The sequence below is a fragment of the Janthinobacterium sp. OK676 genome (assembly GCF_900103595.1).
GTDB lineage: Bacteria > Pseudomonadota > Gammaproteobacteria > Burkholderiales > Burkholderiaceae_D > Janthinobacterium.
In genome coordinates this window covers 1-57,671 of record NZ_FNHA01000019.1, presented here as the reverse complement: position 1 = coordinate 57,671, position 57,671 = coordinate 1, and the positions used below count along the sequence as shown (strand labels likewise).

The 57,671-nt window shown below is 63.0% G+C and carries 37 protein-coding genes and 1 riboswitch (1 of these 38 running past the window's edge); of the genes, 16 read left to right on the top strand and 21 right to left on the bottom strand.

Features of this window, described 5'->3' with window-relative positions; genetic code table 11:
• Together rpoB and rpoC are read left to right on the top strand one after the other, a co-directional pair.
• Positions 1-2,659, top strand: partial view of a DNA-directed RNA polymerase subunit beta gene (gene rpoB / locus BLU39_RS27075; RefSeq protein ID WP_092719289.1) — the 3' portion only. 1,448 nt of this gene lie to the left of the window's left edge; the window shows 2,659 of its 4,107 coding nt (coding positions 1,449-4,107); the start codon falls outside the window, past its left edge; the stop codon is at positions 2,657-2,659.
• 109 nt (positions 2,660-2,768) lie between these two features.
• Positions 2,769-7,010 carry a DNA-directed RNA polymerase subunit beta' gene (rpoC, locus tag BLU39_RS27070; protein WP_086140053.1) on the top strand — a complete coding sequence of 1,414 codons (4,242 nt, stop codon included), beginning with the start codon at positions 2,769-2,771 and terminating at the stop codon, positions 7,008-7,010.
• A gap of 9 nt (positions 7,011-7,019) precedes the next feature.
• Here the strand turns inward: rpoC and BLU39_RS28435 are convergent, their stop codons facing one another.
• A complete protein-coding gene (locus BLU39_RS28435; protein ID WP_139178502.1) occupies positions 7,020-7,274 on the bottom strand; it encodes a hypothetical protein in 255 nt (84 codons plus the stop codon).
• A 557-nt stretch (positions 7,275-7,831) separates the two neighbouring features.
• Here BLU39_RS28435 and BLU39_RS27065 point away from each other — a divergent pair.
• A complete protein-coding gene (locus BLU39_RS27065) occupies positions 7,832-8,464 on the top strand; it encodes a helix-turn-helix domain-containing protein (RefSeq protein WP_092719286.1) in 633 nt (210 codons plus the stop codon).
• A gap of 78 nt (positions 8,465-8,542) precedes the next feature.
• On the top strand, positions 8,543-9,382 hold the full coding sequence (locus BLU39_RS27060) for an HDOD domain-containing protein (protein WP_092719308.1): 840 nt from the start codon (positions 8,543-8,545) through the stop codon (positions 9,380-9,382).
• Between the two features lie 51 nt (positions 9,383-9,433).
• Here the strand turns inward: BLU39_RS27060 and BLU39_RS27055 are convergent, their stop codons facing one another.
• From BLU39_RS27055 to BLU39_RS27035, 5 genes are all read right to left on the bottom strand, one after another.
• Positions 9,434-10,609 carry a zinc-dependent alcohol dehydrogenase gene (locus tag BLU39_RS27055; RefSeq protein ID WP_092719284.1) on the bottom strand — a complete coding sequence of 392 codons (1,176 nt, stop codon included), beginning with the start codon at positions 10,607-10,609 and terminating at the stop codon, positions 9,434-9,436.
• Positions 10,606-11,706 carry an SRPBCC family protein gene (locus BLU39_RS27050; protein WP_175539433.1) on the bottom strand — a complete coding sequence of 367 codons (1,101 nt, stop codon included), beginning with the start codon at positions 11,704-11,706 and terminating at the stop codon, positions 10,606-10,608. Before BLU39_RS27050 ends, BLU39_RS27055 begins: the two co-directional genes overlap by 4 nt.
• Before the next feature lie 158 nt (positions 11,707-11,864).
• Positions 11,865-13,676 carry a DUF885 domain-containing protein gene (locus BLU39_RS27045; protein ID WP_092719278.1) on the bottom strand — a complete coding sequence of 604 codons (1,812 nt, stop codon included), beginning with the start codon at positions 13,674-13,676 and terminating at the stop codon, positions 11,865-11,867.
• 135 nt (positions 13,677-13,811) lie between these two features.
• Positions 13,812-14,909, bottom strand: a complete 1,098-nt coding sequence (locus BLU39_RS27040) for a M48 family metallopeptidase (protein ID WP_092719275.1) — start codon at positions 14,907-14,909, stop codon at positions 13,812-13,814.
• Positions 14,906-16,072: an HPP family protein gene (locus tag BLU39_RS27035; RefSeq protein ID WP_092719272.1), complete on the bottom strand. Its 1,167-nt coding sequence runs from the start codon at positions 16,070-16,072 to the stop codon at positions 14,906-14,908. The genes BLU39_RS27040 and BLU39_RS27035 overlap by 4 nt, the downstream gene beginning before the upstream one ends.
• Before the next feature lie 279 nt (positions 16,073-16,351).
• On the opposite strand from BLU39_RS27035, the gene BLU39_RS27030 reads away from it, so the two are divergent.
• Positions 16,352-16,852, top strand: coding sequence for a thioredoxin family protein (locus BLU39_RS27030; protein ID WP_092719269.1), 501 nt, complete (start codon positions 16,352-16,354; stop codon positions 16,850-16,852).
• A gap of 26 nt (positions 16,853-16,878) precedes the next feature.
• Here the strand turns inward: BLU39_RS27030 and BLU39_RS27025 are convergent, their stop codons facing one another.
• Complete coding sequence (locus BLU39_RS27025) at positions 16,879-18,855, bottom strand: methyl-accepting chemotaxis protein (protein WP_092719266.1); 1,977 nt, start codon at positions 18,853-18,855, stop codon at positions 16,879-16,881.
• Positions 18,856-18,996: 141 nt separating this feature from the next.
• Positions 18,997-19,494 carry an Lrp/AsnC family transcriptional regulator gene (locus tag BLU39_RS27020; RefSeq protein WP_071325689.1) on the bottom strand — a complete coding sequence of 166 codons (498 nt, stop codon included), beginning with the start codon at positions 19,492-19,494 and terminating at the stop codon, positions 18,997-18,999.
• 168 nt (positions 19,495-19,662) lie between these two features.
• Between BLU39_RS27020 and BLU39_RS27015 the strand changes: the two genes are divergently transcribed.
• Both BLU39_RS27015 and BLU39_RS27010 read left to right on the top strand, forming a co-directional pair.
• On the top strand, positions 19,663-21,702 hold the full coding sequence (locus BLU39_RS27015) for an aminotransferase class V-fold PLP-dependent enzyme (protein WP_092719263.1): 2,040 nt from the start codon (positions 19,663-19,665) through the stop codon (positions 21,700-21,702).
• Between the two features lie 344 nt (positions 21,703-22,046).
• On the top strand, positions 22,047-30,737 hold the full coding sequence (locus BLU39_RS27010) for a glycoside hydrolase family 94 protein (RefSeq protein ID WP_368087037.1): 8,691 nt from the start codon (positions 22,047-22,049) through the stop codon (positions 30,735-30,737).
• Here the strand turns inward: BLU39_RS27010 and BLU39_RS27005 are convergent.
• Entirely contained in the window at positions 30,734-30,955 is a 222-nt protein-coding gene (locus BLU39_RS27005; protein WP_092719260.1) for a hypothetical protein, read from the bottom strand. The genes BLU39_RS27010 and BLU39_RS27005 overlap by 4 nt on opposite strands.
• Positions 30,956-31,068: 113 nt before the next feature.
• Entirely contained in the window at positions 31,069-31,644 is a 576-nt protein-coding gene (locus BLU39_RS27000) for a TMEM165/GDT1 family protein (protein ID WP_058050181.1), read from the bottom strand.
• Positions 31,645-31,653: 9 nt separating this feature from the next.
• A riboswitch (yybP-ykoY riboswitch) is annotated at positions 31,654-31,835 on the bottom strand.
• 146 nt (positions 31,836-31,981) lie between these two features.
• Here BLU39_RS27000 and BLU39_RS26995 point away from each other — a divergent pair.
• From BLU39_RS26995 to BLU39_RS26985, 3 genes are all read left to right on the top strand, one after another.
• A complete protein-coding gene (locus BLU39_RS26995) occupies positions 31,982-34,375 on the top strand; it encodes a M1 family aminopeptidase (protein WP_092719257.1) in 2,394 nt (797 codons plus the stop codon).
• 118 nt (positions 34,376-34,493) lie between these two features.
• A complete protein-coding gene (locus BLU39_RS26990) occupies positions 34,494-36,353 on the top strand; it encodes a M1 family metallopeptidase (protein WP_092719254.1) in 1,860 nt (619 codons plus the stop codon).
• A 22-nt stretch (positions 36,354-36,375) separates the two neighbouring features.
• Entirely contained in the window at positions 36,376-38,013 is a 1,638-nt protein-coding gene (locus tag BLU39_RS26985) for a serine hydrolase (protein ID WP_092719302.1), read from the top strand.
• 47 nt (positions 38,014-38,060) lie between these two features.
• On the opposite strand, the gene BLU39_RS26980 is transcribed toward BLU39_RS26985, so the two are convergent.
• Both BLU39_RS26980 and BLU39_RS26975 read right to left on the bottom strand, forming a co-directional pair.
• A complete protein-coding gene (locus BLU39_RS26980) occupies positions 38,061-38,888 on the bottom strand; it encodes a class I SAM-dependent methyltransferase (RefSeq protein WP_175539432.1) in 828 nt (275 codons plus the stop codon).
• Positions 38,889-38,976: 88 nt separating this feature from the next.
• Positions 38,977-39,633, bottom strand: a complete 657-nt coding sequence (locus BLU39_RS26975) for a pyridoxamine 5'-phosphate oxidase family protein (protein WP_092719251.1) — start codon at positions 39,631-39,633, stop codon at positions 38,977-38,979.
• A 109-nt stretch (positions 39,634-39,742) separates the two neighbouring features.
• On the opposite strand from BLU39_RS26975, the gene BLU39_RS26970 reads away from it, so the two are divergent.
• Complete coding sequence (locus tag BLU39_RS26970) at positions 39,743-41,215, top strand: MocR-like pyridoxine biosynthesis transcription factor PdxR (protein WP_092719248.1); 1,473 nt, start codon at positions 39,743-39,745, stop codon at positions 41,213-41,215.
• A 10-nt stretch (positions 41,216-41,225) separates the two neighbouring features.
• Here the strand turns inward: BLU39_RS26970 and BLU39_RS26965 are convergent, their stop codons facing one another.
• The 8 genes from BLU39_RS26965 to BLU39_RS26930 form a co-directional block, all read right to left on the bottom strand.
• A complete protein-coding gene (locus tag BLU39_RS26965) occupies positions 41,226-42,005 on the bottom strand; it encodes a class I SAM-dependent methyltransferase (RefSeq protein ID WP_092719245.1) in 780 nt (259 codons plus the stop codon).
• 58 nt (positions 42,006-42,063) lie between these two features.
• Complete coding sequence (locus BLU39_RS26960) at positions 42,064-42,588, bottom strand: FxDxF family PEP-CTERM protein (protein ID WP_092719243.1); 525 nt, start codon at positions 42,586-42,588, stop codon at positions 42,064-42,066.
• Positions 42,589-42,825: 237 nt separating this feature from the next.
• Positions 42,826-44,142 (bottom strand): sensor histidine kinase, encoded by a 1,317-nt coding sequence (locus BLU39_RS26955; protein ID WP_232731277.1) that lies wholly within the window; start codon positions 44,140-44,142, stop codon positions 42,826-42,828.
• Positions 44,143-44,156: 14 nt separating this feature from the next.
• Positions 44,157-45,509: a sigma-54-dependent transcriptional regulator gene (locus BLU39_RS26950; RefSeq protein WP_092719237.1), complete on the bottom strand. Its 1,353-nt coding sequence runs from the start codon at positions 45,507-45,509 to the stop codon at positions 44,157-44,159.
• A 28-nt stretch (positions 45,510-45,537) separates the two neighbouring features.
• Positions 45,538-46,776, bottom strand: a complete 1,239-nt coding sequence (locus BLU39_RS26945; RefSeq protein WP_092719234.1) for an ABC transporter permease — start codon at positions 46,774-46,776, stop codon at positions 45,538-45,540.
• A 28-nt stretch (positions 46,777-46,804) separates the two neighbouring features.
• Positions 46,805-48,127, bottom strand: coding sequence for an ABC transporter permease (locus BLU39_RS26940; protein ID WP_092719231.1), 1,323 nt, complete (start codon positions 48,125-48,127; stop codon positions 46,805-46,807).
• Positions 48,128-48,136: 9 nt separating this feature from the next.
• The gene (locus BLU39_RS26935) at positions 48,137-48,853 is read right to left on the bottom strand and encodes an ABC transporter ATP-binding protein (RefSeq protein WP_092719228.1); all 717 of its coding nucleotides are present in this window, start codon (positions 48,851-48,853) and stop codon (positions 48,137-48,139) included.
• 34 nt (positions 48,854-48,887) lie between these two features.
• Positions 48,888-50,153, bottom strand: coding sequence for an efflux RND transporter periplasmic adaptor subunit (locus BLU39_RS26930; protein ID WP_092719225.1), 1,266 nt, complete (start codon positions 50,151-50,153; stop codon positions 48,888-48,890).
• Positions 50,154-50,360: 207 nt separating this feature from the next.
• Between BLU39_RS26930 and BLU39_RS26925 the strand changes: the two genes are divergently transcribed.
• Positions 50,361-51,926, top strand: coding sequence for a MutS-related protein (locus BLU39_RS26925; protein ID WP_092719221.1), 1,566 nt, complete (start codon positions 50,361-50,363; stop codon positions 51,924-51,926).
• Between the two features lie 9 nt (positions 51,927-51,935).
• On the opposite strand, the gene BLU39_RS26920 is transcribed toward BLU39_RS26925, so the two are convergent.
• Positions 51,936-53,861, bottom strand: coding sequence for a phosphoethanolamine transferase (locus BLU39_RS26920; RefSeq protein ID WP_139178500.1), 1,926 nt, complete (start codon positions 53,859-53,861; stop codon positions 51,936-51,938).
• Positions 53,862-54,286: 425 nt separating this feature from the next.
• Between BLU39_RS26920 and rpsL the strand changes: the two genes are divergently transcribed.
• The 4 genes from rpsL to BLU39_RS26900 all read left to right on the top strand — a co-directional run.
• Entirely contained in the window at positions 54,287-54,670 is a 384-nt protein-coding gene (gene rpsL, locus BLU39_RS26915; RefSeq protein WP_010394376.1) for a 30S ribosomal protein S12, read from the top strand.
• A 152-nt stretch (positions 54,671-54,822) separates the two neighbouring features.
• A complete protein-coding gene (rpsG, locus tag BLU39_RS26910) occupies positions 54,823-55,293 on the top strand; it encodes a 30S ribosomal protein S7 (protein ID WP_010394377.1) in 471 nt (156 codons plus the stop codon).
• A gap of 108 nt (positions 55,294-55,401) precedes the next feature.
• On the top strand, positions 55,402-57,507 hold the full coding sequence (gene fusA, locus BLU39_RS26905) for an elongation factor G (RefSeq protein WP_092719218.1): 2,106 nt from the start codon (positions 55,402-55,404) through the stop codon (positions 57,505-57,507).
• A gap of 72 nt (positions 57,508-57,579) precedes the next feature.
• Positions 57,580-57,671 (top strand): GTP-binding protein (locus BLU39_RS26900; RefSeq protein WP_005434227.1); only part of this gene is annotated, 92 nt, incomplete at its 3' end.

Below are 57,671 nucleotides of genomic sequence, written 5' to 3'. Positions count from 1 at the left end.
ACGCCTCGGCCAAGCCGAAGCGGACAACCTGATGCCGCACGACCTGATCAACTCGAAGCCGATTTCGGCTGCGATTCGCGAGTTCTTCGGTTCGTCCCAGCTGTCGCAGTTCATGGACCAAACCAATCCTCTGTCGGAAATTACCCACAAGCGCCGCGTATCGGCTCTGGGACCCGGCGGTCTGACACGCGAACGCGCCGGCTTTGAAGTGCGCGACGTGCATCCGACCCACTACGGCCGCGTCTGCCCGATCGAGACACCGGAAGGTCCGAACATTGGTCTGATCAACTCGCTGGCGTTGTATGCCCGCCTGAATGAATACGGCTTCCTGGAAACCCCGTACCGCAAGGTCGAAGGCTCCAAGATTACCGATCAGATCGACTACCTGTCCGCCATCGAAGAAGGCCGCTACATCATCGCTCAGGCGAATGCGACCATCAACGACGAAGGCATGCTGTCCGATGAACTGGTCTCGGCCCGTGAAGCCGGCGAAACCATCCTGGTATCCCCAGAGCGCATCCAGTACATGGACGTGGCGCCGGGCCAGATCGTTTCCGTCGCTGCCTCGCTGATTCCGTTCCTCGAACACGATGATGCGAACCGTGCATTGATGGGCGCCAACATGCAACGCCAGGCTGTGCCTTGCTTGCGTCCGGAAAAAGCGCTGGTCGGTACCGGTATCGAACGCACCGTTGCGGTCGACTCGGGCACCACCGTGCAAGCGCTGCGTGGCGGTATCGTCGATTACATCGATGCGGGCCGTGTCGTGATTCGCGTCAACGATGACGAAGCGACCGCTGGTGAAGTGGGCGTCGACATCTACAACCTGATCAAGTACACCCGTTCGAACCAGAACACCAACATCAACCAGCGTCCTATCGTGCAAGTGGGCGACCGTGTTGCCAAGCGCGACGTGATCGCCGACGGCGCATCGACCGACCTGGGTGAATTGGCACTGGGCCAGAACATGACCGTGGCCTTCATGCCATGGAATGGTCTGAACTTCGAAGATTCGATCCTGATCTCGGAAAACGTCGTCAAAGACGACCGCTACACCTCGATTCACATCGAAGAGTTGTCGGTTGTGGCCCGTGACACGAAACTGGGCGCGGAAGAAATTACGCGCGACATCTCGAACCTGGCTGAAAATCAGCTGGCACGTCTGGATGAATCCGGTATCGTCTACATCGGCGCTGAAGTGCAAGCCGGCGACACCCTGGTCGGTAAAGTGACGCCTAAAGGCGAAACCCAGCTGACCCCGGAAGAGAAGCTGCTGCGCGCGATCTTCGGCGAAAAAGCCTCGGACGTGAAAGATACGTCGCTGCGCGTGCCTTCGGGCATGATCGGTACCGTGATCGACGTGCAAGTCTTCACCCGTGAAGGCATCGTGCGCGACAAACGTGCCCAGCAAATTATCGATGACGAACTGAAACGTTTCCGTCTGGATTTGAACGACCAGATGCGTATCGTTGAAGGCGATGCCTTCCAGCGTCTGGAAAAGATGCTGATCGGCAAAGTTGTCAACGGCGGCCCTAAAAAGCTGGCCAAAGGCGCCAAGATCACCAAGGAATACCTGGCCGATCTGGACAAATACCACTGGTTCGACATCCGCCCTGCGGACGACGATGCGGCGGTAGCGCTGGAAGCGATCAAGGAATCGATCAACGAGAAGCGTCACCAGTTCGATCTGGCCTTCGAAGAGAAGCGCAAGAAACTGACGCAAGGCGATGAGCTGCAACCAGGCGTGCAAAAAATGGTCAAGGTGTACCTGGCCGTGAAACGCCGCCTGCAGTCGGGCGACAAGATGGCAGGTCGCCACGGTAACAAGGGTGTGGTTTCCCGTATTGTTCCTGTGGAAGACATGCCATACATGGCCGACGGCACGCCAGCCGACGTTGTGCTGAACCCGCTGGGCGTTCCTTCGCGGATGAACGTTGGTCAGATTCTCGAGACTCACCTGGGCTGGGCTGCCAAGGGTCTGGGTATCCGCATCGGCGAAATGCTGAAGGCGCAAACCAAGGTCGAGCAAGTGCGCAAGTACCTGACGACGATCTACAACGACAACGGCCGTGCGGAAGACTTGAACGACTTCGACGACGAAGAGATCATGAAGCTGGCGGAAAACCTGAAAAAAGGTGTTCCATTCGCCACGCCAGTGTTCGACGGCGCCAATGAAGCCGAGATCCGCCGCATGCTGGACCTGGCGTATCCGGACGACATCGCCAAGAACCTGGGCATGACCGCGTCGAAAAACCAGGTGACCATGTATGACGGTCGCACCGGTGAAGCGTTCGAGCGCAAGGTTACTGTCGGCGTCATGCACATGCTGAAACTGCATCACTTGGTCGATGACAAGATGCATGCGCGTTCGACCGGTCCTTACTCGCTGGTGACGCAACAGCCACTGGGCGGTAAAGCCCAGTTCGGTGGTCAGCGTTTCGGTGAGATGGAAGTCTGGGCACTGGAAGCGTATGGCGCGTCGTATGTCTTGCAAGAGATGTTGACCGTCAAGTCCGATGACGTGAATGGCCGTACCAAAGTGTACGAGAACCTCGTCAAGGGCGACCACGTGATCGACGCCGGCATGCCGGAATCGTTCAACGTGCTGGTCAAGGAAATCCGTTCGCTGGGTATCGATATCGACCTCGAACGCAACTAAACGACAGCACCCTGTCATTTGGTTTGGGAAACACAAAGCCCGGCTGGGAAACCACGCCGGGCAATGTAGTCTCAGGAATATAGAAATTTAATCACCTCTGGAGTGATACATGAAAGCACTGCTCGATCTATTCAAGCAAGTACAGACCAACGAGACCTTCGATGCAATCAAGATCGGTCTCGCTTCGCCTGAGAAAATCCGTTCGTGGTCCTACGGCGAAGTCAAAAAGCCGGAAACCATCAACTACCGTACCTTCAAGCCTGAGCGCGACGGCCTGTTCTGCGCCAAGATCTTTGGCCCGATCAAGGATTACGAATGCCTGTGCGGCAAGTACAAGCGCCTGAAACACCGCGGCGTGATCTGCGAAAAGTGCGGCGTCGAAGTCACCCTGGCCAAAGTGCGCCGCGAGCGCATGGGCCACATCGAGCTGGCCTCGCCGACCGCGCACATCTGGTTCCTGAAGTCCTTGCCGTCGCGTCTGGGCATGGTCCTGGACATGACCCTGCGGGACATCGAACGCGTGCTGTACTTTGAAGCATACGTCGTGACCGATCCGGGCATGACTCCGCTGAAAAAGTGCCAGATCATGTCGGAAGACGATTACGCCGCCAAGTACGAAGAGTACGGCGACGACTTCACCGCCTTCATGGGCGCCGAAGGTATCCGTGAACTGCTGCGCTCGATCGACATCCACCGCGATGCCGAAACCCTGCGCGTGGAACTGAAGGAATCGAAATCCGAAGCCAAGATCAAGAAATACGCGAAGCGCCTGAAAGTGCTGGAAGCGTTCCAACGTTCGGGCATCAAGCCTGACTGGATGATCATGGAAGTGCTGCCAGTGCTGCCGCCGGAACTGCGTCCGCTGGTACCGCTGGATGGCGGCCGTTTCGCGACCTCGGATCTGAACGATCTGTATCGCCGCGTCATCAACCGTAACAACCGTCTGAAACGCCTGATGGAGCTGCGCGCTCCAGAGATCATCACGCGCAACGAAAAGCGCATGCTGCAAGAAGCGGTCGATTCGCTGCTGGACAACGGCCGTCGCGGCAAAGCGATGACCGGCGCCAACAAGCGTCCGCTGAAATCGCTGGCAGAGATGATCAAGGGCAAGGGCGGCCGTTTCCGTCAAAACTTGCTGGGCAAACGCGTCGATTACTCCGGTCGTTCGGTCATCGTCGTGGGCCCGCAATTGAAACTGCATCAGTGCGGCTTGCCGAAACTGATGGCGCTGGAACTGTTCAAGCCATTCATTTTCAATAAACTGGAACTGATGGGTCTGGCTACCACGATCAAGGCCGCCAAAAAGCTGGTCGAGATCCAGGAGCCGGTCGTGTGGGACATCCTGGAAGACGTGATCCGTGAACATCCGATCATGTTGAACCGCGCACCTACGCTGCACCGTCTGGGTATTCAGGCGTTCGAGCCAGTCCTGATTGAAGGCAAGGCCATCCAGCTGCACCCGCTCGTCTGCGCCGCATTCAACGCCGACTTTGACGGTGACCAAATGGCGGTCCACGTTCCTCTGTCGATCGAAGCGCAGATGGAAGCACGCACCCTGATGCTGGCATCGAACAACATCCTGTTCCCATCGAACGGCGAACCGTCGATCGTGCCGTCGCAGGATATCGTGCTCGGTCTGTACTACGCGACCCGCGAAGCGATCAATGCGAAGAACGAAGGGATGATGTTCCCTGACGTGTCGGAAGTGATCCGCGCCTACGACAACAAGGAAGTCGAACTGACGACCCGCGTCACCGTGCGTATTACCGAATACCCGAAAAACGCCGAAACGGGCGAATTCGAGAAAACGGTAACGCGTTACGAAACGACGATCGGCCGTGCGATCCTGTCGGAAATTCTGCCAAAAGGCCTGCCGTTCTCCGTCCTGAACCGCGCGCTGAAAAAGAAAGAAATTTCCAAGCTGATCAACACGTCGTTCCGCAAGTGCGGCCTGCGCGCCACCGTGGTGTTCGCAGACAAACTGATGCAATCGGGTTTCCGCCTGGCGACACGCGCCGGTATCTCGATCTGCGTCGACGACATGCTGGTACCGCCTCAAAAAGTCACCTTGATCGCGACGGCCGAATCGGAAGTCAAGCAGATCGAACAGCAATACGCTTCGGGTCTCGTGACCGCCGGCGAGCGTTACAACAAGGTCGTCGATATCTGGGGCAAGACCTCCGATGAAGTCGGCAAGGCCATGATGGACCAGCTGAAAGTCGAAGACGTGATCCGCCGCGACGGTACGCAGTCGACGCAAGAATCGTTCAATGCCATTTACATGATGGCCGACTCCGGTGCGCGTGGTTCCGCAGCCCAGATTCGCCAGTTGGCCGGTATGCGTGGTCTGATGGCCAAACCGGATGGTTCGATTATCGAAACGCCGATTACCGCGAACTTCCGCGAAGGTCTGAACGTTTTGCAGTACTTCATTTCGACCCACGGCGCTCGTAAAGGTCTGGCCGATACGGCGCTGAAAACGGCAAACTCGGGTTACCTGACCCGTCGTCTGGTCGACGTGACGCAAGACTTGGTGGTGATCGAGGACGATTGCGGCACCATGAACGGTACCGTCATGAAGGCCCTGGTTGAAGGTGGTGAAGTCATCGAACCGTTGCGCGACCGTATCCTCGGCCGCGTGGTGGTGCATGACGTCGTCAATCCTGAAACCCAGGAAACCCTGTATGACGCCGGCACCCTGATGGACGAAGACATGGTCGAAGAGATCGAGCGTCTGTCCATCGATGAAGTCAAGGTTCGCACGCCACTGACTTGCGACACGCGCTTCGGCCTGTGCGCCAAGTGCTATGGCCGCGACCTGGGCCGCGGCATGCTGGTCAACGCCGGCGAAGCCGTCGGTGTGGTGGCAGCGCAGTCGATTGGTGAGCCTGGTACCCAGCTGACCATGCGTACGTTCCACATTGGTGGTGCGGCATCGCGTGCGGCAGTGGCATCGTCGGTGGAAGCGAAATCGAACGGCACCATCCGCTTCACGGCAACCATGCGTTACGTGACGAACGGCAAGGGCGCGCAAATCGTCATTTCCCGTTCCGGCGAAGTGCTGATCACCGACGACCATGGCCGTGAGCGTGAGCGTCATAAAGTACCGTACGGCGCGACCCTGATCGTCAAGGACGGCATGGTCATCAAGGCCGGTACGGCCCTGGCAACGTGGGATCCGCTGACCCGTCCGATCATTACCGAATACGCCGGTCAAGTGCGTTTCGAGAACGTCGAAGAAGGCGTCACCGTAGCCCGTCAGGTCGACGAAGTGACCGGTCTGTCCACCTTGGTGGCGATCGATGCGAAACGTCGCGGTTCGCTGACCAAGACCCTGCGTCCGCAAGTCAAGCTGATCAACGACGCGAACGAAGAAGTCAAGATCGCCGGCACCGAACACTCGGTGGCGATCGGCTTCCAGGTCGGCGCGCTGATCATGGTCAAGGACGGTCAACAGGTATCGGTGGGTGAAGTGCTGGCACGTATCCCGACCGAATCGCAAAAAACGCGCGATATTACCGGTGGTCTGCCACGCGTTGCGGAACTGTTCGAAGCGCGCTCGCCGAAAGATGCCGGTATGCTGGCGGAAGTCACGGGTACGGTTGCGTTCGGTAAAGAAACCAAGGGCAAGCAGCGTCTGGAAATCACGGACATGGACGGCAACAAGCACGAGTTCCTGATTACCAAGGACAAGCAAGTGCTGGTGCATGACGGCCAAGTCGTGAACAAGGGCGAGATGATCGTGGACGGCCCGGCCGATCCGCAAGACATCCTGCGCCTGCTGGGTATCGAAGCGCTGGCTCGCTACATCGTCGACGAAGTTCAGGACGTGTACCGTCTGCAAGGCGTGAAGATCAATGACAAGCACATCGAAGTGATCGTGCGTCAGATGCTGCGCCGTGTTCAGATCGTCAATGCCGGCGACACCAACTACATCGTTGGCGAGCAGGTAGAGCGTTCGGAACTGCTGGACGAGAACGATCGCGTGACGTCGGAGAACAAGATCCCTGCGACCTACGAAAACGTCTTGCTGGGTATTACCAAGGCTTCGCTGTCGACCGATTCGTTCATCTCGGCCGCATCGTTCCAGGAAACCACCCGCGTGCTGACCGAAGCGGCGATCATGGGCAAGCGCGATGGTCTGCGCGGCCTGAAAGAGAACGTCATCGTCGGCCGCCTGATTCCTGGCGGTACGGGCCTGGCCTTCCACCGCGCACGCAAAGAGAAAGAAGCGTGGGAAGTGGAAGAGCGTCAAGCACTGCTGCTGGCCGAGAAAGCCTCGATGGCTGGCGAAGCTGCCGAAGCGCTGCAGGACATCGAAACTCAGCAACACCACGGCGACGAAGCGTAATCTGCGCTGCTAGCTGACAAGAACGGCACCTTCGGGTGCCGTTTTTTTATGTACAAGTGGAAGCTGCACAGGAAATGAAAGCACTGTCGAACCTCGCTGCCGGCCGATAAAACCACCCTGGCCGGTGAAGCCACCGAAGTTTTTCTGGCTATCGAGACCCGGCAACACCACGGCGACGAAGCGTGATCTGCGTTGCCAGCTGACAAGAACGGCACCTTCGGGTGCCGTTTTTTTATGCCTGTGTGCATTAACTCGTGCATCCATAAAAACAGCCTGAAATGCGGAAGTACCTGACGGCTCATTTATATCCGCCAGTATTACTATCGTCAATTGTTATTGATATGATGCATTGAAAGAAACGTGATCATCCCATGTCGCTTATTCATGCGTGGTATGTTTTATTGACAGTATGCGTCAATGGAGCGCAAGTCGGATATTAAAACTCTAGCTGAGCCACGCGGTTATTAATGGCTGAGATTGCGAATCAAATTGATCTATCGACATTCATCCCGGTTGCTTAATACATCAAATATCGCCGAGTTACTCTTAAGTCGAGCATGCTTGAATTGATGGGTTAAACCAGGCTGATGCTGATGCTGATGCTGATGCCGGCCGAGATTTCTACCCGACGTACCGAGGAATCTGAAGTGAGCGCTCACAAGGATGGCAGATTGCCAGCTAGCCGCCACTGTGCCAGTGTGCCTTGCCGCGCAAGGGCCCGCCCAATTGCTGGTAACTGCGCATGACAGCGTTGTTGCGGCGTCACGCCCTATTGCCTGCGCCACGCCAGTTTCCAGTTCATTCATGCTAAGATTTGGCGCATGATTGCACAAGCCCTGTTTACTCCAGCCCAGCAAAAGTTGCTGGGTTTGCTCTTTGTCCGCGTGAATGAAGGCTTTCATTTGAACGAGATCATGCGCCTGACGGGATTGGGCAGCGCGTCGGCGCAGCGGGAACTGCGTCGGCTGCATGACTCTGGCCTGATCACTTCCGAGCGTATCGGCAACGTGCGGCGCTTCTGGCCCAACAAGGAAAGCCTCGTGTATCCCGAGTTGAGTGGACTGGTGCAGAAAACCTTCGGCATCGTCGGCGTGCTCAGCATGACCCTGGCGCCCTTGCGTGATCAGCTCCACCTGGCCTTCGTGTCTGGCGCCACGGCAAAGGGGCAGGACATGCCTGGCAGCGCCATCGATTTGCTGCTGGTGGGCGAAGAAGCCAATTATGGTGATTTGTTGACCGGATTGGCCCCGGCCGAGCGAACCTTAAGGCGTAAAATCAATCCCAACCTATATACGCTGGCCGATTATCGCCGGCGACTGCGTGAAGGCCAGCCATTTCTGCTGCAGGTATTACAGCAGCCGAAGCTGTTTGTTATTGGCGATGAAGCGCTATTGCAGGCGCTGACATTGCCGGATTCTCCAATGCAGACGAATGACATGCCATCTGTATTCTAAAGCCGGGCCTGGAAAACAATTTCTGCTATAAAGTGAAATTGTTTGCTGGAATAATATCTGAGGCGGATAGATCGTATGATGAACAAATTGCAGGCTTTTGGTTTGATTGTTTCCCAGGCGGTGCGCGGCGAATTAACGTTTCCCACGAGTGTTAATTCCGCATTGCAATTGCAATTGGCCCTGGCGGAACCGGACTGCCATATCGACCATGCCATCAAGCTGGTCCTGGCCGAACCCTTGCTGGCGGCGCGCACGGTCGCGTTGGCCAACTCGGCCGTGTACAGCCGCGGCGAGGCGGCGCCCGTGACCAGCGTGCGCGCCGCCGTCATGCGCATGGGCTACCGCAATCTGTACGCACTGGTGGCGGCCATGGTGGTACGCCAGTTCGGCAGCAAGATCATCGACCCCGTCCTGCGCCAGAAGGCGACCCAGCTGTGGGAGCACACTGCCCACGTGGCGGCGCTGGCGCACGTGCTTGCCCGCCGCGTCACGCACGTCGATGCCGACACGGCGCTGTTCGCCGGCATCGTGCATGAGGTGGGCGGTTTTTACCTGTTGTCGCGTGCCGACGAATTTCCTGGCTTGCTCGACGACGATGCGGATCACTGGATGGAGTCCGCAGAAGAAATCATTTCCCGCGAAGTCATGAAGAAGCTTTTGATCCCGCTGGCAGTGAGCGAAGCCATCGAAGGCTTGCGCGATGGCTTGCTGTCGATCCCGCCTGATTCCCTGCTCGATACCTTATTGTTGGCGAAGCAACTGTCGCCCGTGTCCTCACCTTTGCAGGTGACGTACGTGGAAATGCTCACCCCTTCCGATTCCGTCATCGATTTCATCATCGACAACGACACCTTGCAAAGCATCCTGGCCGAGTCAAACGAGGAAGTGCGCTCGATGAGCGCCGCGCTGCTCGTCTGAGATAAGCACTGCCCGTCGGGCAGGGCGGCGAGGTTTGCCTGTCAGCGCCGCTCAGGGGCCGGGATGCAGCACCACCTTGATGCATTGCTCCTGTTTCTTCTGGAAGATATCGTAGCCGTGCGGCGCTTCGTCCAGGCGCAGGTGGTGGGAAATGATGGCACCTGGGTCGAGTTCGCCCTGCTGGATGCGTTCCAGCAGCGGCTGCATGTAGCGCTGCACGTGTGTCTGCCCCGTCTTGATGGTCAATGAACGGTTCATGATGGAGCCAAACGGAATCTTGTCGCTGAAGCCGCCATACACCCCCGGCACCGAGACGACACCGCCGTTGCGGCACGCCATCAAGGCTTCGCGCAGGGCCGTGGGCCGGTCCGACTCCAGTTTCATCGTCTGCTTGAGGCGGTCATAGATATAGCTGACGCCGGAACCGTGGGCCTCCATGCCGACGGCATCGATGCAGGCATCGGGGCCCCGTCCTCCCGTCATTTCCCGCAGAGCATCGGGTACGTCCACGGCATCGAAATGCAGGGTTTCCGCGCCGGACAGTTCGCGCGCCATGCGCAGGCGTTCCGGGTAATGGTCGATGGCGATGACGCGCTCGGCGCCGAGCAGGAAGGCGCTCTGGATGGCGAACTGCCCCACGGGGCCGCAACCCCACACGGCCACCACTTGGCCCGGCGCGATGCCGCAGGCTTCGGCCGCCATGTAGCCGGTCGGCAGTATGTCCGAGAGAAACAGGACCTGTTCATCCTTGAGCTCGTCCGGCACCTTGATGGGACCGACGTCGGCAAACGGCACGCGCACATATTCGGCCTGGCCGCCCGCATAGCCGCCCGTCAGGTGGGAATAGCCAAAGATGCCCGCGCCCGAATGGCCCCACATTTTTTCTGCCATGTAGGCGTTGGGATTGGAATTCTCGCACACCGAGTACAGCTGTTGTTCGCAAAAGAAGCAGCGTCCGCAGGCAATGGGAAACGGCACCACCACCCTGTCTCCCATCTTGAGTTTGCGCACCGCGGAGCCCGTTTCCACCACTTCGCCCATGAACTCATGGCCGAGGATATCGCCTTGCTCCATGCTGGGCACGACGCCATTGTAGAGGTGCAGGTCGGAGCCGCAGATGGCCGTGGAACTGACTTTGATGATGGCGTCGCCGGGATTGATGATGGCGGGATCAGGTACCTGTTCGACCCGTACGTCGCGCTTGCCGTGCCAGCAATTGGCTTTCATGACACACCTCCGTTTGATTGCGGTCGAGGGGCAGGCGCCGTGCCGCTGGCCTTGTGCAGCAGGCGCGTCTTGAAGCTGCGCTTGCCCGATGGCTGGCCCTCGGTGGTGCTGACCTCGCCCGTTTCCATCCACTGCTTGAAGCGGCGCAAGGTGGTCTCGATCTTGTAGGCGGGGGCCTGGCTGAACAGGCCAACCACGGCCGTGCCCACCTTGCCGGCCGGCGCCTGCATGTGCAGTTGCATCGTCACTACGGTGCCGCGCCCACCGGGGGCGGGCGACAGTTCCAGCGCCCCCGTTTCCGCATGGTTTTCCGCCGCGCGCCAGCGCATGCCCTGGCCCGGGCGTTCGTCTGTCAGTTCGCCTATCCACTCGCCTTCGACGCTGTTCCAGCGCGAGCGCCGCGCATCGATCACCTGCACCGATTGCAAGCCCGGCATGAAGCGGGGCAGGTTTTCCAGGTCGCGCCAGGCGCGGTAGCAATCGTCGGCGGAACGGTTGACGATGACGCTCTTTTGCAGCGCCAGTCCCTCTTCGCCGGGCGCGGGCAGTTCGCTCAGCTTGCGCGGCGCCAGTTGTGCGCTGGCGATATAGTCGATGGCCGTCACGCCTGCCACGACGGCGGCCGTTGCCGCCAGGCGCGTGCGCGCATGGCGCCGGCTGGCCATGGCCGCGCCCAGCAGCGACAGGTCCATGGCGTCGCCGGCGATGCGCGACCAGCGCCATGCCGGCCGGGTTTCTCCCCGCAGCAAGCCTACGCCGCACGCCATTTCGCGCAGGCCGATGGCGCGTATCCAGAATGGCGAAACGCCGCGCAGGCCGCTGGCCCGCGCCAGGCCGCGCGGCGCCACCAGCTGGGCCAGGCCCAGGCCGATGCTGAGCCAGCCAAGTGCCGTGATCAGGGCATGGTTGCCGCGCGGGGTATCGTCGGGAATACGCCGCCGCGACCGCATATCGGCCTCGCCGCGCGCGCTCGTGTAATGAAGAATGGCGTCGTGCCCATTCCCGGACGAAGCGGATGTTTCCGCTGGTAGTTCTGACTGCTGCTGCCATGTTGACGGACGCGCCGTGGCGCCATCGCTGATGTCTTCGCTTTGCATGCTGCCTCCCTTCAGTGTATGGGAATTAGGTAGCATGGTCTGGCACGCGTTCCGGCAGGCGTGCGCGAGATACGCTGGATCTGCGCCAGATCAAGCATCGGCGCGAAAAAAAACGGCAGCCCGGACTGGCGCTGCCGCTGTTGCGGGAGGGGTTTAATTTACTTCTGCTGCGCGATCCACCGGTCGACCTTGGCTTCCAGCAGTTTCAGGGGCAGGGTGCCGTCGCCGAGCACCACTTCGTGGAACTTCGGCAGGCTGAACTTGTCGCCGAGCGCCTGCTGCGCGCGCTGGCGCAGTTCGACGATTTTCAGCGCGCCGATCTTGTAGCCCAGGGCCTGGCCAGGCCACGCCATGTAGCGTTCCGTCTCGCTCCTCGCCACGGCGTCATAGCCGAGCGTGTCGCGCATGTATTTGATCGTCTGCTCGCGCGTCCAGCCCTTGGTGTGCAAGCCAGTGTCGACCACCAGGCGCACGGCGCGCAGCATCTCGTCGTTCAAGTGGCCGAAATACTGGGCCGGGTCCTCGAACAGGCCCATTTCCTTGCCCAGGGTTTCCGCATACAGGGCCCAGCCTTCCGTGAAGGCATTGTTGCCGCCGAAGCGGCGGAAGTTCGGCAAGTCCATCTCTTGCACCAGCGCCAGGTGGAAATGGTGGCCGGGCTTGCCTTCGTGCAGGAACAGGGTGGTCATGCCCGTGTCGCCATACAGTTTCGGATCCGTGACGACGGACCAGAACACGCCGGGGCGCGAGCCGTCGGCGGCCGGTGCCGTGTAGTGGTCGGCGGCCGTGTCGCGGCTCAGTTCAGGTTCCAGGCGCAAGTCCAGCGGCGCTTTCGGCACCAGGGTGAACAGGGCGGGCAATTTGCTGTCCAGCAGCACGTTCAGCTTGCGGTAGACGTCGAGCACTTCCTGTTCCGTCTTGAACGGGCGGTATTTCGCCTGTTCCGACACCCACACGGGCAAGCCGGCGGCCGGGCCGTTGTAGCCCATCTTCGGGCCCACGATCGCGTATTGTTCCTGGATGCGCGCCACTTCCTTCAAGCCGATGGCGTGGATCTGCTCCGGTTTCAGATCCGTCGTGGTGCTGCTGGCCACGCGTGCCTGGTACCAGGCCGCGCCATCGGGCAGGGCGCTCCAGCCGCTGCTCGTACGGCCGGCCGGCAGGTAGTCGCGTTCCATGAAGGTGGACAGGCGCTGCAGCGCAGGCATCAGCTTGACTTCGATGATGACGGTGTAGGTTTGCGTCAGGCGCGCCTTGTCCGCCTCGGAAAAGCTGGCCGGCAAGTTCTTGATGGGGGTGTAATAGACGCTGTCCTGCGGCGTGGCGCTGACGAGTTTCTTGAATTGCGGCAGCGCCGACTCCGTCAGCGCCTTCGGCAGCACGATGCCTTTTTGCATGCCGACTTTCATGTTGGCGATGGCCTGGTCTATCCAGCCCGGCAACTGGCCGATACGGCTCAGGTAAGCGTCATACTCCTTGACCGTCGTCAAAGGCTGCGATGCCTCGCCGCCCGCATAATTGGCCAGGGTGACGGGCATGCTGTCCATCTGGTTCAAAGGCAACAGGTATTCGGGGAAGCGCTCGAAACTGAGCGCCGTCGCCAGTTCATAGTCGAGAATGTCGTAGTTGATCTGGTCCTGGTGCGACAGCTGTGCACGGGCAATCCCGCGCAGGGTCTTCTGGTACTGGTGGTACAGGGCGAACTGTTTTGCGCGCGCGGCGGGCACGATGGCTGAACCGAGCTGGTCGTCAAAACGGTTGTCGCCGCTCTCGGTGGCATTGATCGGCTCGAAACGGGCCAGCGCATCGTAATATTTGTCGGCCAGCACTTGCAGCTGCTGCTTTGCTTTCGGCGCGCTGACGGCCACGCTTTTGGCCGCGGGCTGGGCCGCTTGCGTCATGGGCGCGTAGGCGAGCAACAGGGAGATGGTCAGGGTGCCGAGGGTGCCGGCGGCAAAACGATGCTTCATGCGCGATGTCCTTTGTAAGGAGGGTATGAACGGAGGCGTAGCGGGGTCGGGGTGGCCGGTCGCGATGGAGCAGCCGGGGCGTAAGCATACGCCATTGCCCAGTGCGTTTGGATAAATTGTGCGGGAGGAATGTTGCTATTTTGCCGTAGGCCGCAGGGCTGCTTTCATGCCTTGCCAGTGGCTGCTGGTCAAGGGAAGGCAGGCAGGGCAGGGCGTGGCGGCGATCAGGCTGCGGATCTGCTGCGCGCGTGCCGCCGTTTGCGGGTGTGAAGAAATCCAGTCCGGCACCTTGGCCTCGTTCTTGTCATCGAGCTGCTGGAAAAAGCGCAGCATGCCATCGGGACGGATGTGCGCGCGCTGCAAGGCGAGCAAACCGAGGCGGTCCGCCTCTTCCTCCATGTCGCGGCTGAAATACAAAGTGCCGGCCTGGTGCGCCAGCATGGCGGCCACGGCGCTGATGTCGCCGATGGTCACGCCCACGAGGGCGCCCCAGCCCAGGCTGCTGATCATTTGCCGCAGCGAATGGCGCTGCTCCACATGCTGCACTTCATGCGCAAGTACGCCGGCCAGCTCGCCCGGGTCGGCTGCCTGGCGCAGCAAGCCCGTATGCACGACGATAATGCCGCCAGGCATGGCGAATGCGTTGACCGTGTCGTCGTTCTTGACGAGCCAGCGGTACTCGTAGCGCGAAGCGGCCGTCAGCTTGCGGCCGATCTCCTGCACCGTTTGCTGGGCCACGCCGTTTTCGCTGATGCCGCCCTGCGCGCGCACTTGCGCCAGGGCCAGTTCGCCCAGCTGTTTTTCCGTCGACAGGGGAATCCATCCCGCCAGCGCGCCGATGGCATTGCCGCCTTGCCACCACAGCAGGCTGGCTGCGACGACGGCCGCGCCCGTCAAACCTGCCAGCCAGCCCGACACTTGCCGCCGGTTGCGCTGGCGCTCGCCCCACAGGCGCTGCAGTTGCGGCTGCAGCGCGGCCGGCGCTTCGCGCAAGACGATGGCGATGTCGCTAGCCGTCAGCGGTTTCAGCGAGGCTTGCCGTCCTTGTGCGTCGAGCCAGTTCAGGAACAGTTCCGGGCCATCGACGCCACCTACGCTGACGACCAGCTGCGCCACGTCGACAGCATGGCCGGGCGCATCGATAGCCAGCTGGGCACCAAAGAAATGCGCGCTGACGGGCGTGCCGGCGGAGCCGCCGTCGGGCACTGTCAACAGTGCCTGGAATGGCGTCATGCGGCGGCCTCGGCAAAGCGGCTTTCGTACAGGGCCGCCATCAGGTCGGACTGGCTGATGATGCCGGCCAGACGCTCTTCATCGTCGAGGATGGGAATATGGTGATAGCCGGCGTCGGCCATCAGGGGGACCAGATCAATGATGGGCGTGCCCAGGCGGGCCGTGTGCGGCGATGGCGTCATCAGCTGACCCACCACTTCCGGCTTGTCGCTGTGGGACAGGCCGCTGCGTTGCAGCAAGCCGCGCAGGCGCTGGCGCATGCCCTGGTAATCGTCGAGGCCGCCGTGGCGCAGGAAATCCGTCTGCGTGATGATGCCGATGACGCGGCGCGCCCGGTTCAGCACGGGCAGGGCGCCCACCTGGTGTTCGCGCATGGTGCGCCAGGCCACGTCGAGCGGGGTGCCGAATTCCACGCTGAGCACGTCTTTCGACATGATGTCGGCGCAGGTGACGACGCCGAAGCGGCGCTGGTAGGCGCGCATTTCCGTTTGCAGGAAGATCGCTTGCAAATCGTCGCGGCTGATATCGAGCACTTCGCTGTGCTGGCGCAGCACTGCGTCGAGATCGTCCGGCGAAAAGCCCAGGCGGTTGCTGGGCACGTCATCCTTGGTATCGTGCGGATGCGGCGCCACCAGTTGCTGGATGTGCGGGTAGCGGCGTCCCGTCAGGTTGTTGTACAGCACGGCGCAAGCGACCAGCACGGCGGAATTGAACAGCACGGTGATGAAGACGAATTCAAAGCCGGCCGCGTGCACGCTGGCACCGCCGACGACGGTGGTGAGGGCGACGGCGCCGCCCGGCGGATGCAGGCAGCGCAGGGCAAACATGGCGCCGATGGCCAGGCAGGCGGCCAGCGCCGCCACGCCCACGCTCGGTCCCAGCCATTTCACGCAAGCCATGCCCATCAGGCCGGACACCACGTTGCCGCCCACCACGGACCACGGTTGGGCCAGCGGACTGGCCGGCAGGCAGAACAGCAGCACGGCCGAGGCGCCCATGGGGGCGATCAGGTAGACGCTGGCGCTGTCGGGTGCCAGCAGGAAATGGCAAATCAGGCCCGTCAGCAGCAAGCCGCAGATGGCGCCCGCGCAGGCGCGCAATTGTTCGCGGCGGCTGCCGTTGTTCGGTTGCGGCAGCCAGCGTGCCAGGAAAGAAGTCGTCATGGAGGAGGGCGCGTTCGGGTCGCGTTGCTCAGTGTCAGCCCGATATTATCCCATGCGTTCCATTTCGCTGCCTGCGGGCATCAATCTTCGGCACAGACCGCTTGCAAGTTCCTGGCGGCCGCGACGGTGGCAGGCTCTCCTTTGGTGTCGCTTATACGTTTTCCGCATAAGCACAGTGCAATTAAATGGTGGATATTTCCCACAAGCAGGCATATTCTAGACAATCACACTAGCTGGCAGCTGTTCAGCTGGTCCCCATGATTGATCTCAGGAGCCCGCATGCGTCTTTCTCTTTTCCTTGCCAGCCTGCTGCTTGCCGGCACCGCCGTGGCCGCCGCGCCGACACCGGCCAACCCCGTCGCCACGCCGCACTTGCCGTACAACGCGGCGGCCGACGCCAAGGCCGACGTGGCCCGCGCGCTGGCCGAAGCCAAGGCGGCGCACGTGCCCGTCTTGCTGATCTTTGGCGCCAACTGGTGCGAGGATTGCCGCGCGCTCGACAAGGCATTGAAGGAAGGCAAGAACGCGGAATTGATGCAGCAGCAGTTCAAGGTCGTCAAGGTCGACGTGGGTAACTTCGACCATAACCTCGACGTGGCGCAAGCCTATGGCAATCCGCTCAAGAAAGGCATACCGGCTGCCGTGCTCGTCTCGAGCGACAACAACCAGGTGCTGTACGCCACCAAGGGCGGCGAACTGGCGAATGCCCGCCGCATGAGCGAGAGCGGCATCTACGATTTCTTCAAGCAAGCGGCCAGCGTGAAAGCGCCGGCGATTTAAGCGTTTTCAAACCCCCTTAAACCCCTTTAAAACTCTTCCCACGCATCGCTGGCTGGCGCTGCCGGGCGCGATGGCGTGGGCAGCGCCGGCTTGTGCGCCGCCCGCCGAGGCTGCGGCTGCGCCGCATGCCCGGCTTCTTCCAGCTTGAACACGCTGACCACCTGTGCCAGCCGGGCCGCCTGATCCTGCAACGATTGGGCCGCCGCCGCCGCTTCTTCCACCAGCGCCGCATTTTGCTGGGTGGCGTCATCCATTTGCGTCACGGTGGCGTTGACTTGCGCGATGCCCTGGCTTTGCTCCTGGCTGGCCGAGGCGATCTCTCCCATCAGGTCGGCCACTCGCTGCACGGAAACGACGATGTCCTGCATGGTGGCGCCGGCCGAGTCGACCAGCTTGCTGCCCGCTTCCACCTTGCTGCCCGAGTCGACGATCAAGTCCTTGATTTCCTTGGCCGCCTGGCTTGACCGCTGCGCCAGGTTGCGCACCTCGGTGGCCACCACGGCAAAGCCGCGGCCCTGTTCGCCCGCGCGGGCCGCCTCGACGGCGGCGTTCAGGGCGAGGATATTGGTTTGAAAGGCAATACCGTCGATCACGCCGATAATATCCGCGATCTTGCGTGAACTGTCTGTAATCGCGCCCATCGTCTGCACCACTTGTCCCACCACTTCACCGCCCTTGAGGGCGTGGCTCGAGGCCGACACCACTAGCTGATTGGCCTGGCGCGCGTTGTCCGCGTTCTGTTTCACGGTCGACGTCAGCTCTTCCATGGCCGCCGCCGTCTCTTCCAGGCTCGACGCCTGGGCTTCCGTGCGCGCCGACAGGTCCAGGTTGCCCGACGCGATCTGGCTCGATGCGCTCGCAATGGACCCGGTACTGTCGCGAACTTCGCGTATCGTCACGTTCAGCGATGTGACGAAGCGGTTGAAGGCGGCCGCCAGCGCGCCGACCTCGTCTTCCGATTCGACGGGCATACGGCGGCTCAGGTCGCCATTGCCGCTGGCGATTTCGCTGAGCATGTCGGCCGCCCGCGCGACGGGAGCGGCGATGGCGCGGCTGATGACATAGATGATGAGCAAGGCGATGCCGCCGCCGACGAGGCCGGCGACCAGGGCGGCGATCAGGGCCGAACGCGTGACATTGCCCAGCACTTCCGCTTCCGGCACTTCGGCCATCACGTACAAATTCAATTCCGGCACGAAGGAGGCGGCGACGAACTGGCGTCCCGCAGGCGCATCGTAGATGGCATACGCGTATTTTTTGCCAGTGAGCAGGCTCTGGCTCAGGGTATCGCTAAAGCCCGGCAGATCCTTGAGTGCATGCTTGCCGTCGGCCAAGGACGTGTCGCGGTGCACCAGCAGCATGCCGTTGGCGCGCGCCAGGTAGACATGGCCCGTCTGGCCGATCTTGTAGCTGCGGATGGTGTCGGCCAGCGCATTGATGGACAGGCCCAGGCCGGCCGCGATCTGCCTGCCGCCCGCCGTCTGGCCGCGCGCATTCAAGTACAGCATCAGGTCGCTGGAGTTTTGCGCCTTGTCGATGTCGAGCGTGTAGGCCTTGTCGCCGGCCAGCAAGCCATAAAACCACTGGTCTGCCGCCTGGTTCTTGTCCAGGGTGCGCAACAAGCCTTCCGTGGTGAAATATTTGCCCGTGCTGGCCGAGGCCCAGTTGATCGAGGCTGCCTTGTTCTTTTCCTTGACCACGCTGGCGTAGCGCTGGAAGGTGGCGATGCCGCTGTCGGGCAAGCCCGCGTCTTCCCAGTCTTGCAGGTAGACATCGTTGGCCATGGTCTGCACGACGGACAGGGGCTGGCTGATCTGGCGCAGCACGTCGTTGCGGATCTCGCCCACTTGCGCTGGCAACTCCTGGCTGACGACGCGCTCGCGCACGTAATCGCTGCTCATGCGCACGCTGAGGAAAGACGAGATCGCCATGAAGAGCAGCAGGCACAAGCCCATGCTGAACAGGAGTTTTTTCTGGATGGAGAGGCGGCGGAGCAGAGACATGGAAGACCTTGGAGGATAGCCTGCAGAATGAGCAGAAAAGCGGGCAGGCGAGCAGACAGTATACCGGCCGCACTGCGCCTTCCATCGCACCATTGCTGCTTTTCGTTCATTGATGTTGCAATGCGGCAACGTGCTTTCGCTTCAGGCAGGCAAGCCGTGGGCGATCAATTCCAGCGGCAATTCCGTGCTGCACTTGATTTGTTCCATGGAAAAGGCGGACGACACGCCCGTCAATTGCACGGCCTTGATGAGCTTTTTATAGAAGGTGTCATAGCCCTTGATGTCGGTGGTGACGACTTTCAGCAGGTAGTCGATGTCGCCGCTCATGCGGTGAAATTCCTGTACCTCGGGCAAGACGATGACGGCGGCGGCAAAGCGGCGCAGCCATTTTTCATCGTGCTGGCCCGTGCGCACGCTGACGAAGACGGTCACGGGCAGTCCCACTTTTTGCCGGTTCACGATGGCCACGCGGCTCTCGATATAGCCGTCTTCCTCCAGGCGCTTGACCCGCTTCCAGCACGGCGTGCTGGACAGGCCGATCTTCTCGCTGAGGGCGGCGATCGACAGGGTGCCGTCCTGCTGCAGGGCGGCCAGGATGGCGCAGTCGAATTTGTCGAGTGCGGTGTTCGGTGAATTCATTTTCACTATTCCAGTTTTTATGGCATGAACATGCTGCATGGTACAGCGTTTGCAGCATTTTTTGGCATATCTTCACGGGAGCAGGCCGGTAGACTATCCATATGTCCCAGCCGTTTGCGTTGCTCCTTTTTAGCAGCGCCCTTTTTATAGAATACTCAGACTGCCATCATGAAAGAAATCTACCTCGACAGCAATGCCACCACCTGCGTGCTGCCCGCCGCCGTCGCCGCCGCCAAGCAGGCGATGGAGCAGGGCTATGGCAACCCCAGCAGCACCCACGCGACGGGATTGCAGGCCAAGGCCATGATGGATGGCGTGCGCCAGCGCGCCGCCCGCTTGCTGGGCGTGGGCGACGGCCGCCTGATGTTCAACAGCGGCGCCACCGAAGGCATCCAGACAGCCGTCTTGTCCGCCCTGTGCGCGCTGCGCGAACGGCGCGATGCGGGCAAGCGCATCGGCAGCCTGCTGCTGTATGGCGCGACCGAGCACAAGGCCGTGCCGGAAAGCCTGGCACACTGGAACCGTTTGCTTGGCCTGAACCTGGAAGTGCGCAAGCTGCCCGTCGATGCGCAGGGGCGCCACGATCTGCAGGCGCTCGGTGCGCTGATCGGCGACGTGGCCATGCTGTGCACGATGGCGGCGAACAATGAAACGGGCGTCGTCAGCGATTTGTCCGGCATCGCGCAACTGCTGCAGGAGCGGGGTGCCGATGCCTACTGGATGGTCGATTGCGTGCAGGCGCTGGGCAAGCTGAAACTGAACCTGGCCGCCACGCGTATCGATTACGCGCCGTTTTCCGGCCACAAGCTGTATGCGCCCAAGGGCATCGGCATGCTGTACGTACGTGCCGGCGCGCCCTTTACGCCCCTGATGATGGGCGGCGGCCAGGAAACGGGCTTGCGCTCGGGTACGGAAAACATGGCCGGCATCGCCGCCCTGGGCGCCGTGCTGGGCGCGCTCGACGATGGCAAGACCTTCCGCAGCCACGCCGACCTGGCCGCGTTCCGCGCGCAGCTGGTGGCCAGCCTGGAACGCGCCTTCCCCGGCATCGTCTTCAATATGCCGTTCGACCTGTCCTTGCCGACGACGCTCAATTTTTCCGTGCCGGGTTTGTCGTCAAAGGAATTGCTCGACCTGTTCGACGCGGCGCGCGTACGCGTCAGTTCGGGCAGCGCCTGTTCCGCCGCCAAGGCCCTTCCCAGCTACGTGCTGGAAGCGATGCACGTGCCGCAATGGCGTGCCAGCTCGGCCATCCGTCTGTCGTTCGGCCCCCTGACCGACGCGGCGACCATTGCGGCCGCCTGCGCGCGCATCGAGCGCTGCGGCGAAGCGCTGCGCAGCAGCTGTTTGCTGCCGTCGGCGCTGGCGCCATCGCCGCAGGACGGCGCGCAGGACGGCGTAGTCCAGTTGAGCGTCGATGGCCAGTGCACCTGGCTGCTCAGCGACCTTGCCAGCGCCAGTTGCGTCGTCATCGATCCCGTCGCCGCGCTCGTGCCGCGCCTGGCCGCCTTCATCCGCTGCCAGCACCTGGCCTTGCGCGCCATCGTGCACACGGCGGCGCCAGCCGACCATGGCGTGGCGCGCCTGGCCTTGCTGCAGGAGCTCGGGATGGAGCAAGTCGGCCACGTCGATATCGACGGCGAGCTGGCTTTGGGCCAGCAGCGCTTGCGCCGCATCGAGTGTGGCGAAACCCATGTGTACCTGCTGGAGCAGCGCTTCGCCTTCATCGGCAATCTGGCGTCCGAGGCGCTGACACCTTTGCTGGAGGCGGCGCTGCTGACGCCGGATACCGTGCTGTGCGCGTCAGGCGACGATGGCAGCATTTGCGGCACCGTGCGCACCGTGCAGGACGGTAGCGTGCCGGTCGCCGAACTGCAGCTCGACGCGGCCGCCTTGCCCGCCTTCCTGCGCCAGCACCCCGACGCCATCCTCGTCGACGTGCGCGAAGCGTATGAACACGCGGCCTGCGCCGGCACGGTGTTCGAGGGCTGCGAAGTGCGCAGCGTACCGCTGAGCCGTCTGGCAGGGCAAGTGGCCGCGTGGCTGCAGCAGCCGCAGCGTCCGCTGGTGTTTTTCTGCCGCAGCGGCAACCGCAGCGCGCGCGCCAGCGCTTGCCTGCGTCGCCTCGGCCACGGCGCGGCATGGCAGCTGAACGGCGGCATGGCGATGGCGGAAGCGACGCGCCACCCGCTGGCCATCGCGGCCTGAACCGCCTGAACTTTCTTTCTTGAAGTATTGCACCGTGCCATCCTCGGCACGGTGCCCGTCACGCATTTTCTTGCATTCATTTCCTGACGGCATTTTTCTGCCGCTCAACAGGCTAATTTCTTTGCCGAAACGTCCCTAAAACGTGATGTATGTACGCTAGCGCACGGTCTTGCGCAGATGGCGCACCTACGATGAAGTTCAGAAAATCTCCCTATACCCTGAGATTCGTCGCAACGCTCCGGCGCTTCGCTTTCCGTCTTCGCCAGTGTCCGATCGTGTTCTTCCAGACTGGGCCAGCGTGACGGTGGCCGCTGGCTGTGTGCGCGCACCTAGCGAGGCCCAAGTTGAAAGAGTACACAGCAGTTGTCACGCAGCAGATCAAGGAACAGATTTCCAAAGTCAAAGAAATCTTCCGTGACCATTCCCTTGCACCGGACACCTTCGACGCCGCGCGCGACGATGCCTTGCCCCTGCGTTCCGAATTATTCAGCGCCATGCAGATGGCCGCCCACGGCAAGCACGTGGCCGCCGGCCATGCGGTGGGCAAGCATCACGGCCGCGACCGCCTGCTGGCACGCCTGGCCGACAATGCGGCCCTGATCACGGCCACCGTCAACGAGCTGACGGCGACCGTCAAAAGCGGACGCCAGGTCACGCCCGCCTCGGAATGGCTGCTCGATAATTTCTACCTGATCGAAGAGCAGATCCGCACCACGCGGCGCCATTTGCCGAAGAACTACAGCAAGGAGCTGCCGCGCTTGACGTCAGGCCCCGACGCCGGCTGCCCGCGCGTCTATAAAATCGCGCTGGAAATCATCTCGCACGGCGACGGCCGGGTCGACCTGGAAAACCTGTGTCACTTCGTCGAGGCTTACCAGGACGTGGCCACGCTCACGCTCGGTGAACTGTGGGCCGTGCCCATCATGCTGCGCCTGGCCCTGATCGAGAACCTGCGCCGCGTGGCCGTGCGCGTGGCCGACGACCGCATGCAGCGCGACCTGGCCAATACCTGGGCCGACCAGATGACGGAGATCGCCGAGCGCAATCCCAGCGGCTTGATCCTGCTCGTGGCCGACATGGCCCGCTCGAACCCGCCGATGACCAGCGCCTTCGTGGCCGAATTGTCGCGCCGCCTGCAGGGGCAAAGTTCCTCGCTGACCCTGGCCTTGTCGTGGCTGACGCACAAGCTGGCCGAGTCGGGCCTCACCATCGAGCAGCAGATCCAGTCCGAGATCGGGCAGCAGGCGGCCGACCAGCTGTCGATCGCCAACAGCATTGGCAGCCTGCGTTTTCTCGGCACCATGGATTGGCAGGAATTCGTCGAAACGATGAGCGTGGTCGAGCAGACCTTGCGCCTGGACCCGGCCGGCACTTATGGCTTGATGGATTTCGCCACGCGCGACAGCTACCGCCACGCCATCGAACGCATCGCCAAGCGCAGCGGGCGCAGCGAAGTGGAAGTGGCCGAGATGGTGGTGCAGCTGGCGCACACGCACGGCAACGGCAATGACGCGCGCCGCGGCCATATCGGCTTTTACCTCGTGGGGCGCGGCGTGCTGGTGCTGGAAAAGCAGGCCGGCGCCAAGCTGCCCTTCGTCGAGGCGCTGCAGCATACGGCGCGCGCCGCGCCGCTGGCCGTGTACCTGGGCGCCATCTGCTTCCTGAGCCTGGCGACGAGCGCCTTGCTGCTCGAGCGTGCCGTGCGCCACGGCGTGCAGGGCTGGCCACTGGCGGCGCTGGGCGTGCTGGCGCTGTTGGGCAGCAGCCAGCTGGCCGTGGCCGTGGTGAACTGGCTGGCGACCCTGATGACGTCGCCGCACCCGCTGCCGCGCATGGATTACCAGGCCGGCATTCCGTCGGACGCGCGCGGCATTGTTGTCGTGCCGACCCTGATCTACAGCCAGCAGAACGTGGCGGCCCTGTGCGAGGCGCTGGAAGTGCGGTATCTCGCCAACCGCGACCCGAACCTGCGTTTCTGCCTGCTGACGGACTTCGTCGACGCGGAGACGCAAACGATGCCGGGCGACGAAGCCCTGCTGCGCCAGGCGCAGGAGACCATCCGCGCCCTGAACGAGAAGTACCGCGTGGAAGGCGTCGAATTCAAGGACAACGGCGACCCGGCCGATCCCGAGGAACTGGGCCACGTGGGACCGTTCCTGTTGCTGCACCGTCCGCGCCTGTGGAATTCGCAGCAAAATGCATGGATGGGGCAGGAGCGCAAGCGCGGCAAATTATCCGACCTGCACGCGTTCCTGCGCGGCGGCGCGCGCGACAGATTCTCGCTGGTGGAAGGCGAGTTGCGCGGCTTGCGCACGATCAAATACGTGATCACGCTCGACACCGATACGCAGCTGCCGCGCGACGCGGCGCGCGAATTCATCGCCACCATGATGCACCCGCTGAACCGTCCCGTGCTCGACGCGGCGGGCACGCGCGTGGTGGCCGGCTATGGCATCCTGCAGCCGCGCGTGGCCGTGGCGCTGCCCAGTGCGAACGCGTCGCGCTACGAGCTGCTGTGCGGCGGTGAACCGGGCATCGACCCGTACACGCGCACCGTCTCCGACCTGTACCAGGACGTGTTTTATGAAGGCTCGTTCATCGGCAAGGGCATCTATGACCTCGACATGTTCGAGCGCGTGCTGGGCCAGCGCCTGCCCGACAATAAAATCCTCAGTCACGATCTGCTGGAAGGCTGTTATCTGCGCGCGGGCCTCTTGAGCGACTCGCAGCTGTACGAGGAATATCCGGCCCGCTACGACGCCGACGTGAGCCGCCGCCAGCGCTGGATCCGTGGCGACTGGCAGTTGATCGGCTGGCTGCTGGGCCGTGTGCCGGGCCGCGCCGGCAAACGCGAGCGCAATCCCTTGTCGATGCTGTCGCGCTGGAAGCTGTTCGACAATCTGCGCCGCAGCGTCGTCGCGCCCGCCACCACCGTGTCGCTGTTGCTGGTGTGGGGCTTCTTGCCGCACGTGGCCTTCTGGAGCGCGGCCGTGCTGGCCATCATCTTCCTGCCGCCCGTCTTTTCCGCCCTGTACGATTTGCTGCGCAAGCCGCGCGATACCTTGTGGCGCCAGCACCTGGCCGCGTTCGAGCGGCGCTGCGGCGTGCAGTTTTCGCATGCCATGCTGACCCTCGTCTTCCTGCCGTACGAAGCGTGGATCAGTCTCGATGCCATCGTCCGCACCCTGTGGCGCCTGGGCGTGTCGCACAAGCATTTGCTCGACTGGCGCGCCTCGAACCTGCACGTATCGTCAGGTTCGCAGGCCGACAGCTGGCGCGCCATGTGGTGCTCGCCCGCGCTGGCACTGGCCACTTTCGGCGCCTTGCTCCACTGGCGTCCGGAAGCCTTGCCGGCCGCCGCCGTGGTGCTGTTGTTGTGGCTGGCCGCACCGGCCATCGCCTGGTGGATCAGCCGTCCGATCGAGCGGGCCGTGGCGCGCCTGTCGGTCGAGCAGGGACGTTTTTTGCATGGCGTGGCGCGCAAGACCTGGGCGTATTTCGACACCTTCGTCGGACCGGATGACCACTGGCTGCCGCCCGATAACATGCAGGAACACCCGAACCTCGTGGTGGCGCACCGCACCTCGCCGACGAATATCGGCCTGGCGCTGCTGGCCAACCTGACGGCCTACGATTTCGGCTACATCACCCTGGGGCAGCTGATCGAACGCAGCCGCGCCACACTGCAGACCATGGGGGAGCTGGAACGCTTCCAGGGCCATTTCTATAACTGGTACGACACGCAGACCCTGAAGGCGCTGCAGCCCATGTACATCTCTACGGTCGACAGCGGGAACCTGGCCGGCCATCTGCTGACCTTGCAGCCGGGACTGGTCGAGCTGTATGACGCCCCGATCATCGGCGCGCAAGTGGTGCAGGGCATCCGCACGACGGCGCAGGTGCTGCAGGAATTCATCGCCGCCGAAGGCGAGGGCAAGGCCATGCGCGACGGCATGACCCTGCTGCAGGCGCAGGCGGCACCGGCCAGCCTGGACGAATGGCATGCTTATCTCTCCGCCGCGAATGGCGCGGCCGATGCGCTGCTGTCGCTCACCCTGCAAAGCGAGGATGGCGAGCTGTCCATGTGGGCGGGAGCGTTGGCGCGCCAGTGCCGCGCGGCGCTGGCCGAGCTGCTGCAGCTGGCGCCGTGGGCGGCGCAGACGGGTGTCGATGCGGCGCTGATGCGCGTGCCCACCCTGCGCGAACTGGCCAACCTGGAAGCGCCGCAAGGCACGCCTTCCGAACTGCTCGCCTTGCTGGCGCAGGGCCGCGAACAGGCGGGCCGCCACATGCGCGACATTGCTCACGCGGCGGGCCAGGCGCGCGATTTCGCGCAGATCGAGTACGGCTTCCTGTACAACCCGTCGACAAAACTGCTGGCCATCGGCTACAACGTCAGCGAACGGCGTCTGGACCCCAGCTACTACGATTTGCTCGCCTCCGAAGTGCGCCTGGCCAGCTTCATCGCCATCGCCCAGGGCCAGCTGCCGCAGGAGCACTGGTTCGCCCTGGGCCGCCAGCTGTGCATGGTGGCCGGCCAGCCCGTGCTGCTGTCCTGGAGCGGCTCGATGTTCGAGTACCTGATGCCGCTCCTGGTGATGCCGAACTACCCGAACACCTTGCTCGACCAGACCTACCACTCCGTCATCGAGGCGCAGATCGATTACGGGCGCCAGCGCGACGTGCCATGGGGGATTTCCGAGTCCGGCTACAACACGGTCGACGCCAGTTTGAACTACCAATACCGTGCCTTCGGCGTGCCGGGGCTGGGCTTGAAGCGGGGCCTGGCCGACGACCTGGTGGTGGCGCCGTACGCTAGCATGATGGGCCTGATGGTGCAGCCGGAAGCGTCGTGCCAGAACCTGCAGCGCATGCAGGCGGCCGGCTACATGGGCCGCTACGGCTTTTTTGAAGCCATCGATTTCACCACGGCGCGACTGCCGCGCGGGCAGGGCAGCGCCGTCATCCGCTCCTTCATGGTGCACCACCAGGGCATGGGCTTTCTGGCCCTCAGCTACCTGCTGCACGACCGTCCGATGCAGCGCCGTTTCGAGTCCGATCCGCTGCTGCAATCGGCCTTGCTGGTGCTGCAGGAACGCACGCCGCAGGCAGGCGCGTTTTACTCGAACACGGCCGAACTGGCGGTGCTGCGCAGCGGCGCGCCCGAGCAGGCCATGCCGATGCGCATCCTCACGCAAGCCAACAGCGCCGTGCCGGAAACGCAGCTGCTGTCGAACGGCCGCTACCACGTCATGGTGAGTAATGCGGGGGGCAGCTACAGCCGCTGGAAAGACCTGTCCGTGACGCGCTGGCGCGAAGACAGCACGCGCGATAACTGGGGCAATTTCTGCTATCTGCGCGACCTTGACGACGGCGCCGTCTGGTCCACCATGTACCAGCCGACCCTGGCCGAACCGAAGAAGTACGAAGTGATCTTTTCCGAGGGACGGGCCGAGTTCCGCCGCGCCGACCATGGCCTGGAACTGTACACGGAAATCGTCGTCTCGCCCGAGGACGACATCGAGATGCGCCGCACGCGCATCAGCAATAATTCGAACCGCCAGCGGCGCATCGAGATCACCAGCTTTGCCGAAGTGGTGATGGCGCCGGCGGCGGCCGATGCGGCCCATCCCGCGTTCAGCAAGCTGTTCGTGCAGACGGAAATCCTCGCGCATGAAAAGGCGATTTTGTGTACGCGCCGGCCCCGCTCGAAAGAGGAGCAGATGCCCTGGCTGCTGCATGTGATGACCGTGCACGATATCGAGCGCTATGAAGTGTCGTTCGAGACGGACCGCGCGCGCTTCATCGGCCGCGGCAATACGCCGCAGCTGCCGCAGGCGCTGCAGGACGATGGCCCGTTGAGTGGCGGCCACGGTTCCGTGCTCGACCCCATCGTGGCCATCCGCTACGTCATCACGCTCGAACCCGACCAGGCCGTCACTGTCGACAGCGTGACCGGCATGGCCGAACAGCGCGAGGCGGCCCTGCACCTGATCGACAAATACCAGGACCGCCATCTGGCCGACCGCGTGTTCGAACTGGCCTGGACGCACAGCCAGGTGGTGCTGCGCCAATTGAATGCCAGCGAAGCCGATGCGCAGCTGTATGCGCGCCTGGCCAACGCCGTGATCTATCCGAATGCGGCCTTGCGTGCGGAAGCGAGCATCCTGATCAAGAACCAGCGCGGCCAGTCCGGCCTGTGGGCGTATGCCATTTCCGGCGACTTGCCCATCGTGCTGCTGCAGATACGCGACGCGGCCAATATCGAGCTGGCGCGCCAGATGGTGCAGGCGCATGCCTATTGGCGCCTGAAGGGGTTGATCGTCGACCTGGTGATCTGGTACGAGGAGCAGTCGGGCTACCGCCAGCTGCTGCACGACCAGATCATGGGCCTGATCGCCTCGGGCATCGATGCGCAGGCGATCGACCGCCCGGGCGGCATCTTCGTGCGCCTGGCCGAGCAGATCGCCAACGAAGACCGCATCTTGCTGCAATCGGTGGCGCGCGCCATCATCAGCGACCTGCGCGGCACCCTGGCCGAGCAGGTCAAGCGCCCGCCGAGTCCCGTGCTGCGCATGCCGCCTCTGCTGCAGGACCCTGCCCGCGAACAGGGCGGCGTGCCGCACCGGGCGCCGGCGCGCGAGCTGATCCTGGAAAATGGCCTCGGCGGCTTTACGCCCGATGGCCGCGAATACGTGATCACCACGGGCGACGGCAAGCAGACGCCGGCGCCCTGGTCGAACGTGCTGGCCAATGCGCAATTCGGCACGGTGGTGTCGGAAGCGGGCCAGGCGTATACGTGGAGCGAGAATGCGCATGAATTCCGCCTCACGCCGTGGCAGAACGATCCTGTCTCGGACCTGTCCGGCGAAGCGTTCTATGTGCGCGACGAGCAAAGCGGCCAGTTCTGGTCGCCCACTTCGCTGCCGGCGCGCGGCAGCGGCGACTACGTGACGCGCCACGGTTTCGGCTATAGTATTTTTGAGCACAGCGAGGCGGGCATCGCCACGGAACTGTGCACCTACGTGGCGCTGGACGCGGCAGTCAAATACTCGGTGATCAAGGTGCGCAACGACAGCGGCGTGCCGCGCCGCCTGTCCGTCACAGGCTACGTGGAATGGGTGATGGCCGACCTGCGCGCCAAGTCCGGCATGCACGTGAACACCGAGGTCGACACGATCAGCGGCGCCCTGTTTGCGCGCAATAACTACAACACGGAATTTTCGGGCCGCGTCGGCTTTTTCAATACGGACGCCAGCATCCGTTCCATCACCTGCGACCGTAATGAATTCATCGGTCGCAATGGCAGCCTGGCGCAGCCGGCGGCGCTGCGCCGCGTGCGCCTGTCGGGCAAGGCGGGCACGGGACTGGACCAGTGCGCCGCCATCCAGGTGCCGTTCGAGCTGCAGCCGGGGCAGGAGCGCGAAATCGTCTTCATCCTCGGCGTGGGCGGGCGCCGCAATGCCGACGCCAGCACCATGGTGCAGCGCCATGCGGGCAAGGAAGCGGCCCGCGCCACGCTCGACGCCGTGCGCGCGCACTGGGAAAATACCCTGGGCGCCGTGCGCATCGAAACGCCCGACCCGTCGCTCGACGTCATCGCCAACGGCTGGCTGATGTACCAGACCATCGCCTGCCGCCTGTGGGCGCGCAGCGGCTATTACCAGTCGGGCGGCGCCTACGGTTTCCGCGACCAGCTGCAAGACGCGATGGCGATGATACACACGGCGCCGCAGCTGCTGCGCAAGCACTTGCTGCTGTGCGCGGCGCACCAGTTTGTCGAAGGCGACGTGCAGCACTGGTGGCATCCGCCGTCGGACCGGGGCGTGCGCACGCACTGCTCCGACGATTACCTGTGGCTGCCGCTGGCCGCCTGCCGCTACGTGATCGCCACGGGCGACGTCAACGTGCTGTCGGAAGTGGCGCCCTTCATCGAGGGCCGCGCCGTCAAGCCGGAAGAGGATTCGTATTACGACTTGCCCGTGCGCTCGGGCGAATCGGCCGACCTGTACGAGCACTGCGTGCGCGCCATCCGCCATGGCCTGCGCCTGGGCGTGCACGGCTTGCCGCTGATCGGGTCCTGCGACTGGAACGACGGCATGGACAAGGTGGGCGAGCATGGCAAGGGCGAGAGCGTGTGGCTGGCTTTCTTCCTGTATGAAGTGCTGCAGCGCTTTGCCGAAGTGGCCATGCTGCGCGGCGACGCCGCGTTCGCCCAGTTCTGCCGCGACGAAGCCGTGAAACTGGCCGCCAACGTCGAGGAGCATGCGTGGGACGGCGAATGGTACCGGCGCGCGTATTTCGATGACGGCACGCCCTTGGGTTCGCACACGAACGAGGAATGCCAGATCGATTCGATTTCGCAAAGCTGGGGCGTGCTGTCGGGCGCCGCCAACAAGGAGCGGGTCGCCGGCGCCATGCGCCAGGTCGATGCGCGCCTGGTGCGCCGCGATTCGGGCGTGATCCAGCTGCTCGATCCGCCGTTCGACAAGGCCGACCTCAATCCCGGCTACATCCGCGGCTATGTGCCCGGCGTGCGCGAGAATGGCGGCCAGTACACGCATGCGGCCATCTGGACGGCGATGGCGTTTGCCCGCATGGGCGACGGCGAAAAGGCGTGGGAATTGCTGCGCATGATCAGTCCCGTGCGCCATGGCGCCGACGCGCAGGCGGTGGCGCGCTACAAGGTGGAGCCGTACGTGGTGACAGCCGACGTGTATGCGGTGGCGCCGCACGTGGGACGCGGCGGCTGGAGCTGGTACACGGGGTCGTCGGGCTGGCTGTATCGGCTGATCGTCGAATCCCTGCTCGGTCTGACGCGCGAAGCGAACGTGCTGCGCGTGACGCCCACCATGCCGGCCGAGTGGCGCGGCTTCAAGCTGCATTACCGCTTCGGCGCCAGCAGTTACGCCATCACGGTGGAGCAGGCGCAGGGGCGGCCTGCGGGACTGTCGCTCGATGGCGTGGCGCAGGGCGGCAACAGCATCACCCTGCGCGACGAGGGCCGCGAGTATGCGGTGCTATTGCTGGTTTAGTCTTGCCCACGTACTTGCCACGCATCGTGTTCGGGCCGGCGCCGGCCGGCCAGCAGGATCAGGCCGGCGCCGAACAGCAGCAGGTCGCGCGTGCGTACTTCGGGCGCGGACTGCATTGCCGTCTGCTGGTGATAGTTCAAGGGTGCCGCCGTGGCGGCAACAGGCTGGCTTGCGCAAGCGGCCAGGCACAGCGCCGCCACTTTTCCATTTAACTGCATAGATTCCTCAAGAAAGCGCGCCGGCCGTTCGGGATCGGCGCGCCGGTATTCATGTCGACGACATTGTAATTATGAACATGAATATTGTAAATGAGAAATTATCCATGGCTGTGTCAAAATCCCAGTGCCGCGCCCGCACCGAGCAGGGTGGCCACGCCCAGCACGGCAAAGACCAGCGCCGCGATGCCGTGCACGAGGCGCAGCGACACGCGGTTGGCGATTCGGTCGCCCAGATAGACGGCCGGCACGTTGGCCAGCATCATGCCGAAGGTGGTGCCCAGCACGACAGAAACAATATCGTGGTAGCGCGCCGCCAGCGCCACGGTCGCCACCTGCGTCTTGTCGCCCATTTCCGCCATGAAGAAGGCGATCAGGGTGGTCAGAAAGACGCCGTATTTGGCCAGCTTCGTCTCGTCTTCATCGAGCTTGTCGGGGATCAGGGTCCAGGCGGCCATGGCGAGGAACGACACGCCCAGCACCCAGCGCAGCACGTCGGGTCCCAGCATGCTGGTGATCCAGGCGCCGACGGCGGCGGCAAACGCGTGGTTGGCGATGGTGGCGACGAAAATGGCCAGCACGATGGGTAGCGGTTTGCGGAATTTGGCGGCCAGCAGAAAGGCCAGGAGTTGGGTTTTGTCGCCGATTTCAGCGAGACCGACGATGCCGGTGGAGATGAGGAATGCTTCCATGGGATTGCGAGAGGTACGTGGGCCGGACGAATTAACCAATGATCCACGGGCGACTCCGGCCCATGCGGCCGCCCTGGATCAATGGTCTCGTCAAGTCTTGCAACCACCTGCACCATGGCCTGCGGGCCAATCATGTTGATACAGGTTCCCGCGGCAGGACCGCAGGACGACTACTCCCCAATGTTCGAGGCGCATCATACGCCAATGCCCGCGCCGGCGCCAGTGCCGCCGGCGCGCGGCGCGGCCATGCGTGTGGGACTTCGACAACAATGACCGGTTTGCAAACAGACTCGACTTAGAATGCAGTTCTGTCCACGACTCCCAGATGGAATGCGCCATGCCGGTCCTTGTCCGCTTGCTTGCCTTGTGTTTGACCTTGTTTTCCCCCTTGTCCGCCCTGTGCGCCGCCGCGCCCTTCGACGACAAGTTCCGCCAGCTGGAAGAGCTGCTGCCCACGCCGAACAGCTACCGCACGGCGTCCGGCGCGCCGGGCCACGCCTACTGGCAGCAGCGCGCCGACTACGTGATCCGCGCCACGCTCGATGAGGAACGGCGCGCCATCACGGCCAGCGAACAGATCACCTATCACAACCGCTCGCCCGACAGCCTCGCGTATCTGTGGCTGCAGCTGGACCAGAACGGCTTGCGCCAGGATGCCGACCAGCGCCGCGTACTGAGCGCGCCCTCGCGCCAGGCCTGGCTGAGTAACAGCGAGGACGAAGCGCTGAAATTCGAGGACTTGCGCGCCATCCATGCGGGCCGCGAATTCGACGGCGGCTTCAAGCTCACCGCCGTGAAAGCGGCCAGCGGCAAGCCGCTGCCGCATGTGGTCAACCAGACCATGTTGCGCATCGACCTGCCGGTGGCGCTGGCGCCCGGCCAGAGCATCACGTTCAGCATCGACTGGTCGTATCGGATCAATGACCAGAAGGTGCTCGTCGAGCGCTCCGGCTATGAGTATTTTGAGGACGACAAGAACACGATCTTCCAGATCGCGCAGTGGTTCCCGCGCATGGCCGCGTATTACGACGCCGTCGGCTGGCAGCACAAGCAATTCCTCGGTTCCGGCGAGTTCACCCTGGAGTTTGGCGACTACGAGCTGTACCTGACGGTGCCGTCCGATCACGTGGTGGCCGCCACCGGGGAACTGCAAAATCCCGCCGCCGTGCTGAGCGCGGCGCAGCGCGAACGCCTGGCGCGGGCAAAAAACAGCAATACGCCGCTGCTGGTGATTACGCCGCAGGAAGCGCTGGCGGCGGAAAAGGGCAAGCCGGCCGGCACGAAAACCTGGCACTTCAAGGCCGCCAATGTGCGCGACGTGGCGTGGGCGTCGAGCCGCAAGTTCATCTGGGATGCGCAGGGCCTGGACAGCGGCGGCAAGCGCGTGATGGCCATGTCGTATTACCCGAACGAGGGCAACCCGCTGTGGCAGCAGTACAGCACGCGCGCCGTCGTGCACGCGATCGAGCAGTACAACAAATACAGTTTCGACTATCCCTATCCGAACGCGATTTCCGTCAACGGCGCCGTGGGCGGCATGGAGTATCCGATGATTGCGTTCAATGGCGGGCGCCCCGTGAAGGACAAGAAGACGGGCGAGCGCACGTACTCGAAGACGACGAAATACGACCTGATCGGCGTGATCATCCACGAAGTGGGGCATAACTATTTTCCCATGGTCGTCAACTCGGACGAGCGCCAGTGGACGTGGATGGACGAGGGCTTGAATTCCTTCCTGCAGTACCTGGCCGAGCAGGCGTGGGAAGAGCATTTCCCGTCCTGGAATGGCGAGCCGCGCAAGATCGTCGACTACATGCGCAGCCAGAACCAGGTACCCATCATGACCAATTCCGAGTCCTTGCTGCAGTTCACGGCGAACGCCTACGACAAGCCGGCCACGGCCCTCAACATCCTGCGCGAGACCATCCTCGGGCGCGAACTGTTCGACTTCGCCTTCAAGCAGTACGCCGTGCGCTGGAAGTTCAAGCGCCCGACGCCGGCCGACTTTTTCCGCACCATGGAAGACGCTTCCGGCACGGACCTGGACTGGTTCTGGCGCGGCTGGTTCTATACCACCGATGCGGTCGACATCAGCATCGACGGCATCAGCGAATATGGCGTGAGCACGAAGAATCCCGAAGTCGAGAAAGCGTGGAAGAAGGCGCAGAAGGCGGCGCAGCCGATATCGATCTCGGACCAGCGCAACAAGGCGCTGCCGAAGAAGGTCGACATCGATCCCGCGCTGAAGGATTTCTACAACCAGCATGATGAATTCACGGTCACCAACAAGGACCGCAACAGCTATGCGGAAGAGCAGGAAGGGCTGGAACCGTGGGAGAGGAAGCTGCTGGAACAGCGCAACATGGGCAAGCATCTGTACCTGGTCGACTTTTCGAATCTCGGCGGCCTGGTGATGCCGCTGATCCTGGAAATCGAACTGAAAAGCGGCAAGAAGATCATCGAGCGCGTACCTGCCGAAGTGTGGCGCTATGCGCCGCACAAGATCAGTAAAGTGATCGTCACGGACGAACCGATGGTGGGCCTGGTGCAGGACCCGTATTGGGAGACGGCCGACATCGACACCAGCAACAATAGCTGGCCGAGAAAAATCACGCCATCGCGCCTCGAGCTGTTCAAGCTCGATCGCGACAAGAACAACCTGATGAAGGATTTTAATACGCCGCTCAAGGCGCCCGAGGCAAAGCCGGAAGCCAAGGCCGAGACGAAATAGGGAAACAGCGCCGACCGGTCCGGCGCTTTTTTCTGCCGGCCTGCGCCGGAAGTGCTATTCTGCGCGACGCCCCGGCGTACACGGACCGGGGCTTTCGCAAATCATTCAAAAGACGACCATGCAAACTTTGACCTTCCTGCGCGCGCTGGGCTGTGCGCTACTTTGCCAGCTAACCCTGGCCGCGCACGCCGACCCCCTCAGCTATGCGCGCTATGACCAGGTGCGCACGCGCGACCTGCAGCTGGACCTGAAAGCGGACTTCAAGCAAAAGACCCTGTCGGGCTATGCCGAGCTGTCCTTGAACTGGATCGATCCGGCGGCGCGCACCCTGGTGCTCGACACGCGCGATTTGTCGATCGCGAAGGTGCAGGTACAGGACAAGCGCGGCGCCTGGCAGATGGCGCCGTACCAGCTGGACAAGGCCGATCCGGAAAAGGGCCAGGCGCTGCGCATCACCACCACGGGCCAGCCGGGCAAGGTGCGCGTCTACTATCACACGGCGCCGAACGCCATCGCGCTGCAGTGGCTCACGCCGCAGCAGACCATGTCGGGCAAGCTGCCTTTCATGTTCAGCCAGTCGCAAAGCGTCAACGCCCGCTCGTGGGTGCCGTCGCAGGATACGCCGGCCGTGCGTTTTACGTATAGCGCGCGCATCGATGCGCCGGCGGGCATGCGCGTCGTCATGAGCGCCGAGAACGACGAAAAGGCGACGGGCAAGGGCGGCTGGAAATTCAGGATGCCGCAGCCGATTCCATCGTATTTGCTGGCCATTGCCATCGGCGAACTGGAAGTGCGCAAGCTCGGTCCCCGCTCCGCCGTGTATGCGGAACCGCCACGCATCAAGGCCGCCGAATACGAGCTGGCCGACACGGAAAAGATGATACAGGCCGCCGAAGCGCTGTACGGCCCGTATGGCTGGGGACGCTACGACATGATCGTGCTGCCGCCATCGTTCCCTTACGGCGGCATGGAAAACCCGCGCCTGACCTTCCTCACGCCGACCATGATCGCGGGCGACCGCAGCCTGGTCGACCTGATCGCGCATGAACTGGCCCACTCGTGGTCGGGCAACCTGGTCACCAACGCCTCGTGGAAGCACATGTGGCTCAACGAGGGCTTCACCACCTACGTCACCACGCGCATCGTCGAGCAGCTGTATGGCAGCGACGTGGCGCAGATGGGCGTGCAGGTCGACCAGGAAGAACTGGCCGCCTCGATCCGCGAACTGCCTGCCGCGAAAACGGCGCTGATCACGCGCGATGCGGACGCCAACCCGGCCGAAACGTACACGGACGACGGCATCATCTACCCGAAAGGCGCCTGGTTCCTGGCCACCATGGAGCGCCGTGCCGGCCGCGCCGTGTTCGACCCCTTCCTGCGCGGCTGGTTCGACCAGCACGCGTTCCAGAGCGTGACGACGGAGCAGTTCGTCGCCTATCTGCGCAAGAACCTGCTGGCGCAGCATCCGGACGTGATGCCCGAAGCGGAACTCGATGAATGGCTGTATGGCACGGGCGTGCCGGCCAGCGCGCAGCGCGTCGTCTCGCCGCGCCTGGCGCTGCTCGACCAGCACCGCGACGCCTGGTTGAAAGGCACATTGCCGACGAAAGACCTGGGCATGGACAAGTGGATCGCCATCGAATCGATGCACTTCCTGAACGACATCAACAACAAGGCCAGCGCGGCGCAATTGCGTGAGCTGGACCAGGCCTACGGCGTGGGCAAGAGCGGCAACAATGAAGTGGCGTACCGCTTCTACCTGGCCGCCGTGAACGCCGGCTACGACGTGCAGCAGCCCTTGCAGGCATTCCTCATGAGCGTGGGCCGCCAGAAGTTCGTCGTGCCCCTCTACAGCGCCTTGATGAAGACGCCGCAGGGCCATGCCTGGGCCAAGGACGTGTATGCGCAGGCGCGCGAACGCTACCACCCGGTGACGCAGGAAAGCGTCGATAAATTGATGGCCGCGCAAGCGCATTGAACCTTCCTTGGACATCCTGACCATGCATACCATGAACCGTCTTGCCGCCGCCATCGTGCTGGCGTTTTCCGGCATCGCCGTGCCGGCGCTGGCTGTTGACGCGGCCCCCGTCGTTGCCGCCGCACCGGCACCCGCGCCTGCCTTCGATCTTGAGCGCGACGTCGCCACCGCCCTGAAAGTGTTCGACGTGCCCGGCATGGCGATCGCCATCGTCAAGGATGGCAAAGTCATCACCGCCAGGGGCTTTGGCGTGCGCAAACTGGGCGAACCGGCCGCCGTCGACGCGCAGACCGTCTTCGAAGTGGCATCGAACTCGAAAGGCTTCACGGCCGCCGCGCTGGCCATGCTGGTCGACGAAGGCAAGCTGGCCTGGGACGATCCCGTCACCAAGCACCTGCCCGGCTTTCAGATGCACGATTCCTACGTGACGGGCGCCATGACCATCCGCGACTTGCTGACGCACCGCAGTGGCCTGGGCCTGGGCGCGGGCGACTTGCTGTGGTGGCCGACGACGACCTTCAGCACCGACGAGATCATCGAGAAGCTGCGCTACATCCGTCCGGCCACGAGTTTTCGCAACAGCTATGCCTACGATAACCTGCTGTACATCGTGGCCGGCAAGATCATCGCCGACAAGGCGGGAAAAAGCTGGGGCGAGGCCATGCATGAGCGCATCCTGGCGCCGCTGGGCATGACGGGCACCACCACCAGCCTGGCGGAGAACGCGGGCAATCCCGACGTCGCCAATGCGCACAGCAAGATCGACGGCAAGATCGCCGCCGTCAAGTCGATGCCCGTGCCGAACGCCGTGGGCGCCGTCGGCATCAACACGAACGCGGAAGATATCGCCAAGTGGATGATGGTGCTGCTCGACGGCGGCAAGATCGCCGGCGTGAAGGACAAGGATGGCAAGGACGCGCGCCTGTTCAGCGAAAAGCAGGGCCGCGAAATGTGGGCGGCGCAAACGCCGATCAGGATCCCCGAGCCGAAACCGGCATTGGCCGCGACCAAACCGAACTTCAGCGCGTATGGCCTGGGTTTCCAGCTGCGCGACTACAAGGGCATGAAGGTGGCCATGCACGGCGGCGCGCTGCAGGGCTTTTATTCGCGCGTGGTGATGGTGCCGGAAGCGAAGCTGGGCGTGGCCATCCTCACCAATGCGGAAAATGGCGGTTCGATGACGGCACTGCAATGGCGCATCCTCGACCATTACCTGCAGGCGGCGCCGTCGGACTGGCTGGCGCTGGTGGCCAAGGTGGAGCAGGACCAGCATGCCGAGGAAGTGAAAAAGCAGGGCAAGGCGTCGAGCGCGCGCGCGGCCAGATCGCAGCCGTCGCTGCCGCTGGCGGCGTACGACGGCGAGTACGAGGATGCCTGGTACGGCAAGGTCATCATCAAGCCGGAAGGGAAAAAACATATCCTCAGCTTCACGCGCACACCGGACCTGACGGGCGAGCTGGAACACTGGCAGCACGACACCTTCATCGTGCGCTGGAAAGAGCGCAACTTCAACGCCGACGCCTACGTGACGTTCTCGCTCAATCCCGATGGCAGCATCGATCGGGTAAAGATGGCGCCCGTGTCGGCCGAGACGGATTTCAGCTACGACTTCCAGGACTTGAACCTGGTGCCGCTGAAACCGAAGGAAGCGAAGAAATAAGATGATAGGTCGGGTTAGCGCGCAGCGCGTAACCCGAGACGCTCACTTTATGGTTTGACGAACTTGAGTGTCATGCGGTCGCTCTCGCCAATGGCCGTGTACTTGGCCCGGTCCACATCCTTGTTGGCGTAGGTGGGCGGCAGCGCCCAGACGCCGCCCTGGTGGTCGGCCGTGTCTTTCGGATTGGCGTTGATCTCCGACTTGGCCGCCAGTTTGAAACCCGCGCCTTCGGCCAGCTTGATCACATACGCTTCGTGCATGTAGCCGCTGCTGGCCGTGGCGTCCTGCGCCTTGCTCGCCGGCAGGCGGTGCTCGACGACGCCGAATACGCCGCCCGGTTTCAGGCTGTCATAGACTTCCTTGAACAGGGTTTGCATGCCCGCTTCGCCGATCGGTATCCAGTTGTGGATATTGCGGAAGGTGAGCACCATGTCGGCCGTGCCCTTGGGCGCGATGCGGTAGGTGGTGGGTGGCGCGAAGGCGCCGATGTCCACCTTGCCGAAGGCGGCAGGATTGGCGTCGAGCTTTTGCTGGAAGCGCGCCGCGCCACGGCGCGCGCCTTCGCTGCTTGACTGCGGGTCGTTGCCGGCCGCGATCAGCTTGCCGTTGTCGCGCAGGTAGGGCGCCAGGATCTCCGTGTACCAGCCGCCGCCTGGCGCCAGTTCCACCACCGTCATGTTCGGCTTGATGCCGAAGAACATCAGCGTTTCATACGGGTGGCGGGCGCCGTCGCGCAGCGCGTTGGCCGGCGTGCGCGCGCTGCCGGCGATGGCCGCTTTCAGGGCCGCGTCGCCCGTGTCGGCGGCCAGTGCCGCGCCGCTGCCGCCACAGGCCAGCATGACCGTCAGGGCCGCAGCCAGGGATACTCGCTTCATCATCATTTGCTCCATGCGTGATTGGATCGGTTGGTGAATTGGTGGCGATCGCCATCAACGCCGATCATCGGTCAAGCACGCTGGCCGGTCAAGCGGATTCCGTCCCCCATGCGGCGGCATACGCGGGCATGTCGCAGGTGTTGAGCGCATCGGCGACGGCCGCGCCACGGCCGTGCGTGAACGGCAATTCGCCCGTCCAGACGGCATGCGCCATGTCGCCCGCATCGTCGAGCGGGCCGCCCTTGCGCTGCTTGACGGCGTATTCGTCGAGCGCGATGCGCAGCACGGTGGTGGCCGCGTATTCCTTGGCGCTGCCGCCGCGCACGTGCGCCAGGCGTCCCGGCATCAGCTTTTCCATCAGCGCGTCCATGGCCGCGTGCTGCTGGTCGATGTCGCTCACTTTTTCAAACCGCCCGTACACCATCGCCGAACGGTAGTTCATCGTGTGGTTGAAGGCGGAGCGCGCCAGTACCAGGCCGTCGAGATGGGTGACCGTCACGCACACGTCGCTGTCTTGCAAGAGCTTGAGCATGCGGCTGCCGTTCGAGCCGTGGATATACAAGTGGCCATCGATGCGCCAGCAGGCGGTCGGGATGCAATGGCTGCCCTTGTCGTCGTGGAAGGCGATATGGCACAGGTAGGCGGCGTCGAGGATGGCGTACAGGGCGGCTTGCTCGTAGCTGGCCAGTTCGGCGACGCGGCGCACGCGGGTACGGGGGCTGGGAGGCAGGGTGGTAGCGGTCATGGTGAGAATCCCGTTGGTTGAAGAGGAAGGCCGCACTATAATCGGCATCTGGCCCTGAAAAAAGATCCAGAAGTGAGAAATAATGTAGAGCCACAGTTGAGGGAGGCACATGGATTTTGCTTTGCTGCTGAACGCATTCGAGCGCACGCACCGCGAGCGGGGCTGGCCGCGCCAGCGCCTGCTGCATGAATGCCTGCGCGCGGCGATCCGCGGCGGCCAGCTGGCGCCCGGCACGCGCCTGGCCGCCACGCGCGTGCTGGCGGCGGAACTGGGACTGGCGCGCAATACCGTGTTGTACGCCTACGAGCAATTGGCCAGCGAAGGGTTTGTCTTGCCGGACCGGCGCGGCACCGTCGTCGCCGGCAGCGTTGGCGTGCCGACCGCCCCGCCAGTGAGCGCAGGCCAGGATGGCTTGTCGCGCCGCGCCCGGCGTTTGCGCGGCGTGGCGGGACAGGATGCCAGCGCGGCGGTGGTGTTTCCCGCCGACGCGATGGGTGCGTTTGCGCCTGGCGTGCCGGCGCTCGATGAATTTCCGCTGGCGCAGTGGCGGCGCATGCTGGACCGCGCGTGGCGCGCGTTGACGCCGCGCCAGCTCAATTACGGCGACCCTGCCGGCGAGCCGCAGCTGCGCATGGCCATCGCCGAGCATTTGCGCGCCGCGCGCGGCGTCGTCTGCGATGCGGGCCAGGTATTCATCACGGACGGCACGCAGAGCAGCCTCGATGTGTGCCTGCGCGCCTTTGCCGACCAGGGAGATACCTTGTGGATCGAGCATCCCGGCTATGGCGGCGCGCTGGCGGCGGGCCGTGGCGCCGGCTTGCAGGTGACGGGCATCGCCGTCGACATGGATGGCATCGCGCCGACGGACGACGACTGGCGCGTGACGCCGCCGCGCCTGATCTACACGACGCCGTCGCACCAGTATCCGACGGGCAGCGTGCTCAGTCCCGCGCGCCGCATGGCGCTGCTCGAACGCGCGCGCGCCGCCGGCGCCCTGATCATCGAAGACGATTACGACAGCGAATTTCGCCATGGCGGCCCGCCGCTGGCGGCCATGCAGGGACTGGTGGCCGACGCGCCCGTCGTATATCTGGGCACCTTCAGCAAGACCATGTTTCCCGCCTTGCGCCTGGCTTTTATCGTCGTGCCGGCCTCGCTGGCCGGGGCCTTCGCGCAGATGCAGGCGCAGGGCGCCGCGCGCGGCCGCGTGGCCGAACAGCTGGCGCTGGCCGAGTTCCTGCGCTGCGGCCTGTTCGCGCGCCACGTGCGGCGCATGCGCCGCCTGTACCGCCAGCGCCGCGACGCCTTGAGCGAGGCCTTGCAGCGCCATGCGTGTGCGGGCGCGGCCATCCATGGCGGCACGGCCGGCATGCACCTGGCGCTGCGCTTCCACGATGGCGCATGGGATGACCTGGCGCTGAGCCGCCGTGCCGCGCAGGACGGCATCGTGGCGCTGGCGCTGTCCGCGCATGGCACGGGAGAAGGGCCGGGTTGGAACGGTTTCCTGCTCGGTTATGCGCAGGTGCCGGCCGAGAACATGGATGGCCTGGCGCGCCGCCTGGGTGGGCTGCTGCCAGCGTGAGATTCCGACTTTACTGCTGATCCAGCATCCACTGCTTCAAGCCGTTGACCCAGTTCTTGGCAGGCAGGTTGAATTGCTTCTTGATGGTGGCGGCGCGCTCGTACAGCTCGCTGAAGTCGAGCGAGGGCGATTTTTTGAAGGCCAGCACGACGATGTTTTCATCTTCCACTTCCGGCACCCACACGACGGCATCGAAGACCAGTTCCATCGCCTGCAAATTCTTGTCGTAGTTGGGGAAGTCGCCGAAGACATTCGTGCACATGATGCCGTCGTCCGTCAGACAGTCGAAGCAGGCCTGATAGAACTCGGGCGTGTCGAGCACGGGCCCGCGCGCGTCTTCGTCGTACAGGTCCACTTGCAGCGCGTTGACGGTGCCATGGTTGGCCGGGTCGAGCACGAAGTCGAGCGCATTCATTTCGCGTACGTCGAGGCGTGCGTCGTTCGGCGGCAGCGCAAACTGGGCGCCGCAGATGGCGATCACGTTCGGATTGAGTTCGATGGCCGTGACCGTGGCGTCGGGGAAGCGGCGGTAGCTGAACTTGGTCAGCGCGGCGCTGCCCAGGCCCAGCTGCACGATGCGTTTGGGCTGCGTCTTGAACAGCATCCACATCATCATCATCTGCACGTATTCGAGCTCGATGGCGTCGGGTTTGTCCAGACGCATGGCGCCCTGCACCCACTTGGTCCCCAGGTGCAGGTAGCGGATGCCGCGGTGTTCGGTGGTGGTGGCGGGCGGGTGGCCCGGGTGGCTGAAAGCGGTATGGCTGGTGGAGGTAAAGTCGGTCGTCATGGCGTCAGTTTAGCAGCCGCCAAAGAAAAAGACGCCGTGGCGTCTTTGGGGGGAGCGCTCAAGATTGTTTGCGGCGCCGCGCCAGGAAGCCGAGTATGCCCAGGCCGGCCAGCAGCATGCCATAGGTTTCCGGTTCAGGAACGGGAGCCAGGTTCAGGTTGAAGACGCCGCCATAGCTGCCGCCCTTGGTGTTGCCGATGACGGTGAGGACCAGCGGGCCATTGAACAGGAGGTTCGTAGGCGCCAGGACTTCGCCCTGGGCATAGCCAAAGACGGTGGGGCCGCCAAAGCCGGTCAGTCCTATGCCGTTCAGGTCGGCACTGGTGAAGTGGATGGAGGAGCTGTCCGTGCCCGTGACGGACAGGTTGGCCAGGAAGGCTTGCGCGGTGGAACCGAAGGTCGCGTTGGGTGTGAACGTGAAGGTATCGGTGAAGTCGCCGAGCGGACTGGGCACCGCGCTGAAGCCGCTGGTCCACAGATTGCCCGTGGTATTGACGAGGTTGACCGTGTAGGCGGTGGCGCTGGCGCTGCCGATGGAAGCAGCGCTCAGGACCGCCGCTGCGATGAGTGATTTTAGTTTCATGTTGATCCCCGCGAAAAGACGATTGATGTTTCAAAAAAACCGTACCGCGCTGATAAATTATCGCTGAGACATCACGTTGTCAATTAGTTATTTCAATAGCATTATACAAACTCAAATAGCTTATTTCTAATACACGGGCATGGGATGCTTGAGATTGCCGTATTGGCAATTCAATTATCAATATTTTACTCAAAAATCGTTCGAGATTTTGTGGTCTAAAAATCGTTATACGAGGAACTAATTTCTGTCCAGCAAAGGCAGAATCAAGGTCACCGCCAGGCCGCCGCCCTCGCGGTTGGCCAGGGTGATGCGCCCGCCATGGGCTTCGGCGATTTCGCGCGCCAGGGCCAGGCCCAGCCCCGTGCCGCTGCGTTTGGTGGAGTAAAACGGCACCAGTGCGTTTTCCAGCACGGCGCTGCTCATGCCCGGACCGCGGTCGCGCACTTCGATGCGCAGCTGGCCATGCGCCTGGCTGACGTGCAGGCCGATATGCTCTTCCCTCGAGCCTGATTCCAGCGCATTCTTGAGCAGGTTCAGCAGTGCTTGCTGCATTTGCGCCGCATCGAACAAGGCCGCCTGCGCGGGTGGCGGGCCGTCGAGCGTGAAGGCCGCCTGCGAGGCGAGGCTGTCGAGGAAGGGGGGCCATTCGCATGGCGCCAGGCGCGGCGCGGGCAGCTTGGCAAAGCGCGCATAGCCGAGGATGAAGCTTTCCAGGTGGCGCGTGCGCTCCTCGATGGTGGCGAGGATTTGCGGCAGGCGTTCCGTCTGGCCGCGGCGCACCAGCTCGGCGCCGGAGTGTGCCAGCGAGGCCAGAGGCGCCAGCGAGTTGTTGAGTTCATGGCTGATGACGCGGATGACTTTTTTCCAGGTCTGCACTTCCTGGCGCCGCAGTTCCAGCGTCAGCTGGCGCAACAGCAGCAGTTCGTGCTTGCGTCCGTTCAGGCTGAAGCTGCGCCGCGCCAGGTGATAGACCTCTTCCTGTTCCCCTTCGCCGCTGGTAAACAGGCCGTCGTTGCGGCGCGCCAGCGCTTCGGCCAGTGCCGGCGCCGCCTCGCGCACGATGTCGGCCAGGTGGCGTCCTTCGAGTCGGCGGCCGTGATGCAGCAGCTGGCGCGCGGCCAGGTTGGCATAGACGATGGCGCTGCCCTCGGCCACCAGCAGCATGGCCACCGGCGTGTTCTGCACCATGGTGTCGAGCAGCAGTTCGCGCTGCACCAGGTCCAGGCGCTGCTTGCGCAGCACGTCGCCCAGCGCATTGTGGGCCGCCACCAGGTCGGCCAGTTCATCGTTCTGCGGCCAGCGCAAGCTGAAGCCGAAGTCGCCGTCCTGGTAGCTGGCGACCGTGCCGCTCAAGGCGCGAAACAGCGACAGCATCGATTGCAGTTGCGCGCGGATGGTAATGACGGCCACCGGCAGCACGCACAGCAGGGTGCCCGCCAGTACCAGCAGCGGCTGGCCTGGCAAAAAATGCGCGAGCAGCAGGGCGATGACGATGCCCAGCACGAGCAAGGTGACGATCAGCGCCGTCCAGCGCGTGAGCAGGGAGAGGCGCATGGGACGCAATGCCATCAGCCGCGCGCGATGCCCAGGCGCTCCATGCGCCGGTACAGCGCCTGGCGCGACAGCCCCAGTTCCTGCGCCGCCTGCGCCACCACGCCGTGTGCGCGCGCAAGAGCGGCCGTGACGCTGTCGCGGTCCGGTTCCGTCGCGGCGCCATCTTGCGGCGCGCGCTGCGACGCTACGCCGGCCAGCGGCAAGCCCGTTTCCTGCGCGCCGATCACGGGACCGGGCGTCAGCAGGCTGGCGCGCTGCATGACGTTTTTCAGCTCGCGCACATTGCCCGGCCAGCCGTGCGCCAGCAAGGTTGCCTGCGCCTGCGCGTCCAGCGTCTTTTCGCCGCCCAGGAAATGCCGCGCCAGTACCAGGATGTCCAGCGGGCGCTGGGCCAGCGGCGGCAATCGCAGTTCGATCACGTTCAGGCGGTAGAACAGGTCTTCGCGAAACGTGCCGGCCTTGATCATCGCCGGCAGGTCCGCGTTGCTGGCGCTGATGACGCGTACCTTCACTTGCCGCTCGCGGTTCGAGCCGAGGCGCTCGAAGCGTCCCGTTTCCAGCACGCGCAGCAGTTTCATTTGTCCGGCCAGCGGCAGGTTGCCGATCTCGTCGAGGAACAGGGTGCCGCCGTCGGCCGCGTCGAACTTGCCGTCGCGCGCGCGCGTGATGCCCGTATAGGCGCCCGCTTCCGCGCCGAACAGTTCCGCCTCGATCAGCTCCACCGGAACGGCGCCGCAATTGAGCACGACGAAAGGACCGCTGGCGACCTGGGAATTGGCTTGCACGATGGCGGCGATGCGTTCCTTGCCGCTGCCGTTCGGCCCCGAGATGAGCACGGACACGTCGGCGCGCGCCACCTGGCACGCCAGGTGCACGACTCGTTCCGTGGCCGGGTCTTGCCATACCATGCCGCGCAGGTCGAAGTCGTGTTCCAGCGCGTGGCGCTGGCGCTGTTCGGCCACCACGCGCTGGCGCAGCGCGCGGTTGGCCTGTCCCAGCTCCAGCAGGTTCTGCACGCTGGCGATCAGGCGCCGGTCATCCCATGGCTTGGCCAGGTAGTCGGCCGCGCCGGACTTGATCAGGTCGACGGCCGCGTCGAGCTGGGTCCATGCCGTCAGCAGGATCACGGGCAGGTCCGGGTAGCGCGCACGGATCGCATGAAATAGTGCGCCGCCTTCCTCGCCCGACGTGGTGTCGGCCGTGAAGTTCATGTCCTGCACCACCAGGTCGATGGCGTGGCGTTCGAGCAGCTGCAAGCCCTCCTCGGGCGAGGCGGCGCGCACGGCGTCGATCTCGTGCAGCGAGAACAGCACGTCGAGCGCGATGGCCACGGCGGCATTGTCGTCAATAATCAGTACGGTAGGCATGCGCGCAGCATATCACTGAGGTGCCGGCTCAGGTACTGCGGGTGGCAGTGGCCGGCGAAATGCTGGCCGCGCGCCAGGCCGGGCCGTACACCGCGCCCACGCCCAGCAGCCAGAATACGAGCGCGCCAGCCAGCAGATAGACGGGTGGCAGGCGCGCCATTTCCAGCTGGCTTACCAGCAGCTGGTTCAAGCCCAGGGCCAGCAGCACGCCGCACGCCACGCCAACGCTGGTGATCATGAAATTCTCCGTCAAAAAATAGCGCAGGATGTCGATGCGGCGGGCGCCCAGTGCGCGCCGCACGCCGATCTGCTTCCTGCGTTGCGCCACCCACAGGCTGGCGATGCCGACGATGCCGCTGGCCGTCACCAGCAGCAGCAGGGTCGACACGGCGATCAGCATCCACGACAGGCCCTGGTCGGCCCGGTAGCGCGCCTTGCGATGCTGTTCCAGGGTGTCGGTGGTGACCAGCAGCCGGTCCGTGCTGGCAGTGCGGATGGCCTGTTGCGCCTCCTGCATCAGACGGTCACGCTGGCCCGGTTCGGCTCGCACGGCGTATATCAGCAGGCCGCGCCCGCCCGTCAGGCGCGCCGGCAGCAGCGACGAATACTCGCCGCGCGGCTTGGTCTGCGCGCTCTGGGTCTGCAGCCGCTCGACGATGCCCACCACGCGCAGTTCCGGATCGTCCGAGCCGGTGCCCTGGTACAAGGTTTTGCCGACAAAGCTGGTCTCGCCGGGCCAGATTTTCTGCGCCGCCGCCCGTGTCAGTATCAGAACCTTGGGCGAGCTCTCGTCGACGTCTTCGTTGATTTCGGGCGCCTCGTCGGGCCGGAAATCGCGTCCTTCGACCAATTGCAGGCCATACGTTTTGATCAGCGAATCGGGACTGACATAGGTGGATACTTCGGCGCTGGCCGCAGCCTGGTCGCGCTTGGCGGACATGCTGGTGAAGTGGCCAGAGCGCGACAGCACCGCCTGCGACGTTTGCGCCACCGACATCACGCCTGGCAGCGCGCGCAGCAATGCCGCCTGGCGCTTTTGTTCGGCCAGCTGGCGCTCATGGCTGCCTCGGTTGAGGTTCTGGATATTGACGTAAAAAACGTCGTTTTCAGCGGCCACGCCGCTGGGACGCGCGGCGACGGCCTGGCGCACGTTGACGATATGCAGGGCGTTGGCCAGGATGGCCAGGCTGATCGCGACCTGCACGGCCACCAGGACGGCGCCGGTTTTGCTGCGCATCAGCGCCGACAGGATGGGACGGATTTCCATGCTGGACCTCATGTTGGGTAAAGGATGTTCATTGGGATTTGAGCTGGATGGCCGGCGTCACCTGGCAGGCGCGCCAGGTCGGCAGCAAGCCTGCCAGCAGGGCCGCCAGCACCGACATGGCAAACGTCAGCAGCAGCATCGGTACGTCCATGTGCGCGACGGTGCCCAGATCTTCCGACTGCTTGCTGACCACGGCCAGCGCGCCGAACGCCAGCAGCAGGCCCAGCACGCCGCCAGCGAGGCCGATGACGCCTGTCTCGATCAGGAACTGGCGGAAGATGTCGCGCCGCGTGGCGCCCAGCGCACGGCGGATGCCCACCTCGCTGGCGCGCACGGAAAACTTCGCCAGCAGCAGGCCGATGGTGTTGACCAGGCAGAGCAGCAGGAAACCGAAGGCCAGCCAGGCCGCCAGCTTGTTGTCGTTGTCGACTACCTGCAAAAAGCTCATCCATTCGTTCAGGTCGTACAGGCGGTTCGGCGCGTTGCGCTTCATGCGGCCCAGCTTGCGCTGCTCGCCCGCATAGGCGTCCAGGTACTGCTGCAACTGGCCGCGTTCGCCGCTGCTGGCCATTTCGAACCAGAACTGCAGCCAGGTGCAGCCCGAGGCGAGCCTGCCCTGGTAGCCGGGTGCGTTATTGTCGCCGTTGCAGCTCATGCCGCCGTCGTGCTCGGTTTCGTGGCGGATCGCGCTGGCAAATGGAATGAAGAATTCGTCCTCCGGACCGAACGCACCCTTGCTGCCGATAATGTGATGGGCGCGCGGCACCACGTCCCAGGTGGCCAGCACGCCCGTCACCATGTAGGGCCGGCCCAGCACCGTGACGCGCTGGCCGACCGGGTTGTTCGTGCCCACCAGTTTTTCAGCCAGCGCGCGGCTGAGCACGATCACGTCCGCGCCGCTGGCGTCATCGGCTTCGCTCCACGGCTGGCCGTACAGAAAGGGGGCTTCGAACATGCTGAAAAAGTCGCGCGTGGGCGCCATGCCCTGGGCCTGGAAGGAACCGATATCCTTGCGCGCCGGTTCGACTGGCCCTGCCACGCCATACATGACGGTGCGGCGCACGCCCACCTTGCTGGCCATGAAATTGCGCGCATCGATATAGCTCATCTGGCTTTGCGCGAAGCCGGGCTTTTCGCCGGGGACATAGCCTTTGACGGGCAGGATGTCGATCATCGGCACGAACAGGCGGTCGCTCTTGTGCGGCAGCGGATCGCCCGACATGGCGTGCAGGATGGTGACGGTGGACACGCTGGCGGCCACGCCGACGGCCAGGGTCAGCACCATCAGCGCCGTCAGGGCGCGGTTGCGGCGCAGGCTGCGCAGACCCAAGGTGAAATAGTAGCGGAACATGTGCTCTCCTTACGCGGTCACGGGCTGCTGCGGCCTGGCCGACAGCGAGGCGCGGTGCTGCACCAGGTCCGACACCTGGCCGTCGATGATGTGCACATTGCGCTGGCTGCGCAGCGCCAGTTCCGGATCGTGCGTGACCATCAGGATGGTGGTGCCTTGCGCATTGATTTCTTCCAGCAGTTCCATCACGCCGCGCGCCATCTGCGTATCGAGGTTGCCCGTCGGTTCATCGGCCAGCAGCAGCTTGGGCGAGCCGGCCAGCGCGCGCGCGATCGCCACGCGCTGCTGCTGGCCACCCGACAATTCGGCCGGATAATGCTTTATGCGCGACGCCAGGCCGACCTTGGCCAGCGCTTCCTCGATGCGTTCCTTGCGCTCGGCGCGGTTGAAGCCCCGGTAGCGCAGCGGCACGTCGACGTTGTCGAACAGCGACAGGTCGGGAATCAGATTAAAACCCTGGAAGATGAAGCCCAGCTTTTCATTGCGCAGGCGCGAGCGGGCATTGTCGTCCATGCCCCTGACGTTGACGCCGTCGAGGATGTATTCGCCATCCGTGAATTCCTCGAGCAGGCCGGCGATGTTCAGGAAGCTCGTCTTGCCCGAGCCGGACGGGCCCGTGACGGTGACGAATTCACCTTGTTGCACGTGGATGTCGAAGCCGCGCAGCGCGTGGGTTTCGATCATGTGGGTGCGGTAGACTTTGCTCAGGTTTTGCATGCGCAGCATGGAGGGCCTCTCAGGATATAAGTTGAATGATGTGTCAGTTGAGCGAGACGCGGGCGGCGTTCTCGAAGTTTTCTGTGCCGGCGACGACCACCTTGTCGCCCAGCTTCAGGCCGTCGAGGATTTCCACTGCCGACACGCTGGTCGCGCCCAGCTTGATCGGCGTGCGCATCGCCACGCCATCGCGCACGACGTAGGCGAAACGGCCGCCTTCGGCTTCGACGAAGGAGCCGCGCGCCAGCATCAGCACATTCGGTTTTTCATCGATCAGCAGGCGTGCCGCCACGCGCTGGTTCTGGCGCAGGCCGGCCGGCTGCGCGCCATCGAAACGCACGCGCGCCAGCACCTGGTTTTTCACCACTTCCGGCGACAGCGCCGACAATTTTCCGGTTGCCTTGACGGCGCCCGTTTCGATCTCGGCGCGCATGCCCAGGCCCATGTCGGCCACGTACGTTTCCGGCACCTCGAGCTCGACTTCCAGCTGCGACAGGTCGACCAGGGTCATCAGGGCCGTATTGGCTTGCACCACGCTGCGGTTGGCCACCGACAGGGTGCCGATGAAGCCGCTGACGGGCGCGCGCACGGTCAGCTCGTCGACCCTGCGCTGGGCATTGTCGCGGACGAGGCGCTGGCGTTCCAGTTCGCTGACCTTGGTCTTGAGCGCCAGGGTCACGTCTTCGCTTTCCAGGCCCGCCGCCTGGGAGGCGTGCTTGCTGCGGATATCGGCCGAATTCAAGGCATCCTTGGCCTTCTGGTAATCGATCTTGGCGATGATGCCCACCTGCGCCACGCTTTCGTAGCGCTCGAGCGTACGCTGCGCGGACAGGCGCTCGATCTCGGCCGTATCGGCTTCCCGGCGCGCCAGCAGTTTCTGCTTCTTGGCCAGGATCTGCTGGCGCGCCACTTCCGCCTCCAGCTGCTGCACGCTCGATTGTTCGCGCTTGAGCGCGTCGGACAGGTCCGGCGACTCCAGCACGGCCAGGATGTCGCCCTTTTTCACAGTGTCGCCCGCCTTCGCTTTCAGCGTGACGGTGGCCACGGTGGTCGAATACAGGGTGGGGCTGATGGCGGCAACGATGCGGCCAGTGACGGCCGCGTCGCGTATCAGGGTGCCGCGCGTGACCTCGGCGATGCGCAGGCGGCTGCCGTTGACGGAATGTTCGCTGTTGCGCCAGCCGGCAACGGCAGCGATGGCGCCGCCGATGATGACGACGGCGCCAGCGAGCAGCAGGGCGCGTCGCTTGTGGCGCTGGCCCGGCGGGGCGGACAGCACGGCGTCTTGGGAAGAGGTATCGCGGATCATGGTCAGTTCTCGTGAAGGATGCTTTTTCCAATGCACGATCCATGCCAGTGATTAAGTCATTGATTTGAATGGAGAAAAATTCTGACGTCCGGCTGTCCGCCGTGTCCGCGCCGTCCAGCGTGTCCGGCGGCACAGCATGCACTTGATAAATTGGCAATCGCCTGCATCTGCTGTGGCGTTCCCTTCATTGACTCCTCCACAGGCGCCATGCATCCGTTCATCCAGCAACTTTTCCCTGCCCGCGCCTTTGCTCCGGCACTCGATTATCCTTTCGCCCGCAGCGACGTGGCGATGCTGCAGCGGCTGACGGGCGAGGCGCCATCGCTCGATGGCCAGACCTGGGACGAGCTGCTGCTCGACCAGTATGCGGCGCAGCTGGCGCGCGAGACCAGCATCTTCGGCCAGCAGGAGCTGCACCGGCGCCTGAGCGGTGGCCAGGCCGATCCGGCCTCCATTGCGCGCGTCCAGCAGTTGCTGGATGACCCGGCCCAGGCGGCCGGCCTGCAGCGTGCCTGCCTGCCCTTGCGCCAGGCCGATACGGAAGTGAGCGAGACCCTGTTCGGCGCGGCGCTGCCGCCGGCACCATGGTGGCGTGCCTGGCTATGGCTGGTGCCGCTGGCCTTGGTGCTGGCCATCGCCGCCACTTGGCTGGTGGGCTGGCCAGCGCTGTTTGGCGTGCTGGCCGCCTGTGCCGCACTGATGGCTGTGCAGGTGCGTTTTTACGAAAGTGCGAAGGCGTGGGAGCGCACGCTCGACACCTTGCGCTATCTGCTGAAAACCCGTACCGCGCTGGCGCGGCTCGATGTGTCGGCAGTCTTGCCATTGGCTGCCGGCAGCGCGCAGGCGCCCAGGCTGACGCGCGCCATCGAACGCTCGCTGCTGCATTACGTGCCCTTCCTCGATACGGTACTGGTCGAATATGGCGACTGGCTCCTGCTGAAAAACGTTCAGCGTTATTTCCGCACGCGCCAACTGGTGCGGCAGCAGTTGCCCTTCCTGCGCGACAGTTTTACCCAGGTAGCGCAACTGGAGGCGGACCTGGCGCTGGCGCGGCACCTGCGTGCGGTGCCCGTGTTTTGCTGGGCGGGCGCCGCGTCGCCACGTGCGCTGGCCTTGCAGGGCATGCGGCATCCCTTGCTGGAAAACGCCGCGCCGCTGTCGTTCGGCGTGCGGGGCAAGGGCGGTTTCATCTCCGGCCAGAACGGTATCGGCAAGAGCACCTTGCTGCGATGTATAGGCTTGAACCTGGTCTGCGCGCGTGCCTTCGGCTTTTGTTATGCGCATGGCGCCGATGTGCCTCGCCTGGCCGTATATGCGAGCATGCAGAATGAAGATTCGCTCGATGGCGGCGAAAGTTTATATATTGCCGAACTGCGGCGCGCGCGTGAATTGCTGGCGCTGGCCGAGGAGGGCGCGCCGGCCCTGTTCCTGATCGACGAAATCTTCCGTGGCACGAATCACCTCGAATCGGTGGCGGCGGCGGCCGCCGTGCTGCACAGCCTGGCCGCGCAGCACCTGGTGATCGTTTCCTCGCACAACCTGGTGCTGGGGCCGCTGCTGGAAGACTGCCTGGCGCCGTGGTGCGTGCGCCGCGATGAGGCGGGCGCGCTATTGCTGGCGCCCGGCGTGCTGCAGGCAACGAATGGCATCGCCCTGCTGGCGCAGCGCGGTTTTGACGCCGGTATCGCGGACAAGGCGGGACGCGTCTTCGACTGGCTCAGCACGCACATGGCGCAGCCGGCCGATTGCACGGGAGTGCTGGAACGGGCGTGATGAGCGCTCTTATTTGTCCTGCTTTTCCGGCGTGCTCTTGTCGATCACTTCGCGGCAGTCGCCGCGGATGATGGCGTTGTCGTAGTTGGTCCAGCCGTAGCTGTCGACGTAGCGCTTGTGCTGCTTGAAGCGGGGGCTGGCGATGCTCCATTCGGGCTGTTCGCCGGCGAAGCGGATGTCGCCCAGGTCGAGCAGCGTATGGAACATGTTTTCCGTCGACAGGCGCGCCTTTTGATGGCGCTGCAGCTGCGTCACCTTGTCCGGATAGTGCTGCTTGAATTGCGGCGAATACCACACGAAGGCGGGCACGTGGAATTCGAACTGCGTGTTGTGGCCATGGAAGGCCAGGCGGCAGGTGCCGTCGTACAGGGTCTGGCCATGGTCGGCCACGTAGACGAGCGAGCTGCGCAGGGCGGTGCGCTGGCCGTCGTCCTTCAGCAGGCCGATCACGTTCGACAGGAACCAGTCCGTATACAGGATGGAGCTGTCGTAGCTGTTATTGAGCTGCGGCTTGATGGCCGTGTCCGTGTAGACGGGCTTGTCGACGCCGAACAGCGACGGCTGCCACTTGTCGAACGATTTCGGATAGCGCTGGCTGTAGTTCCAGTGGCTGCCCAGGGTGTGCAGCACGATGAGTTTTTTCGGCGCCGGGTCGGCCAGCGCGTTCTTGAACGGATCGAACAGGATCTGGTCGAAGTTCGAACTGTTGGTAAAGCCGCCCAGGTTCAGGAATTGCACCACGTCCGCTTCCTTGGCAAACACGGACACGGGCGTGTCGAACTGGCCGAACGAGATCTGGTTCGACAGCCAGTAAGTCTTGAAGCCCGCTTCCTTGTAGGCGGTGAGGAAGGATTTTTCCGAGAAGCCGTCCTTGAGGCTTTGCGTGGCCGGCTTGCGCGAGATGATCACGGGCACGGACAGGCGCGTGGCGGAAACGGCCGTGATGACGTCGGCCAGCGGCACGAGGTTGCTTTCCTGTTTCAGCAGGGGATTGGTGTCGCGTTCGTAGCCGTTCAGGCTCCAGCGGTCGTAGCGCGACGATTCGCCGATCACCATGACCACCACTTCCGGGTTGGTATCGGGCTGTTGCTGGTGCGCGCCGAAACGGAAGCGGCTGCTTTTTTGTCCCAGCTCGGCCAGGTACCGGCGCTCCTTGTAGAAATCGAAACCGCGCGCGGCCAGGCCGAAGGGCCAGGAATTGCTGATGGTGTCGAAGGCGTAGGGCAGGCGCGCCCAGTGGGGCAGGCTGGGCCAGCCCAGGCCCGTTTCGTCGGCGCCGGCGATGCTGGCGTTTTCCGGTTTGCTGCTTTCCTCGTCTTCCTCGGCCGTTTCGTCGTCGGCCGAGCTGGCGTCGCCGAAGCCGGAGGCGCCCGCCTTGCCGCTGGCCGCCGGCACGCTGGCCTTGGCGGATGCGGGGGCGCTGTGCACGACCTTGGCGTTGAAACCGAATTCGTAGCCATACCACCAGAAGCCGCCCAGCAGGATCAGCAGCAAGAAGGCGGCCGGGCGTGTCTTGCCGCGCCAGTCGAGGTCGCGCGTGCGCGCGGCCGCAAACCAGCTGGCGGCGCACCAGGCGATCACGCCCAGCATGACGGCGCCCATCAGCCACACTTTTTGCCCGAGGAATTCCATCGCTTCCTTGGGGCTGGTTTCGAAGATGATGCCCAGGTGGTGCGTGGAAATGCCCTGGCCGTAGAAGATGAACAGGTAGATTTCCGTCGGCAGGGCGAGGAAGGCGGGCACCAGCAGCCAGTGGAAGTAGGCGGGGCGCTTGAACACGCTCCAGACGGCCAGCCAGGCCAGCAGCTCGAACGTGAGCATCTGCCAGGGATGCTCGAGCGCACGCCCCAGCAGTGCGGGGATGAAGGGTACGGCCGTCAGCAAGGCATACGTCAGGAGCAGGAACAGATTGGCGGGGCGAAGCAAGGAGCGCATAAAGGAAGGCAGCGAAAAATGTTCGCTATTATCAATCCTTTTGTTGCCTTGCGGTCGTACAAGAATGCGCGCATCCGATGCTTGGCCGCAGGGAAAGAATGCCAAATCATCAAGTGCCGCGCGGTGGCGGCGTTCGCGCGCTGCGGCTAAAGATTAGTCAAAATGCCACAAAAGTGCCGCTTTTTTGCCTTTTTTTATAGCAAAAAGCGGTAAACTGATTGACCCCCTGTAACACAAGGTCTAAACTAGCGAGTTCTCGATTTTATTCTGCTCATCGTTTACGTATTGCTTGGCATTTCATGGCCGCTCCTCATCGAGTGGCTGCGGGCGCCTCCGGTGCGCAGTAGATGGAAGCGGGACGAGGTTTTAGTCGCCGGGCATCTTGCCCGGGTTATTAATCGTAGTTTTTTGTTGGATTTATAACGATGCCAACCATCAATCAATTGATTCGCAATCCACGCGTCGCCTTGACCGTGAAGAGCAAATCGCCGGCGCTGGAAAACAGCCCGCAAAAACGTGGCGTCTGCACACGTGTTTACACCACGACTCCAAAGAAGCCTAACTCGGCTCTGCGTAAAGTCGCTAAAGTTCGCCTGACCAATGGTTTCGAAGTCATTTCGTACATTGGCGGTGAAGGCCATAACCTGCAAGAGCATAGTGTTGTGCTGTTGCGCGGTGGCCGCGTCAAGGATTTGCCGGGTGTGCGTTACCACATGGTTCGCGGTGCCCTGGATACCCAAGGCGTCAAAGACCGTAAGCAATCGCGTTCGAAGTACGGTACCAAGCGCGCTAAAGCTGGCAAGAAGTAATAAGTTGTACGCAGCAAACCCAAGTTTCGCTCAGTGGCAACTAGCTAAGTGAATGTAGTCGACCGCATCTGGTCGAGTAAGTGGAGGACTATGATGGTCGTCCGCGAGTGTGCGAAGAACGCGCGCTCAACTGAAGATTGAAAGGAATTGATATGCCACGTCGTCGTGAAGTACCCAAGCGCGAAATTTTGCCAGATCCAAAATTCGGCAACACTGATGTCGCTAAATTTGTAAACGTGCTGATGCTGTCCGGTAAGAAATCGGTTGCAGAAAACATCATCTACGGTGCTTTCGAGCACATCGCAGCAAAATCGGGCAAAGATCCGCTCGAAGTTTTTGCTACCGCAATCAACAACGCCAAGCCGCTGGTTGAGGTGAAATCCCGTCGCGTCGGTGGTGCAAACTACCAAGTGCCGGTCGAAGTTCGCCCAGTCCGTCGTATGGCTCTGTCCATGCGTTGGTTGCGTGAAGCTGCTAACAAGCGCAGCGAAAAATCGATGCCACAACGCCTCGGCGGTGAGCTGATGGAAGCGGCTGAAAGCCGCGGCGGCGCGATGAAAAAACGCGACGAAGTCCATCGTATGGCTGAAGCGAACAAAGCGTTCTCGCATTTCCGCTTCTAATATAAAGCCAGCTACCGCAAGGCGGCTGTCAAGCATCTGTTGTTCGAGGCCGGGCTCATTTTTGCAAAAAAATGCTGCTCGGTTTTGTCCATTCATTTAGGATTAATTATGGCCCGCAAGACCCCCATTGAGCGCTACCGCAATATCGGTATTTCCGCTCACATCGATGCAGGTAAGACGACCACGACCGAGCGCGTCCTGTTCTACACAGGCGTGAACCACAAGCTGGGCGAAGTCCATGATGGCGCTGCCACCACCGACTGGATGGCACAAGAGCAAGAGCGCGGTATCACGATTACCTCGGCTGCTGTTACGTGCTTCTGGAAAGGCATGGCAAACAACTTCCCAGCTCACCACATCAACATCATCGACACCCCAGGCCACGTTGACTTCACGATTGAAGTGGAACGTTCGATGCGCGTGCTGGATGGCGCTTGCATGGTTTACTGTGCAGTCGGCGGCGTGCAGCCACAATCGGAAACGGTATGGCGTCAGGCTAACAAGTACAAAGTGCCACGTCTGGCCTTCGTGAACAAGATGGACCGTACCGGCGCCAACTTCTTCAAGGTTTACGATCAGATGCGTTCGCGCCTGAAAGCCAACCCGGTGCCTATCCAGATGCCTATCGGCGCTGAAGACGTCTTCACCGGCGTGATCGATCTGGTCAAGATGAAGGCCGTCATCTGGGATGACGCTTCGCAAGGCATGAAGTTCGAATACGAAGACATTCCTGCACACCTGGCCGCTGATGCTGCCAAGTGGCGCGAGAACATGGTTGAAGCCGCTGCTGAAGCGTCGGAAGACCTGATGAACAAGTACCTGGAAGAAGGCGACCTGTCGGAAGCCGAGATCAAGGCTGCCCTGCGTCAGCGTACGATCGCCAGCGAAATCGTTCCAATGTTGTGCGGTACCGCCTTTAAAAACAAGGGCGTACAGGCCATGCTGGACGCGGTCATCGAGTACCTGCCATCGCCACTGGACATTCCGCCAGTCCCAGGTCTGGACGAAGATGAACAGCCAGTCGAGCGTAAAGCTGACGACAACGAGAAATTCTCGGCGCTGGCATTCAAGATCGCAACCGATCCGTTCGTCGGTCAGCTGTGCTTCATCCGTTGCTACTCGGGTACCCTGAATTCGGGCGACTCGGTGTTGAACTCCGTGAAGCAGAAGAAAGAGCGTATCGGCCGTATCGTGCAGATGCAAGCGAACGAACGCGAAGAAATCAAGGAAATGCGCGCTGGCGACATCGCCGCTGTCGTGGGTCTGAAAGACACCACCACCGGCGATACGCTTTGCGACGACAAGGCAAGCGTGGTTCTGGAGCGCATGGTCTTCCCTGAGCCAGTGATTTCGCAAGCGGTTGAGCCAAAAACCAAGGCCGACCAGGAAAAAATGGGCCTGGCGCTGAACCGTCTGGCTGCAGAAGATCCATCGTTCCGCGTGCGTACCGATGAAGAGTCGGGCCAGACCATCATCGCCGGTATGGGCGAGTTGCATCTGGACATCATCGTTGACCGCATGAAGCGCGAATTCAACGTTGAAGCCACCGTCGGCAAGCCACAAGTGGCTTACCGCGAAACGATCCGTAAAGTGTGCGAAGAGTCGGAAGGCAAATTCGTCAAGCAATCGGGTGGTCGTGGTCAATACGGTCACGTGGTTCTGAAGATCGAGCCGCAAGAACCGGGCAAGGGCTTCGAATTCGTTGACGCGATCAAGGGCGGTACCGTTCCTCGCGAATACATCCCTGCAGTTGAAAAAGGTGTGCGCGACACGCTGACTTCGGGAGTGATGGCTGGCTACCCAGTCGTTGACGTAAAAGTCACGCTGTTCTTCGGTTCGTACCATGATGTTGACTCGAACGAAAATGCATTCCGCATGGCCGCTTCGATGGCATTCAAAGATGGCTGCCGCAAAGCATCGCCAGTCATCCTGGAGCCGATGATGGCCGTGGAAGTGGAAACGCCGGAAGACTACGCCGGTACAGTGATGGGCGATCTGTCGTCGCGTCGCGGCATGGTGCAAGGTATGGATGAAATTGCTGGCGGTGGCGGCAAGATCATCAAGGCCGAAGTACCTCTGTCGGAAATGTTCGGTTACGCTACGTCGTTGCGTTCGTCGACCCAAGGTCGTGCGACTTACACGATGGAATTCAAGCACTATGCTGAAGCACCTAAGCATGTGACTGAAGCAATCGTAAGCTCGAAAGCTAAGTAATAGAAGTTCCGGGCCGGCTTTCACGAGAATGCCGGTCCCTACATTTAAATCATTGTTCTAAGGAAGAATAAAATGGCAAAAGGTAAATTCGAACGGACCAAGCCGCACGTCAACGTCGGCACCATCGGCCACGTCGACCACGGTAAAACCACGCTGACCGCTGC

Bases quoted from the DNA above. Each gene is read 5' to 3' on its own strand.
- BLU39_RS26920 (WP_139178500.1), bottom strand. From the start codon at position 53,861: ATGCGCTCCTTGCTTCGCCCCGCCAATCTGTTCCTGCTCCTGACGTAT.
- BLU39_RS27065 (WP_092719286.1), top strand. From the start codon at position 7,832: ATGATTGCACAAGCCCTGTTTACTCCAGCCCAGCAAAAGTTGCTGGGT.
- BLU39_RS27050 (WP_175539433.1), bottom strand. From the start codon at position 11,706: ATGCAAAGCGAAGACATCAGCGATGGCGCCACGGCGCGTCCGTCAACA.
- BLU39_RS26935 (WP_092719228.1), bottom strand. From the start codon at position 48,853: ATGCTGCGCATGCAAAACCTGAGCAAAGTCTACCGCACCCACATGATC.
- BLU39_RS27055 (WP_092719284.1), bottom strand. From the start codon at position 10,609: ATGAAAGCCAATTGCTGGCACGGCAAGCGCGACGTACGGGTCGAACAG.
- BLU39_RS26955 (WP_232731277.1), bottom strand. From the start codon at position 44,142: ATGCGCCTCTCCCTGCTCACGCGCTGGACGGCGCTGATCGTCACCTTG.
- BLU39_RS27060 (WP_092719308.1), top strand. From the start codon at position 8,543: ATGAACAAATTGCAGGCTTTTGGTTTGATTGTTTCCCAGGCGGTGCGC.
- rpsL (WP_010394376.1), top strand. From the start codon at position 54,287: ATGCCAACCATCAATCAATTGATTCGCAATCCACGCGTCGCCTTGACC.
- BLU39_RS26930 (WP_092719225.1), bottom strand. From the start codon at position 50,153: ATGATCCGCGATACCTCTTCCCAAGACGCCGTGCTGTCCGCCCCGCCG.
- BLU39_RS26960 (WP_092719243.1), bottom strand. From the start codon at position 42,588: ATGAAACTAAAATCACTCATCGCAGCGGCGGTCCTGAGCGCTGCTTCC.
- BLU39_RS26980 (WP_175539432.1), bottom strand. From the start codon at position 38,888: ATGAAGCGAGTATCCCTGGCTGCGGCCCTGACGGTCATGCTGGCCTGT.
- rpsG (WP_010394377.1), top strand. From the start codon at position 54,823: ATGCCACGTCGTCGTGAAGTACCCAAGCGCGAAATTTTGCCAGATCCA.
- BLU39_RS27030 (WP_092719269.1), top strand. From the start codon at position 16,352: ATGCGTCTTTCTCTTTTCCTTGCCAGCCTGCTGCTTGCCGGCACCGCC.
- fusA (WP_092719218.1), top strand. From the start codon at position 55,402: ATGGCCCGCAAGACCCCCATTGAGCGCTACCGCAATATCGGTATTTCC.
- BLU39_RS27000 (WP_058050181.1), bottom strand. From the start codon at position 31,644: ATGGAAGCATTCCTCATCTCCACCGGCATCGTCGGTCTCGCTGAAATC.
- BLU39_RS26990 (WP_092719254.1), top strand. From the start codon at position 34,494: ATGCAAACTTTGACCTTCCTGCGCGCGCTGGGCTGTGCGCTACTTTGC.
- BLU39_RS27045 (WP_092719278.1), bottom strand. From the start codon at position 13,676: ATGAAGCATCGTTTTGCCGCCGGCACCCTCGGCACCCTGACCATCTCC.
- BLU39_RS26970 (WP_092719248.1), top strand. From the start codon at position 39,743: ATGGATTTTGCTTTGCTGCTGAACGCATTCGAGCGCACGCACCGCGAG.
- rpoC (WP_086140053.1), top strand. From the start codon at position 2,769: ATGAAAGCACTGCTCGATCTATTCAAGCAAGTACAGACCAACGAGACC.
- BLU39_RS26975 (WP_092719251.1), bottom strand. From the start codon at position 39,633: ATGACCGCTACCACCCTGCCTCCCAGCCCCCGTACCCGCGTGCGCCGC.
- BLU39_RS28435 (WP_139178502.1), bottom strand. From the start codon at position 7,274: ATGGATGCACGAGTTAATGCACACAGGCATAAAAAAACGGCACCCGAA.
- BLU39_RS26925 (WP_092719221.1), top strand. From the start codon at position 50,361: ATGCATCCGTTCATCCAGCAACTTTTCCCTGCCCGCGCCTTTGCTCCG.
- BLU39_RS27025 (WP_092719266.1), bottom strand. From the start codon at position 18,855: ATGTCTCTGCTCCGCCGCCTCTCCATCCAGAAAAAACTCCTGTTCAGC.
- BLU39_RS26950 (WP_092719237.1), bottom strand. From the start codon at position 45,509: ATGCCTACCGTACTGATTATTGACGACAATGCCGCCGTGGCCATCGCG.
- BLU39_RS26985 (WP_092719302.1), top strand. From the start codon at position 36,376: ATGCATACCATGAACCGTCTTGCCGCCGCCATCGTGCTGGCGTTTTCC.
- BLU39_RS27040 (WP_092719275.1), bottom strand. From the start codon at position 14,909: ATGACGCCATTCCAGGCACTGTTGACAGTGCCCGACGGCGGCTCCGCC.
- BLU39_RS26995 (WP_092719257.1), top strand. From the start codon at position 31,982: ATGCCGGTCCTTGTCCGCTTGCTTGCCTTGTGTTTGACCTTGTTTTCC.
- BLU39_RS26940 (WP_092719231.1), bottom strand. From the start codon at position 48,127: ATGTTCCGCTACTATTTCACCTTGGGTCTGCGCAGCCTGCGCCGCAAC.
- BLU39_RS27015 (WP_092719263.1), top strand. From the start codon at position 19,663: ATGAAAGAAATCTACCTCGACAGCAATGCCACCACCTGCGTGCTGCCC.
- BLU39_RS27020 (WP_071325689.1), bottom strand. From the start codon at position 19,494: ATGAATTCACCGAACACCGCACTCGACAAATTCGACTGCGCCATCCTG.
- BLU39_RS27035 (WP_092719272.1), bottom strand. From the start codon at position 16,072: ATGACGACTTCTTTCCTGGCACGCTGGCTGCCGCAACCGAACAACGGC.
- BLU39_RS27005 (WP_092719260.1), bottom strand. From the start codon at position 30,955: ATGCAGTTAAATGGAAAAGTGGCGGCGCTGTGCCTGGCCGCTTGCGCA.
- BLU39_RS26965 (WP_092719245.1), bottom strand. From the start codon at position 42,005: ATGACGACCGACTTTACCTCCACCAGCCATACCGCTTTCAGCCACCCG.
- BLU39_RS26945 (WP_092719234.1), bottom strand. From the start codon at position 46,776: ATGGAAATCCGTCCCATCCTGTCGGCGCTGATGCGCAGCAAAACCGGC.